The organism is Marinobacter sp. UBA3607, assembly GCF_002375525.1.
Classification (GTDB): Bacteria; Pseudomonadota; Gammaproteobacteria; order Pseudomonadales; family Oleiphilaceae; genus Marinobacter; species Marinobacter vinifirmus.
Genome location: NZ_DFLY01000008.1, coordinates 32,290 through 89,960, shown reverse-complemented (window position 1 = coordinate 89,960; position 57,671 = coordinate 32,290). Strand labels below are relative to the sequence as shown.

The following is a 57,671-nucleotide window of genomic DNA, read 5'->3' as shown; positions in this document are numbered from 1 at the left end:
CCCTTTACCCACTTCGGCCGACTGCGGCCGCTGCATACCAACGCCGTTATCTTCGGCTTTGGTGGTAGTGCCCTGTTTGCTACCTCCTATTACGTAGTTCAGCGGACCTGTCAGGCCCGCCTGTTCTCCGATGGCCTGGCGGCATTCACCTTCTGGGGCTGGCAGGCCATTATCGTGGCTGCAGCCATCACCCTTCCGATGGGCCTGACAACGTCCAAGGAATACGCCGAGCTGGAATGGCCGATTGACATCGCGATTGCGGTTGTCTGGGTCAGCTACGCCCTGGTGTTCTTCGGAACCGTGATGAAGCGTAGCACTCCGCACATCTACGTTGCCAACTGGTTCTACGGCGCGTTCATCATTACCGTTGCTGTACTGCATATTGGTAACAACATGGCGCTGCCGGCCACCGCCTTCAAGTCGTACTCCGCCTATGCGGGTGTTACCGATGCGATGATGCAGTGGTGGTACGGTCACAACGCGGTGGGCTTCTTCCTGACTGCTGGCTTCCTGGGCATGATGTACTACTTCGTTCCCAAGCAGGCCAACCGTCCGGTTTACTCCTATCGCCTGTCTATCGTGCACTTCTGGGCACTGATCGCCACCTACGTATGGGCCGGTGGTCACCACCTGCATTACTCCGCTCTGCCTGACTGGGCACAGACCGCAGGCATGGTCATGTCCCTGATTCTGCTGGCGCCGTCCTGGGGCGGTATGATCAACGGCATGATGACCCTGTCCGGTGCCTGGCACAAACTACGCACTGACCCGATCCTGCGCTTCCTGGTGGTATCCCTGTCCTTCTACGGTATGTCTACCTTCGAAGGCCCGATGATGTCCATCAAGACCGTAAACGCCCTGTCCCACAACACTGACTGGACCATCGGCCACGTGCACTCAGGTGCCCTGGGCTGGGTTGCCATGATCAGTATCGGTGCGATCTACCACCTGGTTCCGAAACTGTGGGGCCTGAAGGAAATGCACAGCGTATCCCTGATCAACGTGCACTTCTGGCTGGCTACCGTTGGTACCGTACTGTACATCGCGGCCATGTGGGTTAACGGCATCATGCAAGGCCTGATGTGGCGTGCTGTGAACGAAGACGGCACCCTGACCTACAGCTTCGTGGAAGCGCTTGAAGCTTCCTACCCGGGCTACTTTGTACGCTTCATCGGTGGCGCGATCTTCCTGATCGGCATGCTGATCATGGCCTACAACGTGTACATGACCGTACGCCAGAAAGACGCCGTTGCAGAAGATAATGCTGCGGTTCAGGCGGCGTAAGGGGAGAGACCAGATGAGACACGAAATAGTCGAAAAGAACCTTGGTCTGATGATCGTGCTGATCGTACTGACCATCAGTGGCGGTTTCCTGGCGGAAGTGGTGCCCCTGTTCTTCCACAAAGAGGTTAACGAGCCAGTCGAAGGCCTGGAGCCTCTGTCTGCGCTGGAACTGGAAGGCCGGGACATCTACATCCGCGAAGGCTGCCACGTGTGCCACACCCAGCAGATCCGTCCGTTCCGTGCGGAAACCGAGCGGTATGGCCACTACTCCGTTGCGGGCGAGTTCGTTTACGACCGTCCGTTCCTGTGGGGCTCCAAGCGTACCGGTCCGGACCTGGCCCGTGTAGGCGGTCGTTACTCCGATGCCTGGCAGCGCCAGCACCTGTACGATCCGCGCAGCGTTGTTCCCGAGTCCAACATGCCGGCGTTCCCCTGGCTGTTCGAAAACCGTGTAGATCACCAGAGCATCGAAGCGCGTATGTCTACGCTGCAGACTCTGGGTGTTCCCTACACCGACGAACAGGTTGCCAAGGCTTCTGCCGACATCGAAGGCAAGTTTGAAATCGAAGCACTGGTTGCCTACCTGCAGCAGCTGGGCACTGTGATTTCAGAGAAACGGTGAGCCAATGGATATCAATGAGTTACGCGGAATTCACACCTTTCTGGTAATGGCCGTTTTTCTCGGCATCGTGTGGTGGGCCTACAGCGCCCACCGCAAGAAGGCCAATGAGGAAGCGGCTCACCTCCCCTTCGACGACGAAGAAGTGGACAAGCGTACTCTCGAACAGGATAAAACGGAGAAAAAACAATGAGTACCTTCTGGAGCATCTGGGTCACTGTGATCGTGCTCGGTACTGTGTTCGGCTGCTGGTGGCTGCTTTGGGCAACCCGCAAGGGCCAGACAACCGACACTGAAACTGACCGCACTATGGGCCATGCCTTTGACGGCATCGAGGAATACGACAATCCGCTGCCGAAGTGGTGGTTCTACCTCTTCATCGCGACCTGCGTATTCGCCCTGGGCTACCTGGCCCTGTACCCGGGCCTGGGTAACTACAAAGGCCTGCTGGGCTGGACTTCTACTAACCAGTGGGAAGCAGAAGTTGCCGAGGCTGACGAGAAATACGGCGAAATCTATGCCCAGTACGGTAACACCGCCATTCCGGAACTGGCCCAGGACGAAGACGCCATGAAAATCGGCCAGCGCCTGTTCGCCAACAACTGTTCCGTATGCCACGGCACTGCCGCTCGCGGCCAGGTGGGCTTCCCCAACCTGACTGACGACGACTGGCTGTGGGGCGGCGAGCCGGACCAGATCCTGCACAGCATCGCCAAGGGTCGTAACGGCAACATGACTCCGAAAGGAACCATGCCGAACATGACCAACGAGCAGGTTGACCAGGTGGTTAACTACGTTCTGAGCTTCAGCGGCCGTGAACTGGACGCCGAAGCAGCGAAGGCCGGTGAGCAGGTGTTCGCCCAGGCGTGCGTGGCCTGTCACGGTGCCGACGGTACCGGCATGGCAGCCATGGGTGCCCCGAACCTGACCGACAACGTGTGGCTGTATGGTTCCACCTACGAGTGGATCAAGGAGACCGTGGTTAACGGTCGCCAGAACCAGATGCCCGCACAGGAAGGTCGTCTGACCGGCGACCAGATTCAGATTCTGGCGGCTTACGTTTACAGCCTGTCAAACTGAGTCAGACCCGGCCAGGCTAGCCCTGGCCCGGTCTTTTCAACCCTGTATCTGCCCTCGCGGGTACAGGCTCGAGAAGATCAGCAGACCCGCCGAGGCCCGCTCCCAGCTTTACCCTATACCGGGAGGTACCCATGAGTAACGAGATTCCTGTCAAGCAGGTTGACCCATCCTCCGATCCCTCGAACAACAAAAACAAGAAAGCAGAGACCGTTGACCTCTACGCAAGTCGTGAAAAGATTTACGTGAAGGAGGTAAAAGGCTTTTTCCAGAGAATCCGGAACGTCAGCCTGACCGTGCTCATGGGCATGTATTTCCTGTTTGTCTGGCTCACACTGGACGGCCAGCCCCTGATCCACTTTGACCTGCCGGCTCGCGAGTTCCACCTTTACGGCATCACCTTCTTCCCGAAAGATTTCTTCCTGCTCTCGGGCATGCTGATTATCAGCGCCTTCGGCCTGTTCTTCATCACCACCCTGTTTGGCCGTGTCTGGTGTGGTTACACCTGCCCGCAAACCGTGTGGACCTTTATCTTCATGTGGATTGAAGAAAAGGTGGAAGGCAGCCGCAACAAGCGGATGAAACTCGACAAGGCCCCCAACTCCCGGGAAAAGGTCACCAAAAGAACCATCAAACACGCACTGTGGCTGTTTGTTGCCTTTGCCACCGGCGTCACCTTTGTTGGCTACTTCTACCCGATCCGCGAACTGATCGTGGACCTGTTCACCCTGCAGGCCAACGGCTGGGCCTATTTCTGGGTTGCCTTCTTCACCGTTGCCACCTACCTGAACGCCGGCTGGATGCGTGAGCAGGTCTGCCTGTACATGTGCCCGTATGCCCGGTTCCAGTCGGTAATGTTTGACCCCAACACCCGGGTCGTCTCCTACGACCCGAACCGGGGCGAGCCTCGCGGCAAGCGCAAGAAAGGCGTCGCGCCTGAAGAGGTAGGCCTTGGCGACTGTATCGATTGCGAGCAGTGTGTGCAGGTGTGCCCTACCGGCATCGATATCCGTGACGGCCTGCAATACGAGTGCATCGGCTGTGCGCTGTGTATTGATGCCTGCGACGAAGTCATGGACAAGATGAATTACCCGAGAGGGCTGATTCGCTACACCACCGAGAACGAACTGGAAGGCAAGACCTCCAAGCTGCTGCGTCCGCGTACCTTCGGTTACGGTGCGGTACTGCTGCTGATGATCGGTGCGATGATCTTTACCGTGGCTACCCGTGTACCGGCCAAGATGGACGTACTGCGGGACCGTGGCGCACTGTTCAGCTTCAACGGCGAAGGCCGGGTAGAGAACTCCTACACGGTGAAGATCCAGAACATGTCGGAAGTGCCCCAGACTTTCGAACTGAGCGTTGACGGCATGGAAGGTATCCGGATTCTGACCGAAACCACCTTTACCATCAGCAGTGGCGAGAATCGCTCCCTGCCGACGGTTGTGGACGTTCCGCCGGAGTCTATTGTTGAATCCAACAACACCATTCGCTTCTTTGCAGAATCAGAGACAGATCCGTCCCTGAACCTGGAAACTGAAAGCCGTTTTGTTGGTCCAAGGCCCCGTTAACGACCCGTGCGCGGGTCTAAAGCCATCATCCGAGATTGAAGAGTAATGACTGATAACGCACCTGTTGCACCCTGGTACCGCCAGCCCTGGTTCTGGTTTCTGACCATTTTCCCGCTGGCGTCGATCATGTGGGGGATCACCACCCTGGTAGTGTCTTCCAGCCTGGACAACTCCATGGTGTCAGACGATTACTCCAAGGAAGGCCGGGGCATCAACATGTCCATCGCCCGGGACGAGCGCGCCGCTGAACTGCAGCTGGCCGGCGAACTGAGCCTGCAGGACAAATCTGCCACCCTGATGCTGGATACCGCTGACGGTGCGGCAGACTATCCGTACCTGGTGTTCAACCTGTATCACCCGACCCTGTCCGGCCAGGACAAAACCGTTCAGTTCACCCGTGTGGCCCCCGGAGAGTACCGTGGCCAGCTGTTTGAGCAGGTCAGTGGCCGCTGGTATTACGACCTGCAGGGTCCGGACAACGACTGGCGGGTAAAAGGCGAAGTGCGCCTGCCCTCTTCCTCTCCAATCACCATTGATGCGAAAGGCAACGCCCAAGGGTGACCGCCCTGAATTGTTTCCATTGCGGAGAGCCAGCGGACGGTGATCCTCCGATCACGCTGGACCTGAACGGAACACAACAGCATTTCTGCTGCCAGGGCTGCAAAGCCGTGTGTCAGACCATCCACCAGGAAGGTCTGACCGGTTTTTATGACTTCCGTACCGAACCAGCCGTCACGCCCCGGGAACTCACCCGTGCCGAGGTTGAGCGCCTGAGGGAGCTGGACCATCCGCTGGTACAACAATCCTTTGTTTCGCCCGTCAAAGCGGGACAGGAAGCCCAGCTGCTGATTGGCGGGATTACCTGCGCAGCCTGTATCTGGCTGCTGGAAAACCACATGAAGCAGCAACCGGGTGTGCTGAGCTTCACTGTTAACCACACCACCCAGCGCGCCAGGCTGGTCTGGGCGCAGGATCAGACCCGCCTGAGTGACCTGCTCATCGCCATCCATGAGCTGGGCTACACCGCCCGCCCCTACCAGGCGGACGAAGCAGAACAGGCCCTGAAGGCCGAACACCGTTCCATGTTGATCCGGCTTGCGGTGGCAGGCATTGGCACCTTCCAGAGCATGATGCTCGCGTTTCCGCTGTATTTCGAACTGATCAACGACCTGTCCAACGATTTTGTCAGCTTCTTCCGCTGGTTCAGCCTGCTGGTGGCCACACCCGTGGTGTTCTACAGCGCCCGGCCGTTTTTCCGTAACGCCCGGCGCGACCTGCAATCCCGGCACCTGACCATGGACGTGCCGGTAGCCATTGCCATCGGCCTGGCCTATGCCGCCAGCGCCTGGATTACCGTGTTCGGCGGCCACGAGGTGTATTTCGAATCGGTCTGCATGTTTACCTTCTTCCTGCTGCTGGGCCGGTACGTGGAAGTGCAGGCGCGATACCGGGCTGGGCTCACCGGAAACGCATTGGCCGGGTTCCAGCCATCAGTCGCTGCCCTGGTAAAGGAAGGCCACGCCGATATCGTGCCGATGCACCAGGTCAAGGCCGGCGACATTGTCCGGGTACGCCCCGGGGAAACACTGCCGGTGGATGGTGAAATTGTTTCCGGTGAATCGACCCTGAACGAAGCTGCTCTGACCGGCGAGTATCTACCCGAAACCCGTCGCCCGGGTGACGCGGTCCATGCCGGCAGCGTCAACGGCGAGAATCCGCTGGATGTCCGAGTAATCAAGGCCGGCGCCCAAACGCGGCTGTCCGGAATCCTGCGGGTGCTGGACCGGGTCCAGTCCGAGAAACCGCCAGTGGCCCGGATGGCCGACCGCATTGCCGGCAAATTCGTTGGCCGTGTATTGATCCTGGCGCCGGTCGTCTGGATCGGATGGTGGCTGGCCGGCGCCGATAACGCCTTCGATATCACCCTGTCGGTTCTGGTGGTCACCTGCCCGTGCGCCCTGTCACTGGCTACGCCCACGGCAATTACCTCCGCCACCGTGCGCCTGCGCAAACTCGGCTTCCTGCCTACCCGGGGCCACACGCTGGAATCCATGAACACCATCGACACGGTGGTGTTCGACAAAACCGGTACCCTGACCCGGGGCGAACTCAGCCTCAGTGGCCAGCAACAGTTCGGCGGCATGGACCAGGCAAGCGCCCTGAATCTTGCAGCCGGGCTGGAGAAGCATTCGGAACACCCGATTGCCAAGGTGTTTCACAGCCTGGCGTCTGTTCCGGTTAGCGACGTAACCAACCACCTGGGCGGCGGCTTATCCGGCATCTACAATGGCCAGCCGGTGTATATCGGCCACAAGAGTTTTGTAGCCGGCCACACCCAGGCACCCGAGCCGGAGTCGGCCCCCACCAGAGGCATGGAGATCTGGCTTGCCAGCGATACCGAGTGGCTGGCCAGCTTCCAGCTGGATGACCAGGTTCGGGACGATGCCGGCAAAGCCGTGCGCGCCCTGCAGGACGCCGGTATCCAGACCATCCTGCTCAGCGGTGACCGCTCCGGCCACGTGCAGACCGTTGCGCAAATGCTGGGGATCGACCGGGCGATCGGAGAAGCCTCGCCGGAGCAGAAGCTGGAGGTGCTGGATCAGCTACGGGCCGAGGGCCACCGGGTGATGATGGTGGGCGACGGCCTGAACGACCTGCCTTCCATGGCCGGCGCCGGTATTTCGGTGGCCATGGGCACTGCCGCCGACCTGACCCAGCTCAAAGCCGATGCGGTCCTGCTGAATGGCCAGCTTTACCAGCTGGTGGAGGCTCTCAACACCAGCCGGCAGACCCGCCGGATTATCCGCCAGAATATGATCTGGGCTTTCGGGTACAATGTCTGTGCGCTACCCCTGGCTGCCGCGGGGCTGGTGGCACCCTGGCTGGCCGCGATCGGCATGTCTGCCAGCTCACTCATTGTGGTACTTAACGCCCTGCGCCTTAGCCGGAAGGCCTGAAACACCTGTCGCATTCCCCATGCAAGGAGGTTGTCGTGCATATTGTCATGTTCCTGGTCCCCCTGATGCTGCTTCTGGTGGCCCTGGGCGTGTTCCTGTTCTCCTGGGCCGTCAAGAATGGCCAGTATGACGACCTGGACGGGCCGGCCCATCGCATTCTGTATGACGACGATAAAGACATGATTCCGGATGATGCCCGCACGGACAAAAAAGCAGATGAGGAAGGGCAGGCCAGCACCGGGGATTCTGACCAAAACCCCGATAACAAGGCCTGACCGGAACCATGCAGCCGGAACTTTACCTGAGCTATTCGAGCGCCTTCGTTATCGGCTTGCTGGGCAGCACCCATTGCCTGGGCATGTGCGGAGGAATCAGCGCTTCGCTGTCGATGGCGTTGCCGGTCGGCAAGGGGTTTCGCCTGCGCCAGACACTGCTGCTGATCGCCTTCAATTTCGGCAGGATTGGCAGTTACGCCCTGATCGCCACGCTCGTGGCCCTGCTGAGCACCCAGGCCGCCAGCCAATGGCGCTGGGCCGGCTTGCTGCTGATGACCATAGCCGGCCTGCTGCTGATTTTCATGGGCCTTTCCATGGGCCAGTGGTGGCAGGGCATACGCTTTGTCGAAAGGGTGGGGACGCCGGTCTGGAAGGCGTTATCGCCGCTGACCAAACGCTTTATTCCGGTCAATAATGCCGGCCAGGCGCTGGCCCTGGGGGCCCTGTGGGGCTGGCTGCCCTGCGGACTGGTGTACAGCACGCTGGGCTGGGCGGCGCTTCAGCCAACGGTGCCGGCCGCCGCTCTGACCATGTTTTTCTTCGGCCTGGGCACCCTGCCCTCGATGCTGGCCACCGGCTATGCCGCCAACTGGATTCGTGGCATCAAGAGCAATCAGGGCTTCCGTAAGATCAGCGGTGTCCTGCTGATCCTGTTCGGCTTGTGGACACTACCGTTCCAGACCTTGTTGATGCACTGATCCAACAGCCGGCGGTTGCTGGCTGATCAGAGATTCAGCACGTCCAGCCGGCCGAAGTCCTGTTCCGGCTCCGCAGACTGCACCACCGCCTGTCGCTTGCCGCCCAGCCGCTTGCCTTCCTTGAAGTCGTACAGGTTCGGATCCGCCAGGTGCGATGGCTCTACGTTGCACAGGGCCCGGAACATGGTTTCCAGCCGCCCCGGATGCTGCTTGTCCCAGGTCTGGAACATTTCCTTGATCACCTGCCGCTGGAGGTTTTCCTGGGAACCGCACAGGTTGCAGGGAATGATGGGAAAATTCCGCAGTCCCCCATAGCGGGCAATATCCTTCTCCCGGGCATAGGCCAGCGGGCGGATGACCGTGTTACGGCCGTCGTCGCTGTGAAGAACCGGGGGCATGGATTTCAGCTTGCCGCCATAGAACATGTTCAGGAACAGGGTTTCCAGCATGTCATCGCGGTGATGGCCCAGGGCGATCTTGGTAACACCGTGCTCTTCGGCAAAGTTGTAGAGAATGCCTCGCCGCAGGCGGGAACACAGGCCACAGGTCGTCTTGCCCTCAGGCACTTTCTCTTTGACGATGCTGTAGGTGTCTTTCTCGATGATGTGGTATTCGATACCCAGCGACTTCAGGTACTCAGGCAGGATCTCTTCGGGAAAGCCCGGCTGCTTCTGGTCCAGGTTGACAGCAATCAGCTCGAAACGTACCGGCGCGCTTTTCTGCAGGTTCAGCAGAATATCCAGCATGGCGTAGGAATCCTTGCCGCCAGACAGGCAACACATCACCTTGTCGCCTGCCTCGATCATCGAGAAGTCGGCAATGGCCTGCCCCACGTCCCGGCGCAGCCGTTTCTGCAGTTTGTTCAGCTCCAGTTTCTGGCGACGCTCCTGCTCGGACATCGGCGCCTGCTCGGCATTGGCGATCATGGCTTCGGACATTCTGTTGGCACACTTGCAAGGTAAATGAGGCGGCAATTATACGCGCCCCGATTGCCGAGTGACAGGGGCCCCGCGCTCGGTACTTTCCTAAGTGCGCCGCACGCCACTTCCCTCAACTCCTGTGCTTTCACGTGCTGGCAGAGTGTCATACCATGGCCGCCATGAATACACCCGCACCTTCCGCCCGACCGGATCAATCCCCGATCAGCCGCGATCAGCTCGCCTGGCTTGAGCAGCAGGCCGATCACCTGCAGGTGGCTGCCGAACATGAACTTCGGGCGGCGGGGGCTTCCGGGCTGACAGAACTGGCTTTGATCCGTGCCTTACAAAGCCCGCGCTGGCAACTCATCGAGCCCGTCACCTTCAGCGACCCGACCGCGCTCTATCCTGTGCACTTCCTGCTGTTCCATGCCCTTTACCGGCTGCAATCGGAGCTGGCCCAGGCCGGGGAAACACTGGTGATTTCCCCGCTTCGATTATGTATTTTGACCACCGGCTCCGGCAATACCCGGGCCCTGCCGGCAGAAGAAGATCCACTCAGAAGCTTTTACCTGGATCTGTCCCGGTACTTCCTGTCCGGCCACGATATCCGGGGCATGATGGAGCGTTTCCTGGCTGGCGTAACACTGGCCGGCAGCCCGGAGGACGTTCAGGAAGCCGCGCAGGTGCTCGGCTTTGATACACTGCCCGGCGACTTCGATACCGTGAAGCAGCGATTCCGCCGGCGGGTGATGCAAGCCCATCCGGATCGCGGCGGGCGCACAGAAGATATCCAGGAGCTGAACCGGGCGTTTTCCGTCCTCAAACGTCACTTTACCCGGCAATAGACTGACATGACTCGACTCAACCGATTCGCAGCCGCGGCCATTCTTGGCCTGACTGCCTCCGCACCCCACGCCCTTGCCGACCTTGTTGTGCTGCAGTATCACCATGTGGCGGACCATACGCCTCCGGCCACCAGCACCTCCCGCTCGTTGTTTGAAGCCCAGCTGGACATGATCAGGGACCTGAACCTTGAGGTTGTGCCACTGCTGCCCGCAACCCGGCAGGCGCTGGCCGGTGAGGATGACAGCAGCCGTGTTGCCATCACCTTTGACGATGCCTACGAGTCGGTCTATCAAAACGCCTCCCCGTTGCTTGAACGTCATGGCCTGCCCTACACCATCTTCGTGAACACCGACGCCATCGGCAGCCGGGGCTACATGAGCTGGGAACAGTTACAGGAGCTGGCCACCGGTGAACAGGTGACCATTGCCAACCACAGCACTGACCACGGCCACCTGGCGCGCAAGCCCGGTGAACCCGAAGCGCAATGGCACAAGCGGACAGAGCACAGCCTGGACCAGGCCCAGGGCACGCTGAAAACCAGGCTCGGGGTGGAGGAGCCGATGTTTGCCTACCCCTACGGTGAGTTCGACGAAAAACTGGAGGGCAAACTGGAAGCCAGAGGCTGGCTGGGATTCGGGCAACAGTCCGGGGCGATTGGCCGCTATTCCCACAGCACACGACTGCCCCGTTTTCCCATGGCGAACAGCTTTGGCCAGCTTGGAAGCCTGAAAGACAAGTTGCTGAGCAAGGCCTTCCCGGTGCTTGCCAGCGAGTTACCCGACGGCGTACTGGAAACCAACCCGCCGGAACTGGTGTTCGAACTGGGGGAAAAACTGACCGCAGACCGGCTCACCTGCTTTGCCTCCGGCCAGGGCCGCATCGAATTCCGGACAACCGGCAATCGGGTCTCGGTGAAGGCACCTAAGGCATTCGACAGCCGGCGTTTTCGCTATAACTGTACCCACCCGGCAGGTGATGGCCGCTACTACTGGCTATCCCAGCAATGGCTGAACCTGGACGCTCCGGAAGACTGATCCCTTACTCTTCGAAGGTGGTCAAGCCGAGTTCACCGTAAGGCACATGGGGAATCGCCACGGGGCCGTGATCGGCGTCATACACGGTTTGCGCGCGCAGGTCTTCGCTACGGGTGATCACCAATAACCAACGCTCACCCTGCCCCGGAAATACCGGCACCCAGGCTTCCAGGTAGCCCCGCTTACGCCAGGTTTCCGGATAATAATCCATCACCAGGTCAGTAATCAGGCGAACCGGGCGAAAATCCCGATCCAGAAACGCCAGTGTAGGCACGAACACGCCCTTGTGGGCGTAGGAGCGCAGGCGCGTTACAAAGCCATGGGTAAACTCACCGGAGGGCAAGGCCACCAACTGGAAGGCGGACTCGCCACTGCTGAAATCATAAACCGGGGAATCTTCGGTGATACGAACCCCGAACTCCCTTCCCTCCTGCCAGTGCTCGAACTCCTTGTTGGATAACGCTTCACAGCAGTTGCCGGCAAAGGTGGTCAACACGTTCTCCGGTTCACGCTCGATGCCGAGGACGGCAAAGGCATCCGGATCATGGCCGGCTACGGGCTCGGCCTCTCCGGATTCCTGCCGGGGCAGGTAAACGCTGGCGGGGGTCAGGTTCAGTGGCGCCATGTCCGGGTTACGTTGCCGCTCGGTGCGGGTATCGGGCTTGTAATAGCTGACCCGGACAATGCCGTCGGCATCTCGCCAGGTGTAATAGGGCTGCCGCTGGCCCGGCCGGATAAAACCGTCCCGGGCCAGCTCTTCGCCATCCGGGTAGTTTTCGGTGGTGTAGTCGCCGGCATCCTCAAGCTTGCTGGCAGCATCGGGCTCGCCCAGTGCCCTCTTGGGAGGTAAGCCCGCAGTCTCGGCAACATCTTCGCTTTCCGGGCCTTCGGATTCGGATTCTGTTTCGGGAATGCGGGAGTAACGTACCTGGCCCTGTTCGTCTACCCAGGTGAAGTAACCGTCCCGCTGCTCGATGGGGGTTCCACCCAACTGGCAGCCCGCCGACAGGGCCACTGCCAGGACACAGCCTGCCAACCGGACGGATCGCATCAGAACCATGACAAACTACTCCCCGGACTGCATCAGAATTTGGTACGGAAACTCAGCCCCGCCATCACAACCCGCAGCGAGGTCTTGATCTCCAGATCCGCATAGGGGTTGTAAATGATATTGGTGATGTTGTCACAGTTTACGTTACAGCTGCTGTCTGCCGGAATAGTCTCGATAGACTGCAGGTAAGACAGGTTCAGGTCGATTTCCGTATCTTTGTCCCAGCGATAGCCCAGGCCAACACTGTACAGATTAGCCCCGCCGAACGGCGCCATGATCGAGCGCTGGTCATCGGGAATCACCGAGTCCCTTATCTCGACACCGGCGCGCAGGTCAAGCCGGGAAGACACATGCAGTTCCGCACCAAAGGCCCAGTTCCACTGGCTTTTGTAGCCCAGCGGCAGGCGCAGGCTGTCTGGTGTGGCGTTGTCCGGCGACAGGATCCGGGCCGCGTTCAGGAACTCCAGCTTGCGGTCGAACTTGAATTCGAAGGCGTCCCACTGGGCAAAGTCGGTCCAGCCGATGTCGGCGTTCAGGGTGAGCAGCGGGTGTACATCCACGCTGATCCCTGTCTGGAAATGCTGCGGATACACCAGGTCCATACTGACGTTACCGGCCTCCCGGGGGGCACCGGAAGGCAGGCTCAGAATAGCCGAGGTGATGGCCCCCAGCACTGAGCCGTTAACGCTTTGCCAGAACCCGGACCAGTCATCGGTGTACTGGATCTCGAACTGGCCTTTCAGGTTCATGTCCGCTTCGGAGGTGTAGCTGGCACCCCAGCTGAACCAGTCCGTAGGCTCCCACATGACACCCAGGGCATAGGTGGGCGAGATGGTTTCCTGCAGGTTCAGGTTCATCGCGCCGATATCGTCCCAGGGGCCAACGTTACCGCCGCACAGGGCCAGCCAGGGTTGCAGGGGTTCGCCACCGCTTTCACAGTTGAAGGCATCTTGCAGAACCTCTGCCACACCGATCAGCATGTTCGGCGCCCGCATGTACTGGTCTGCCGCAAACCCGAAATGGGACAGCTGAATACCGGCACCTACCGACCATTCATCGTTTATCTCATAGCCAACCGTCGGGGAAAGATAGGTTGTCCGCTGAAGCGTTGCGGCCTGGGGCTGGTAACGGCCGGGATCGTCTTTCTCCCGGTAAAAACCCGCGGCCATCGGCATATAGAACGCGTTGGCAAAGGTCAGCTTTGAGCCGGGTGGCTTGATACTGATACCCGCAGAGGGCGCTACCGCCGGCCCCGGCGGCAACCGCAGAATGCCATACCCGGGAACGTACAGGGCGACGTTGTTGGTGTGGCTGCGAGTATTGGCCACCGGGTCCCGCTGCTTGCCGGTCAGGGGGTCTGTTTCCAGGCCTTTGATACCGAAAATCTCGTAGTCTTCATCCGCAATGAAGTCGGCATCAATATCCAGGTAGATACTCAACACGTTGACTTCAAGCTGGCGACCATCCAGCTTGGTGAGGCCTGCCGGGTTGTAATGAATGGCCATCAAACCCGGGGGATCGGCGGTGACCGCGTTCCCCAGTGCCAGTGCCTTGGGGTGCAGCGTCAGGTTCTGGGTCAGCTGCGCCTGGGCACCGCCGGACAGGCTTGCCGCGATCAGCGCTCCCAGAATGCGTCGCTTTTGACTAGGTTGTCCCATGAAAATCTTCCCTTCCCGTGAAACGTCTGCAGCTCCAATCACTCTTTGAGGCCGGAGAAATTAATGGGCAGGGATATACCCAGAGAGAAATCCGGGGCATCTTCGGTCAGGCCAATCCCCAGACTGGTGTTTACGATGGTCATATCACTGACCCGGGTACCCAGCGACATGCTCAGGAAGCCCGTCATCTGGTCCTGGGCTACGGCCTGGTCGCCGTTGGAGAAGGTCAGAACGGTCTGGTCGCTGTAGCTGACCTGGGCCGAGATACTCAGGGAAATGTCATAAGACAGTGAATAGGCAAAGCCCGCGGAGCCGGAGAGACCAAAGCCGGGCTCCACCTTCTCGAGCAGGCGGGCACCACGAACCTGTTCCAGGCCGTCTTCGGTCAGGTTGTAGGTTGCACTGAGCGAACCGAACACCACCACCGGGTCCAGCACCTTGGACATACTCAGGCCGCCACCAACGGAGTAATAACCGCTACCGGTAGACAGCTGTTCCTTGATGTCGATCTCGTAGGGGCTGACACCAGTCTTGCTGTTCAGGGTGCCAAAGAAGGTAGCCGATGCCTTGCCGGGTACGTAGGCAAAGGGCTGCCAGCGGGCCGTAAAGGAGATGTCGCCGAAGTCGTAAACATTCAGCTCGTCCTCGGTATCGTACTTGACCACCAGCGGTACCCGGGTACCAACCGTAAGGTTGTCCAGCAAGCCGTAGTCGTAGGAAAAGGCATTGGTGAAGTTATGGGTAGCTGACGGCACCACATCCAGATTGCGCACCGAACCATTGGTAATGGCCAGGTCCAGGCGCTGATCCCCGGTGTAGGAATAGTCGAAGGAATAGTTCAGGTAGTGAGATCCCTTCTTCTGCAACGAATAGTTCTTCTCGGCAGCCAGGAACACTTCCTCAAGCTGCTTGGTGGAATCTTCATCACCTTCCTGGCGTGACAGGGCTTCCCGCGCCTGGTCAACATTTCCGTCCTGGGCCATCGCCATGCCCGGAAGCACACCGGCCGCGGAAACAAGGATAAAACCTCGCACTAACCAACGATTCATCCTGACTCCCTACTCTTATTGGTTTTATTCCTGATCCGGGGAAAACCGCCCGGAAAATTAGTTTCGACGGTAGTAAAGCTGTTTACGGGTATTCTCAACGCTACCGTCAGGATTGTTCTTCTGGCGTTCCAGCAAGTTCTGGACGCGTCTTTCTGTGGATTCGGCGAACGCCGGCATCTGTTGGATAGCCAGCAGTGTCATGGTCTGGTCGGCTACAAAGCGCAGGTCTTCCTCTTTCAGTTCGAGGTTGTCCAGCGGCTTGTCGCTGCCCGGGAAGACAATGAACAGCACGTTGTCGTCCCACTTCTCCTGGAACTGGGCCACGGTAAAGGAAATATTGCCGACGGCGGGGTCGGCCAGGTAAACCCGGTCATCCCGGATGGTCCGGAGCACTACGAAGTGTTTGAAGCCGGCGTGGTCGATGGGCACGATAGCCGGGTGATCCAGCTCCATCAGGTCGTCAATCTCGGCCTTGAAGCCGCCAGAGGGATAACCCAAAGCCGTCACCAGGCGCTTCATATCGAGCATGGAAAAGGCCCGGCGCTGGACGATGCGATCGCTCTCGCCGTAGTGCAGCAGCCCTTCCATCACCTGCCGTTCAGAGAGGGTCCGGCCAAGATAGAAATTGAGGACCGTGGTCAGTGCCGCACTGCCACAGCTGTAGTCGTAGGCCTGTCGCACGATGTTCCGGAACTTCTGCTCGACCAGGGGCTCCACCCGCACATCAGAGCGTTGCTCAACCGGGCTCGCATCCACCTTGTGCTCCAGCACGATGGTGCCCGGCTCGAACGGCTCTACCTCGGTGGCTTCCTGCACCATGGCGAATGTGAGAAGGGATCCGGCCAGCACCAGCAGCATTTTGCAAAGTTCCTGTTTTTATTGGATGTGCAACTTTCTTGGATGTGCAACGTCGGCGTTACATGTTGTAACCGTAAGATACCGAAATCGAATCGGGCTTAAAGATAACTGTGCCTCAAATCTGTCGCTGCAGGCGGGGCCAGCAGCGACAGTACTGAGAACTGGTTCAAGGGAGGGAAAGGCCGGAAAGCATCCGGCCCTGAATCACATTGAGAAAACGGTTCCGAGCAGCGCGTAGGTAATCAGGGTTACCACCACAATACCCATGATATTGAGCGCAAAACCGGCCCTGATCATATCGGAAATCTTCATGTGGCCACTGGAGAACACGATGGCGTTCGGCGGCGTGGCCACCGGCATCATGAAGGCACAGCTGGCGGCAATGGCAGCCGGCACCGTCAACAGCAGCGGAGAGACGTCCTGCGACATCGCCAGGGCACCCAGCAGCGGCAGGAACGCCGCCGCTGTAGCGGTGTTACTGGTCACCTCGGTGAGGAAGATAATCACCCCAGCCACCAGGATCATCATCACCAGTACCGGCAAGGTGCCAGCCACGCCCATGCTCTCGGCAATCCACTCGGCCAGTCCGGAACTGCTGATCACGCCCGCCATGGCCAGGCCGCCACCAAACAGCAGCAGCACGCCCCAGGGCAGGCGGTTAGCCGAATCCCAGTCCAGCACGAAGCTCCTGTCCCGGGTGCTTACCGGAATCAGGAACATGGCAATCGCTGCAGCAATGGCAATACCGGTGTCACTCAGCCAGGGCGCAATGCTGCCAGAGAGCAAAGGCCGGAAAATCCACAGCGACGCCGTCACCACAAACACCAGTGCAACCAGCTTTTCACCCTTGCTCATGGGGCCGAGCGCGGCCAGTTCGTCCCGAATCATCTGGCCGCTTTCCCGGGCGCCTTCAATGCCGAAGTCCTTGCGGGTCAGCCACCACCAGGTCAATGTCAGCATCACCACCGTCACCGGCACACCGAGTAGCATCCATTGGGCAAAGCCCACGGAAATACCCTGGTTTTCGCTCAGGTAAGCCGCCAGCAAGGCATTGGGCGGCGTGCCAATCAGGGTGGCAATACCACCCACGCTGGCGGAATAGGCGATGGCCAGCAGCAAGGCCGTGGCATAACGGCGAACCCCGTCCGGATTGCTGTCATCCATCATGCCGATCACCGACAAGCCGATCGGCAGCATCATGATTGCCGTGGCAGTGTTGCTCACCCACATGCTCAGGAAGGCCGTCGCCAGCATGAACCCGGCAATCTGCCGTTTCGGCTTGTCCCCCATCGCCCGCAAGGTCAGCAGCGCAATCCGCCGGTGCAGGTTCCACCTCTGCATGGCCAGGCCGAGGGTGAACCCGCCCAGGAACAGGAAGATGATCGGATTAGCGTAGGGCGATGTGGCCTGGCTGATACTTCCCAACCCCAGCGCCGGTATCAGCACAATCGGCAACAGGGAGGTAGCCGGAATGGGAATGGCTTCGGTAGACCACCAGGTGGCCATCATCAGCATCATGCCCAGGGCGGCCCAGGCCTTCGGCCCCATCGTCTCCGGCGCCGGCACCAGCAGGGTAACCAGCAGGAAAGCGGCGCCAAGAAACAAACCAATGACCTGGCTTTTGGGCAATCCTTGCTTCGGTTCTGATCCAGCGGGGTTCTGTGTCATCTTTACCACTCAGTGTTTGTCAGAATTCAGTTGTCGGCGCAATCTACACAAACGGTGGTATAAGGCAACACCTGAAGCCGGCGCGGATCGATCTGCTCACCGCATTTTTCGCATTCGTCCCCTGCTCCGCTGTCGATCCGCTCCAGTGCATGGGCAATCTGTACCAGTTCGGCGCGGGTTTCCACTTCCAGTGAATCGACCACTTCGTCGTTCTGGGTTTGCGTGGCCTGCTCTTCAAAATCCTTATCCAATGCACCCGCTTCACGGTGCTGGTGCGCTTCATACCGGGTCAGGCGGGCCTGCAGTTCCGCTTTCAGGGTTTCCAGTTCGGATTTGCGACTGCTCATGGTTTTCTCCACTGTAAGGTTACAAATTCCAGACTAAAGAATATGCTGGAACGGCGTTTGATGCCTGTCAAAATGATGTCACGCATCTAAAGTTAGACTGAGGATTCCAGTCATTCCAACTACAAAGGAGTTGTACCCCATGAACAATGAGCTGTTCGAAAAAGCCAACCGCCTCAATGAAACCCTGTTCAACCAGTTCGGCAAAGCTGCAGAAATGCAGATGGAAGCGTTCCGCCGGTATGCCGATGTTGCCATGGACCAGGCCCGGAAGATGGCAGAGGTACGCGACCTCGAAAGCCTGAAAACCCTGACCACAGACCAGGCCGAAACCCTGAAAACTATCAGCGAGCAGGTATCTGCAGACTGGAAGGCCTGGCAGGACTACGCCAACGAAACCCGCGAGCAACTGCAGCAGGTGTTCGAGGCAAAACCGGCTGATAACACAGCGGAAAAAACACCGGCCACCGGTAAAGGCAGGAACAGCAAAACCGCTGCCTGACACCCTGAATGACCGGCCGGGCCGGAACGTCTGCGACGCTCCGGCCTTTTTGTATCCGAGGCAAGGAGAACCCCGATGCTGGGTATGGACTACATCAGTAAAACCGCAAAGCAGATGATGAAAGCCTTTGACGACAACGTGCGTCAGGGCCAGCAGCAACTGGAACAATGGCTGGGCGACACCGGCATGGTAGACCACGCCAAGCTGTCCACCCTCAGCGAAATGTCAGACGCCTATCGTGCCATGGCCGAAGACTTGCTGCTGCATCCGCTTCGCTTTGCCAGCGCCGAGATCGAGCTGGGCAAAAAGCATCTGGGCCTCGCCCGTTACACTTTCAGCCGGCTGACCGGCAAACAGCCCGAGCCGGTAGCCGTTCCGGAATCCGACGATCGTCGTTTCCTGGCTGACGACTGGCGCAAGCATGTGCCTTTCGATGTGCTTCAGCAGGTATACCTGATCAATTCCGGCGCGTTCCTGAACTGGGTAGAGAACATGGAAGGCCTGCCCGGCCCCGCCCGGGACCAGATGATGTTCTATGCCCGGCAACTGACCAGCGCCCTATCGCCCTCCAACTATCCCCTGACCAACCCGGAAGTGTTGCGCATTACCTGGGAGCGCAAAGGGATGAACCTGGTGGATGGCGCCCGCAACCTGGCGGAAGACCTGCGCCAGAACCCCGGCCTGTTCAATGTCGGCATGACCGACCGCTCGGCCTTTGAAGTCGGCGGCAACCTGGCCACCACACCGGGCAAGGTGGTGTACCAGAACGAACTGATGCAGCTGATCCAGTACACACCCACCACCAGGACGGTAGCGCAGCGGCCGCTTCTGATCATCCCGCCCTGGATCAACAAGTTCTACATACTGGACCTGACCGAGCGCAACTCGTTTATCCGCTGGCTCGTGAGCCAGGGCCAGACGGTGTTCGTGGTGTCCTGGCGTAACCCGGGCCCGGCCCAGAAAGAGACCGGCTGGGATGATTACATGAAGCTCGGCCCCCTCGCGGCGATCGATGCGGTAACAGAGGCCACCGGCGAAGAGCAGATGAACGCCATCGGCTACTGCATTGGCGGCACCCTGCTGGGCTCTACCATGGCCTGGCTGGAGAAGAAGAACCGTAACCCGATCATCAGCACCACCTATCTGACCACCCTGCTGGACTTCTCGGATCCCGGCGGCATCGGCGTATTCATCAACGATCACTCCATCCGTGGCATCGAGCGGGCCATGGAGCGCAAGGGCTACCTGGATGGCCGGGCCATGGCCTTCACGTTTAACCTGCTGCGCGAGAACGACCTGTTCTGGTCGTACTGGACCAACAACTACCTCAAAGGCCTGAAACCCGCCGCCTTTGACCTGCTGTACTGGAACACCGACGGCACCAACCTGCCGTCCAGAATGCACAGTTACTATCTGCGGGAAATGTACCTGCATAACCGGCTGGTGCAGCCGGATGCCCTGACCATGAACGGCGAAACCATCAACCTGTCGGAAATCCGGGTGCCATCGTTCTTCCTGTCGGCGCGACAGGACCACATCGCCAAGTGGAAAACCACTTACCACGGGGCACACGCTTACGGCGGCGATGTCCGCTTTGTCCTGTCCGGTTCCGGGCACATCGCCGGTGTGATCAACCCGCCCTACAAAGAAAAATATGGCTTCTGGACCAACAACACCCTGCCGGAAGATCCGGACGCCTGGTTCTCCGGTGCGGAGCAGCATCCGGGCTCCTGGTGGCCATACTGGCGGGAATGGATTGCCGGCTATGAAGGCGACCAGGTGCCGGCCCGACAGCCCGGCGAAGGAAAACTCGAGGTCATTGAAGATGCCCCTGGCAGTTACGTGAAAGTAAAAGCAGCCGACGCCGGACATTGATATAATTCAGGAACTTCCGGCATCGACAACAGGAGCACACATGGGGCAACCAATTCCCGTATCCCAGATCATGCACAGTGGCCTCCTGCTTCAATGCAGTCCGGAAACGGTGATTTCCGAAGCCGCAGCGCGGATGGCGGAGAATTCGGTCAGTTCCATTTTGATCAGCCAGGACAACACCGTGGTCGGAATATGGACGGAACGGGATGCCCTGGCCATCAACTTCGCCGATCCGGACCAGTTCAGCCAACCGGTCCGCTCGGTGATGAGATCGCCGGTGCTGTCGTTACCTGCCACCATGGATACTGCCCAGGCGGCAATCAGGCTAAAAAACCAGAACCAGCGACATGCCCTGGTTACCGACGAAGACGGCCAACCCGTTGGCATTATTTCCCGTACAGACCTGGCCCTGAATCAGGGATTGGAACCCTATCTGCGCTTGAGGGAAGTTGGCGCAGCCATTCCGCATTTACCGGCAGTCGTACCTGAATCGCTGCCTCTGGCCCAGGTGGCCGACCTGATGCACCGCCGGGGAGCCGACGCAGTGGTGGTCAATTTCGGTGAGGACGGCTTTGGTATTGTCACCGAGCGCGATATGGTTCGCTTCATCGCCAGGCATACCAGCAATACCCGTATTGGCGAATTAGCGTCCCGCCCGCTGGTTACCGCGAAGGAAGAAGATCCGCTCATCCACGCCCGTGATTTGTTGCTGGACCACCGCATTCGCCATCTCGGTGTGCTGGACCAAACAGGGGCAATTATCGGGCTGATCGGTTACAACGATATGCTGTCGGGTGCCGAGCAAATGTACCTGGATGACCTTCGGCAGGCACTCGAACAGCGCGACAAAGCCCTTGCCCGGTCGAGCCGGACCCTGCAGCTGGCAGAACGTGTTATTGAATCGTCATTCGAAGGCATCATGGTGACCGACAAAAATGCCCGAATCGAGTTCGTGAATCCGGCCTTTACGCACCTCACAGGCTACAGCCCGGAAGAAGTGATCGGCCGCACACCGGAAGTTCTTTCCTCCGGCCGCCACGATTCAGAATTTTACACACGTCTGTGGCAGTCTCTTGAACACCACGGATACTGGCGCGGTGAAATCTGGAACCGGCGTAAAACCGGCGAGCTTTACCTGGAATTGCTGACCATTACCGCAATCACCGATGACAACGACAACGCTACCCATTATGCCGGCCTGTTTACGGATATTACCCAGAACCGCAAAAACGAAGAACAAATCCGCCAGCTTGCCTATTACGATGCCCTGACCGGGGTCCCCAACCGGCGGCTGCTTGAAGACCGCCTGGACCACGCCATCCGACATGCTCATCGAACCAAACAGTTACTGGCTGTCATGTTCATGGACCTGGACAAATTCAAGGACGTGAACGATCGCCTCGGCCACGCGACAGGTGACGAATTACTGGTACAGTTCACTGCAAGGGTGCGTAGTTGCCTTCGGGAAGACGATACCCTCGCCAGGCTGGGCGGAGACGAGTTTATTATCCTGCTGCCGGAGGTAAAAAGCCCCGAAGCCGTCCTGAACGTTGCAGAAAGGCTGGTCAGGGCGTCTGCCCCAGACTACGTTATCAATGGCCACCACCTTGCAGTGAGCACCAGTATCGGTATCAGCCTGTATCCGGGTGACGGCAAGACCAGCGAAGAATTACTTAATGGCGCAGACATTGCGATGTACCAGGCCAAGCAAAGTGGCCGTGACGGATACCAGCTTTTCAACCCGAAAGCCGTCGATAACCCCGCAAACCGGCAACGGCAATAACCCCGTAAACTGACGCAAATCAAGCGCCTGCGAATTAGCGGGCGTTTTACACTTTAGTCCCATTGTTGCCTGAAAGCCCCGAGCAGAAACTACGCTATTACTTCAGCCTGACATAAAACAAGAATAGGCTGTGCGAACCCTAAACCGGAGGCCAATCTGCAATGACTTTCAGGACTTTCCTGCTCTCGGCATGTCTGCTTTTGCTCGGCAGCGCCACTGTTTCCGCCGAATCTCTCAAGATCGGTCTTAACTACCCGGAAACGGGACGCTACAAAAACCAGGGCCTGCAACAACGCCTGGCTGCCTACCTTGCGGTTGAGGAAATCAACCAGGCCGGCGGTGTGCTGGGGCAACCACTGGAACTGGTCATCCGCAACACCCGCGGCGAGCCGGAAAAAGGCGCCCGCAACACCGCCGAAATGATTGACCAGGAAGGTGTTCAGATGGTGTTTGGCGGTGTATCCAGTGCCGTTGCCATCGCCTCCGGCAAGGCCGCCCGCGACAGGAACCGCATTTACTTCGGTACCCTCACCTATTCCAACGCCACCACCGGCAGTGAAGGCCACCGGTTCATGTTCCGGGAGCCATACAATGCCTGGATGACCGCCAAGGCACTGGGCGACTACCTGAACCAGAACCACCCAAACGACGATTACTTCTACATCACCTCGGACTACACCTGGGGCTGGTCAGTGGAAGAGTCCGTTCGCCAGTTTTCCAATACCCAGGACACCGAACGCCACCCGGGCGTCAAAACCCCGTTTCCCCGGGCACTGATTACCGACTTCCGCAAGGCCCTGGAACAGGCTGCCGAATCTGACGCCAAGGTGCTGATGATGGTACTGTTTGGCGACGACATGGTGCGCGCGCTGCAGGTGGCCTATGAAATGGGTCTGACCAAGCGCATGCAGGTGGTGGTTCCCAACCTGACTCTGGGCATGGCCCGGCAGGTGGGCCCGGCGATGATGGAAGGTGTGATTGGCGGCGCACCCTGGGTATGGACCCTGCCGTACGAGAACAACTACCCCCGCGGCAAGGAGTTTGTTGAAGCCTTCTCTGCCCGCTATGAAATGCGCCCCCCTTCCTCTGCGGCCTCGGCCTACAGTATTGTGTACCAGTACAAGGAAGCGGTTGAGCGTGCCGGCACTACGAATACTGCCGATGTGATCCGGGCACTGGAAGGCCACCGCTACAGTTTCCTGAAAGACGAGCAGTACTGGCGCGAGTTTGATCACCAGAACGTACAAAGCGTTTACGTGGTGAAAGTAAAACCCCGTGACCAGGTGATGGCCGATGAATTTGCCTCGGATTATTTCGAGATCATCGGCTCCATGGCCGGAGACCAGGCCGCACAAACCCAAGAAGAGTGGGAGGAGCGCCGCCGCGAGGCCGGCAAGCCACTCCGGCTCTGACACAAGGAGTGAGCAGACAGTGGTTCGGAAAGCATCAAAAACCAGCACAGAAACATCACCGCTCGGCGGATTTCCGGACCACTGCGATTTACTTGTTATCGGTGGCGGCGTAAACGGCACAGGCATTGCCATGGACTCCGCCGGCCGCGGGCTCAGGGTTGTCTTGTGTGAGATGAACGACCTGGCCTCGGCGACGTCGTCCAGCAGCAGCAAGCTGATCCACGGCGGCCTGCGTTATCTGGAGCATTACGAGTTCAGGCTGGTGCGTGAAGCACTGGCGGAACGGGAGGCCCTGCTGGGCAATGCTCCCCACATCATGTGGCCGATGCGTTTTCGCTTACCCCACCAGCCTCACCTGAGACCGGCCTGGATGATCCGCACGGGCCTGTTTCTGTACGACCACCTCGCCAAGCGTGAACTGCTGGCCGGCTCCCGGGCCATCAACTTCGGCAAAGAATCCCCCCTGAAACCGGAAATCACCCGGGGCTTTGAATACTCCGATGGCTGGGTAGACGACGCAAGGCTGGTGGTACTCTCAGCTCGCAAGGCCCAGCAAAAAGGCGCCAGTATCCTGCCCCGCACCCGGTGCGTCCGGGCCGAACGCAAGGGCTCTGGCTGGCAGGCGGTACTCGAAGATACCCTCACCGGGCACACACGAACCCTCAGCGCCAGGGTGGTAGTGAATGCCACCGGGCCTTGGGTCAGCCGTCTGTTCGGTGAAAGCCTGGGCATGGCTGCGCCCAAACAGATCCGCATGGTCAAGGGCAGCCACATTGTGGTGCCCCGCCTTAACCAGGATACCGAAGCCTACATTCTCCAGAATGCCGACGAGCGCATTGTGTTCGTCATTCCCTACGAAGATGAGTTCTCCCTGATTGGCACCACCGATGTGGACTACGAGGGCAACCCGTCGGAAGCACGAATTTCCGAAGAGGAAACCCGCTACCTGCTGGACGTGGTGAACCAGTATTTCCGCCGGCAACTGACACCCGGCGATGTGATATGGAGCTACTCCGGGGTCCGGCCGCTGATGGACGATGAAGGCGGCAATGCCCAGAGCGCTTCCCGCGACTACTCCTACGAGGTCGACGACCAGGATCACCAGGCGCCGTTGATTTCCGTGTTCGGTGGCAAGATCACCACCTTCCGTAAGCTGGCCGAGGCGGTCACCGATGCCGTATGCGATTACTTCCCCGGAGCGGGCAAATCCTGGACCCGGAACGCCCTGTTACCGGGGGCCGACTTTGCCAGCCAGCAACAGCTCGCAGAAGAGCTGCAACTGCACTACCCCTGGCTGGACCGCGCCATTATCCGCCGGTTTGTGCGCAGCTATGGCACCGACAGCCACCACATCCTCAAAGGCTGTACCCGCACAGAGGATCTTGGCCACGCCTACACCGCCACCCTGTACCAGCGTGAAGTAGACTACCTGATTGCCCACGAGTGGGCACTGAGCGCGGAAGACGTACTCTGGCGGCGTACCAAGCAGGGGCTCTATATCACGGAGCAGCAACGGGAGCAGCTGGACAGCTACATCCATCGGGCGGCAACCCGGCACCAGAGCCTGTTCACCGCCGCCGGGTCAGAGTAATTCCCGGATCCGGGCCTGAAGCCGGGGAATCACCTCCTGCTCGAACCAGGGATTGCTTTTCAGCCAGCGGATATTGCGCGGGCTCGGGTGAGGCATGGGCAATAGCCCTGGCCAGTATTCCCGCCAGGCTTTGACATTATCGGTTACCGATTTTCGGCTGTCCGGCAGGTGCCAGGCCTGGGCATACTGGCCGATTACCAGGGTCAGCTCAACCTTGTCCAGCCGCGCCAGCAAGGCCTCGCGCCAGGTTTCGGCGCATTCCGGCCGGGGCGGCAGGTCTCCGGATTTTCCGGTGCCGGGAAAGCAGAATCCCATGGGCAGAATAGCCACCTGTTCCTCGTTGTAGAATTGCTCCCTGTCCACGCCCATCCATTGCCGAAGCCGGTCACCGCTGGGATCGTTGAACGGAATTCCGGTTTCGTGAACCTTGCGGCCCGGCGCCTGGCCGACCACCAGGATTCGGGACGACCGGGACAGCTGGACAACCGGCCTCGGCCCTTCCGGCAAGACATCTTTACACAGGGTACAGGCCCTTACCTGCTGCACCAGCTGGTCAAAGTCCAGGCTATCCAGATGATTAGCCGTCTGAGTCATGGTCACCTCCCGGCATTAGTCAGGGCAGCTGCAGCGCCGTACAGCCCGGTGTTGCCATCCAGCACCACCTGAACCGGCGTGGCCTCCAATAATGGCCGCATACGGCCCTTGTTTTCGAAGGCGGCGCGAAAGCCGCTGGCCATGAAAAAGTCGAGAATCGCCGGCACAATGCCGCCACAAAGATAGACACCGCCGTAACTGCCCAGGGTCAGAACGCTGTTGCCGGCTACCCGGCCCAGAATGTCACAGAACAGGCTGAGCGCCCGGGCTGCCAGCTCGTCATTACCTGCCATGGCCGCTGCGGAAGCCTGCTCCGGGGCATCGTGTACCGGCTTACTGCCGGTAATCTCCGCCAGCGTTCGATACAGGTTCATGATACCCGCACCACACAGCAGTCGTTCCACAGAAACCCGGCCATAGGCCGCGCGAAGACGGCGGGCAATCTCGCACTCAAGGTCATCCAGCGGCGCAAAGTCCACATGGCCCCCTTCGGTTGCCAGCGGTATCCAGCCATCCGCCGCCGGCACCAGTGCCGACATGCCCAGGCCGGTGCCCGGGCCAAGAACCAGTACCGGGCGCGACGGGTCTGCGCCACCCCCGCCCACCGGCACCCGTTGGCTGGCCGGCACGTGCATTACGCCCAGCGCCATGGCGGTGTAATCATTCACCAGCCGGAACCGGTCCAGGCCGAAGCGTTGCGCCAGGTGCCCGGTATCGAACTGCCAGCGGTTGTTGGTCAGGGTGACAACGTCACCGGTAACCGGGGCGGCAACGGCCACACAGGCTTCGCGGACAGTCACCGGCCCTACATGCTTCAGGTACGCCGCAACGGCCTGCCCGGGCCCCGAAAAATCAGCACAGCGGAAAACCTTCAGCGACTGCAACTGCACCGATCCCGGCACCACCAGCGCAAACCGGGCATGGGTACCGCCAACATCACCCACCAGCGCCATGGCGTGCGGAACAGCTTCCGTCATCAGCCGGCGCTCCAGAACACACTGGCACCCTGCTCCGGATTCGAGACACCCTGGCGCATCCAGCCGAACAGTTCACGGCCATAGCCGGTATGGTTCGCTGCCAGGTCTGCACTGGCCGGGCTGCGGTCAGCCAGTTCCGCCTCGCCGAGCTGCACCGACAGCACACCACTAACGGCATCCACGCAAATAACGTCGCCGTCACAAATCCTGGCCAGCGGGCCGCCCGCCAGTGCTTCCGGGTAAACATGGATAGCCGCCGGCACCTTGCCGGAGGCTCCGGACATCCGGCCATCGGTCACCAGCGCCACCCGATAGCCTCGATCCTGAAGTACACCGAGGTAAGGGGTCAGCTTGTGCAACTCCGGCATGCCGTTGGCTTTCGGCCCCTGAAAGCGCACCACCACCACGCAATCCCGGTCCAGGTCGCCAGCTTCAAAGGCGGCTTTCAGTTCGTTCTGGTCGTTGAACACCACCGCCGGCGCCTCAACCCGATGGTGTTCCGGTGCTACCGCCGACACTTTGATCACTCCGCGCCCGAGATTGCCATCCAGCACCCTCAATCCGCCATCCGGGGCGAAGGGCTCTGCAGCGCTGCTCAGCACATCCGGGCGCTGGCTCCTGGTAACAGCCGGGTGCCAGCGAAGGCTTTCCCCTTCCAGCTCCGGCATCCGGGCGTAGGCATCCAGCCCCTTACCGATCACTGTGTTGACGTCGTTATGCAGGTAGCCTTGTGCCAGCAACTCCCGAATCAGGAACGGCGTGCCGCCGGCTTCGTGGAAAGCGTTGATGTCTTCCTGGCCGTTCGGGTAAATACGGGTCATGGAAGGCACCACCGACGACAACTCGGCGTAGTCGTTCCAGTCAACCAGGATCCCGGCCGCCCGGGCAATGGCGATCCAGTGGATGGTGTGGTTGGTGGAGCCACCGGTCACCAGCAGGGCTACCAGGGCATTCACAATGGCTTTCTCGTCCACCATATGGCCGAGCCCCAACTCGCCGCCGTGGGGCCGGGACAACTTGATGACCTGCTCGGTCGCCGCGCGGGTCAGGGCATCCCTCAGGGGCGTATCGGGGTTTACGAAAGCCGCACCGGGCAGGTGCAGGCCCATCACCTCTACCAGCAACTGGTTACTGTTGGCGGTGCCGTAAAAGGTACAGGTACCCGGGCTGTGGTAAGACAGGCTTTCGGCTTCCAGCAATTCATCCCGGCCGATCTTGCCCTCGGCATAGAGCTGGCGAATACGCTGCTTTTCCTTGTTCGGCAGCCCCGACGGCATGGGGCCGGATGGCACCAGAATGGCCGGCAGGTGGCCGAAGCTCAGGGCGCCAATCAGCAACCCCGGCACAATTTTGTCACATATACCCAGTAGCATAACCGCGTCGAACATGTTGTGGCTCAGCGCCACTGCCGTACTCATGGCGATGGTGTCCCGGGAAAACAGGCTCAGCTCCATTCCAGGCTGGCCCTGGGTGACCCCGTCACACATGGCGGGAGTGCCGCCGGCAAACTGGGCTACCGAGCCCATGCCATGGGCCGCTTCGCGTATAATGTCAGGAAAGCGCTGATAAGGCTGATGGGCAGACAACATGTCGTTGTAGGCGGAAACCATGGCCACATTGGCCCGGTTAAGAAATTTCAGGGTGTCTTTATCGCCCTGGCTACAAGCCGCAAAGCCATGGGCCAGGTTACCGCAAGACAAGGTGCCACGATGGGGGTCCTTTGCCGCCAGCCCGGCCATCCTCTCGAGATAATCCGCGCGGGAAGCCCTGCTGCGTTCGATGATGCGGTTGGTCACCTTCTGAACCGTAGAGTGCATGGGCTCTCTCCCTGTATCGTGGTTATTCCAGACCTAAGTGTACTTTCTTTACCGGAGGCTTTCAGGTTCAATTGAACACTCAAATTTTACAGACAAGGACACGCACTATGCTCAGGCGCACCAAGATTGTCGCCACCCTCGGCCCCGCCACCGACAGTGAGGAATCGCTGGCAGGTATCATCGCCGCCGGCGTTGATGTTACCCGCCTCAACTTTTCCCACGGCAGCGCCGAAGAGCATATGGAACGAGCCCGCCGGGTTCGTGCAGCGGCCGCGGCCCAAGGTCGCTTTGTGGCCATCCTGGCCGACCTGCAAGGCCCGAAACTGCGCATCGCCCGCTTCACCGACAACAAGGTCACCCTGGAACGGGGCCAGACCTTCGTGCTCGACGCCACCATGGACAAAGAGGCTGGCACATCGGAGCAAGTTGGCATTGATTACGAACAACTGATCAACGACGTCAGCCCGGGCGATATCCTGGTGCTGGATGACGGCCGGATTGAAATGGAAGTGACCGCGGTCGACGACCACAGCATCACCTCCACCGTACTGATCGGCGGCCCGCTGTCCAACAACAAGGGCCTGAACAAGCGCGGTGGCGGCCTCTCAGCGGACGCCCTCACCGAGAAAGACAAGCAGGACATCGTCACCGCCGCCCGCCTGGATGCCGACTACGTGGCGGTTTCCTTTGTCCGCACCGCCGAAGACATGCACGTGGCCCGTCAACTGCTGAAAGAAGCCGGCTCCGATGCCGGCCTGGTGGCGAAGATTGAACGGGCCGAACTGGCCCACGATACCGACGCACTGGATGCCGTTATCGAAGCGTCAGACGCCGTAATGGTCGCCCGGGGCGACCTGGCCGTGGAGATCGGCGATGCCGAACTGGTAGCAGTTCAAAAACACATCATCAAACGGGCCCGGGTGCTGAACCGGGCTGTGATCACCGCCACCCAGATGATGGAGTCGATGATCACCAATCCCATGCCCACCCGGGCGGAAGTGTCTGACGTTGCCAACGCGGTGATGGATTACACAGATGCCGTGATGCTGTCCGCCGAGACTGCCGTAGGCGATTACCCGAAAGAAGCCGTGGAAGCCATGGTGCGCATCTGCACCGGTGCGGAACGGCACCCGTCCATGCACCAATCCCAGCACCGGATCCACGAAAGCATGGAAAAGGTAGACGAGGCGATTGCCCTGTCTGCCATGTACGCCGCCAACCACCTGCAGGGTGTGTCTGCCATTATCTGCCTGACAGAAACCGGTTCCACTCCGCGCCTGATGTCACGGATCAAATCCAGCCTGCCGATCTTTGCCTTCTCACGGCACCACTCCACCCAGCACCGGGTGGCTCTGTTCCGGGGCGTGCAGACGGTTCCGTTCGATTCCGCCAACCACGCCAATGAAAAGGTCAATGCACTGGCCGTGGACGAACTGAAGCGCCGGGGTGTTGTGCAGGATAACGACCTGGTGGTGATCACCAAGGGCGACTATGTGAACGCCCAGGGTGGCACCAACTCCATGAAAATCGTTCGTGTAGGGTCCGACATCCAGTAACCGGTGCCGGTCAGCCCCGGTGGCCAATGGCCGCCAGGCTGGCCCGGGCGATGCCGGTAATGGTCTGCCAGTCCTTACTGGCCACGGCTTCATCCGGCGTCAGCCAGGTACCGCCCACCGCAGAGACATTATCCAGCGCGAGGTAGGCTGCGGCTGTCTGCTGGCGAACCCCGCCGGTCGGGCAAAAGCAGACATCCGGGAAGGGGCCGGCAAACGCCTTCAGCGCCCTTTCACCCCCGGATACTTCCGCGGGAAACAACTTGAAGTGCCGGTAGCCATGGCTGTACCCCATCATCAGTTCTGATGCGGTGGCGATGCCCGGCAGCAGGGGGGATTCCGAGGTCACACCGAAATCCAGGATGGCATCGGTTACACCAGGGGTAATAACAAACTCGGCCCCGGCTCGCTCGACGTCCCGGTACTGATCGATGCTGATCACCGTACCCGCCCCCACAATCGCGTCCGGAAGCGCTTCCCGAACCCGCCGGATGGCATCCAGGCCATGCTCTGTGCGCAAGGTGATCTCCAGCGCGCGAATACCGCCGTCAAACAACGCCCGACAAAGCGGGATGGCATCGTCCGGATGACGGATGGTGATCACGGGTATCAATGGCGACTGCGCCATCACAAACTCGATCTTTTCCTGGTGCTCCACAGATAGCAATGGCATTCAAGTCTCCCCCGGCGCTAACCGGACAACAGCCCGTTACGGGCTCCAGTAAATTCGCAAGCCTGGTTTCAGAAAAGCACGGATTGGCATTTCCCGCCAGTCATCCGGGGCCTTCAGGGCCCGCTCCAGGGTTTCCAGCTTGTCCTCACCCCTGAGATGCAACGCCAGGAACCGGGCGCCCGCCAGCACCGGACGGGTCAGGGTTACCCGGGTATGGGCCTGGGACGGAGGTGTCATCACGCACACCCGGCCGGGTGCCTGCATGGACATTGCCTCCGGCAGCTGGGGCGCATCCGGGAACAGCGACGCCGTATGGCCATCGTTGCCCATACCCAGAACCACCACATCCAGCGGCAACTTCAACTCGGCCAGCAGCTGCTCGATAGCAGGCAAGGCTTGCTCGGCGCTGCACAGCGGCTGCCGCAGGCTGAGAAAGCGTGCGTCCTTTGCCCTGCCCTGCAGCAGGTTCTGCCGCACCAGAGTCGTGTTGCTGGCGGGGTCCCCTTCCGGCACCCAGCGCTCGTCAGCCAGCAGCATCGTAACCCGGGCCCAGGCCAGCTCCTGCTGCGCCAGCGTTTGAAAGAAGGGCACCGGCGTAGAGCCACCGGACACCACCAGCGAAGTCCGTCCGCCCCGACGGAGCCGGCCACGCAGGCTTTCCGCTACGTGTAACGCCAGCTGGCCCGCACATTCCTGCGCGGTCTCACTGAAAAATGCCTGCACCCCTTCGGGTAGCGGCAGGTCACACGTCTTCATACCAGCTCCTGCCATCCCGGGTGATCATGGCAATCGACGCCACCGGCCCCCAGGTGCCTGCAGCATAGCGCTTCGGCGGTTCGCCGCTGTCGTGCCAGTTACGGATGATCTGGTCTACCCAGCGCCAGGCATGCTCCACCTCATCGCGGCGGACAAACAGGTACTGGTTGCCCCGCATGATTTCCCACAGCAACCGCTCGTAGGCATCCGGAATCCGATCGGTATCAAAGGTTTCGGAGAACGTCAGCTCCAGTGGCCCCTGGCGCAACCGCATGCCCTTATCCAGCCCCTGGTCCTTGGTGAGGATCTTCAGGGCCATGCCCTCATCGGGCTGCAGCCGGATAATCAGTTTGTTGTTGGCCAGGTGCTTCTGGTCCGGATCGAAGATGTAATGGGGTGCCGGCTTGAAGTGGATGATGATCTGCGACATTTTCTCCGGAAGCCGCTTGCCGGTGCGAATATAGAAGGGCACGCCAGACCAGCGCCAGTTGTCGATCTCGGCCTTCAGCGCAACAAAGGTCTCGGTTTCGCTGGCCTTGTTGGCGCCCTCTTCGTCCAGGTAACCGGGCACCGGCTTGCCTTCACTGGTGCCGGAGGTGTACTGCCCGCGCACCACGTATTCCGCCATCATATCCGGGGTAATCCGTTTCAGCGCCTTCAGCACTTTTACCTTTTCGTCCCGGATACTGTCGGCAGACAGGTCCGATGGCGGGTCCATGGCAATCAGACACAGCAGCTGCAGCAGGTGGTTCTGGATCATGTCCCGGATCTGGCCGGCCTGGTCGAAATAACCCCAGCGGCCTTCAATGCCCATGCTTTCTGCCACCGTGATCTCCACGTGGGAGATATGGTTCTGGTCCCACTGGGAAGCGAACAGGTTGTTGGCAAACCGCAAGGCAATCAGGTTCTGGACCGTTTCCTTACCCAGGTAATGATCAATCCGGAACAGCTGGCTTTCCCGATAAACTTCAGCCAGTTCGTCATTGATCACTTTCGAAGATTCCAGGTCGTGGCCGATGGGTTTCTCCACCACCACCCGGGTACGTTCGGTACAGCAACCACCGGCCCTCAGATTCCGGGCAATCACGCCATACATGGATGGCGGCGTGGCCATATAGACAATCAACTGGTTACCGGGATGGCGCCAGTCGTTGAGCACCAGGAAACCGTCGGTATCGGTGAAATCCAGCTCCAGGTATTCCACACGGCTGACGAATCCCTGCGCTACGGTGGCGTCGAACTCCGGCTCCGGAATCTGCTCCTCCAGCCTGGCCAACAGCGCTTTGCGCAGGGCTGCGGTGTCTGTGTCGCGCCGGGCAATGGCCAGCACCCGGCTGTCCGACGCCAGCAACCCGGCCCGGTCAAGCTGATACAGCGCCGGGAACAGTTTGCGCTGGGCAAGGTCTCCCGAGGCTCCGAACAGCATCAGATCGCAGGCACACACAGGTTGATCCACCATCAGCGTCTCCTTCGCCCGGCGTACCGCAAGGCCGGATTTTTCGTAACTTTAGCCAAATAATGGCACTGTCCCGGGGCCAAGCCAAGGGCACTTCCGATATATGACATATTTACTACCCTTTTGTTTGCCCGCAGCAGGTATAATGACGTCTTACCACCAGAACAGAAGGGAGTATAGCTGCATGGCGGACAACCCGGGACGCAGAGACGACAACCTGCTTGAGCAGATCCAGAATCGCCTGGAATCGCTGAATAAATCCGAGCGCAAGGTTGCCGAGGCCATTCTCAAAGACCCGAGTGCGGCAACCCGTTACTCCATCGCTGCCCTTGCCCGCGCAGCGGATGTGAGCGAGCCGACGGTCAACCGGTTCTGCCGCGGATTCTCCGCAACCGGCTTTCCGGACTTCAAAATCCGGCTGGCCCAGAGCATTGCCACCGGCACCCCCTACGTGGGCCAGGATATAGAGCCGGATGACAGCCCGGCGGAGTATGGCGAAAAAATCATGCTCAGCACCATCGCCAACCTGGACAAGGCAAGGCAGGCGCTGGACCCACAGGCCATTGCCACAGTGGTGGATTACCTGATCCAGGCCAAGCAGATTGCCTTTTTCGGCATGGGCGGTTCGGCCTCGGTCGCCCTGGATGCCCAACACAAGTTTTTCCGCTTCAACATCCCGGTAACCTCTTACGACGACGCCCTGATGCAACGCATGGTGGCCGCCGGTTCCGGGGTTGGCGACGCCATCGTGCTGATCTCCTTTACCGGCCGTACCCGGGAAACCGTGGAGATTGCCCACCTGGCCAGGGCCAATGGCGCCACGGTTATCGGCATTACCAATCCGGAGTCGCCGCTGGCGGAAGCCTGCACCGCGGTTGTGGGTGTCACTGCACCGGAAGATACCGAGGTCTACATGCCCATGTCTTCCCGGATTATTCACCTGACGGTCATCGATATCCTGGCTACCGGAGTCACCCTCAAGCGCGGCCCGGATTTCCTGGATCACCTGAAAAAGATCAAGGAAAGCCTGAAGGCTACCCGCTTCCCCCAGAACTGATCCCCTACTCGCTGTTTGCCGGCTTCGCCGGGCAAAAGAAAAAGGGTGCCCGAGGGCACCCTTTAAAGTCTGAAGCCTGACCTTAATTCCGCTCGACTTCTGCGGTGTTTCTCAGGTACTGCTGATAGGCCTGGTACTCACGCTGTCCCTCAAGCTGTGCCAGGAACTGCTGCAGCTGGCGGTACTCAGGATTATCATCCTGAACCTCACCCGGGTTAACCGCGCTCAGCACGATCACCGCAGCCTCGCTACCACCCAGCGCCTTGCCGACAACCGGCTGCTCGCCTTCAGGATGCGGCAGGGAGAACACAGCCTGGGCAATGAACGGATCCAGTCCTGCCACGTTACGGCCCTCGCCTTCAAAACCCTGCCACTGGTCAGCCATCGGCTGCTCACCGGCTTCTACCGCAGCCACCAGCTCGGCCGCACGGTCATCCAGGGCCTTGCGGGTTGCACGGCTGGTCAGCAGGTCACGAACCTGGCCTTCAACATCCGCCAACTCCAGCTGGCGCGGCTCCTGATACTCGCGAACCCGGGCCACCACCGCACGATTATTTTCAACATCGATCAGTTCGGTGTTGTAGCCGCCAGTCAGCACGTCGTCAGAGAACAGCTGGCGAACCAGTCCGGCGTGGTCAAACGGCCCCGGGCCGCCGTCGCGGGTTACACCAGAGACTTCCTGAACGTCCAGCCCCAGTTCGGAGGCCGGGCCCGCCAGGTCATCCGCGGCATAGGCAGCATCAGCCAGCTGGGACCGCACTTCAGCGAAACGCTCGGTTGCCCGGGCACGGGCCAGCTCGTCACGCAGTTCGGATTCCAGCTCTGCAAATGCCGGCACATCAGCACGGCGCACTTCTACAAGGCGAATCAGGTGCACACCAAAGCTGGTTTCCACCGGGCCGGAGGTTTCACCTTCTTCCAGTGCAAACAGCGCTTGCTCGAAAGCTTCGTCATAAACACCACGACCGGCAAAGCCCAGGTCGCCACCCTCACGGGCGGAAACGGTATCAACCGAAAACTCTTCCGCCAGCGCAGCAAAGGATTCACCCTCTTCCAGACGCTGCTGGATGGTTGCCATGGTTTGCTCTGCCTCGACACCCGCTTCAATCAGGATATGGGCGGCACGACGCTCTTCACGGGCAAAGTCTTCGGCGCGCTCATCATAGTAGCCACGCACTTCCTCGTCGGAGATTTCGATGACACTTGCCAGCGCATCCAGTGACAGGGTGATGTAGGCGGCAGAAACCTGTTCCGGTTTACGGAACTGGTCTTTGTTGTCTTCGTAGTAAGCCTCGATGTCTGCATCCGATACCGACAGCTGGTCAGCCACCGTATCGGCATCAATCGTCAGTACGCGGAAGTCCCGGGTCTGGTTCTGGATAGCCAGCAGTTGTTCCGCCTGGGCGGGAACGGCAAGGCCGGTCTGGGCAATCGCCGCACGGATCTGGTTAACCACGTAGTTCTTGCGAAGGCTTTCACGGAATTCAGCAACACCCATACCCAGGTTACGCACAGTGGCCACAAAGCGGTCGCGGTTGAACTGGCCATCCACCTGGAACTGGGGCATCTGGGTAATCAGGGAATCGATGTCGGCATCGGAAAGTTCGAGGCCCTGGTTGGCAGCGTCCTGGGTGAGCACGGCTTCCTGGATCAAAGCCTCCAGAACATCCCGGCGAACCTGGTCTTCATCCACCAGTGACGGATCCGGGTTTTCCATCTGCATGAGGCGTTGCTGGGTTTCCAGCTGAACGGTGCGCAGGAACTCCCGTTCGGTAATGTCGTTGCCGTTAACGGTGGCCACTTCCGGTTCACCGGTGAAGCCGCCAATGATCGCGTCCATCCCCCAGATCGACAAGGAAATGATCAAAAGGCCGATAATAACCTTTGCGATGGTGCCCTGGGCATTATCCCGAATATCTTGAAGCATGTTATTCCTGAATCCCTGTTCAAGGTCGTGCGGATGTTTTGTTGGCGAGAAGCTGTTCTGGCAGCCCCTTCTTAACGCAAAAAGGCGCACCCTTTACGGAATGCGCCTCGAGTTCCTGCGGCAGCTCCCGCGTGCGAAAGCCGCCAAAGAAAGAACCGTTACTTAACGGCGTCTTTCAGGGCCTTACCTGCTTTGAAGCCAGGTACTTTAGAGGCCGCGATCTTGATTTCAGCGCCGGTCTGCGGGTTGCGGCCGGTACGGGCTGCACGCTCTTTCACAGAGAAGGTACCGAAACCGATCAGGGTAACTTGGTCGCCTTTCTTCAGAGCACCGGTGATGGAGCTGGTCATTGCATCCAGCGCACGGCCAGCTGCTGCTTTGGAAATATCTGCGGATTCTGCAATTGCGTCGATCAGTTCGGACTTGTTCACACTAAACCCCTTCGATTTCAGGTTGAAGATGTTATAGGTCGGATTTTTTAGCGGACTTTTCCGACTATCGCATAAGCAGTCGGAGAATTCCATTCTTCTGTTTTCTTATTCCTTGCGGTGTTTCACCGGTGATCGGAATAGGCACATACTGCGCGGGAGCCCTTGGTATTGGCTGCTTCACGGCGAAACAGTTATACCAATGGGCTCTCCGACGTGTCAACAACTCATCCCGTCATTAATGAGTATTTATGCGCTCGGTAACATCACTGGCATCTTCTTTTGCTTTCGAAGACGCCGCCTTGCCAGGGGCATTTTCGGCAGACGGATCCGGTGCATATTCCAGGGCAATGTCCAGCACCTCATCAATCCACTTAACCGGACGGATCTCCAGCGACTCCTTGATATTATCCGGTATCTCCTTGAGATCACGGACATTTTCATCTGGGATCAGAACGGTCTTGATGCCACCACGGTGGGCTGCCAGCAACTTTTCCTTCAGCCCGCCGATCGGCAGTACCCTGCCCCGCAATGTGATCTCTCCGGTCATGGCCACATCGGCCCGCACAGGAATTCGGGTCAGTGCAGAAACCAGCGCGGTGCACATGCCGATACCGGCGCTCGGGCCGTCTTTCGGGGTCGCACCTTCCGGAACGTGGATGTGCAGATCGTGCTTTTCATGGAAATCATCAGCGATTCCGAGCCCTGCTGCACGGCTGCGAACCACGGTGAGCGCAGTCTGGATAGACTCCTGCATCACATCACCCAGAGAACCGGTTTTCACCACGCGGCCCTTACCCGGGGTCAGGGCGCATTCGATGGTCAGCAGTTCGCCGCCCACCTGGGTCCAGGCCAGGCCCGTCACCTGGCCAACCTGATTGCTTTCCTCGGCCAGGCCGTACTTGAACTTCTTCACGCCGGAATAATCTTCCAGCATGTCCGGCGTCAGGGTAATAGAAGCGTTATCACTGCTCTCTACGTGCTCACGCACTACCTTACGGCAGATCTTGGCAATCTCCCGCTCCAAGCCACGCACACCGGCTTCCCGGGTGTAGTAGCGGATCAGGTCGCGCAGGGTCTCTTCCGGTAACTTGAGTTCGTGCTTACGCAGGCCATTGGCCTTGATCTGCCTGGGCAGCAGGTAACGCAGGGCAATGTTGACCTTCTCGTCTTCGGTGTAACCCGGAATCCGGATGATCTCCATACGGTCCAGCAACGCCGGCGGAATATCCATGGAGTTGGAGGTACACACGAACATCACATCGGAAAGGTCATAATCCACTTCCAGGTAATGGTCGTTGAAGGTGTGGTTCTGTTCCGGGTCCAGGACCTCAAGCAGGGCCGACGCCGGGTCACCCCGATGGTCCATACCCATCTTGTCGATTTCATCGAACAGGAACAGCGGGTTCTTCACCTCTACCTTGGCCAGCTTCTGCAACAGCTTGCCCGGCAAGGCGCCGATATAGGTTTTGCGGTGACCACGGATTTCCGCTTCGTCACGCACGCCACCCAGGGCCATTCGGGTGTATTTCCGGTTGGTAGCCTTGGCGATGGACTGCCCCAGCGAGGTCTTGCCCACACCGGGAGGCCCTACCAGGCACAATACCGGCCCTTTGACCTTCTTCACCCGGCTTTGCACCGCCAGGTACTCAAGGATGCGTTTCTTGACTTCATCCAGGCCGTAGTGGTCCCGGTCGAGAATCTCGCGCGCTTTTTCCAGGTCGTGGCGAACGCGGCTGCGCTTTTTCCAGGGCACTGCCAGCATCCAGTCGATGTAGCCCCGCACTACCGTGGCTTCGGCAGACATGGGCGACATCATCTTCAGCTTGTTCAGTTCCGCTTCGGTCTTCTTGCGGGCTTCTTCCGGCAGGCCGGCCTGCTCGAGCTTTTGCTCCAGCTCTTCAAAATCGTTGTTACCCTCACCCAGATTGCCCATCTCTTTCTGGATGGCCTTCATCTGTTCGTTCAGGTAATACTCCCGCTGGCTGCGCTCCATCTGCTTCTTCACGCGGCCACGGATGCGTTTTTCAACCTCGATCAGGTCGATCTCGCCGTCCAGTTTGCCCAGCAGCAGGTCTACCCGCTTGCGTACATCCAGGGCTTCCAGCAGTTCCTGCTTCTCCGGAATGCGCATATCCAGGTGCGCGGCCATGGTGTCTACCAGGCGCTCCAGCTCATTGATGCCGGTGAGCGCATTGGACACTTCCGAAGGCACTTTCTTGGACAGTTTTACGAACTTCTCAAATTCGCCCATCAGGGTCTTGGTGAGAACGTCTTCTTCGCGCTCGGGCAAAGACTCCTCATCCATCAGAACAGCCTGGCCGGTCAGGAAGTCGGCTTCTTCAATGCCGGTAATGCTGGCCCGGGCATTACCTTCAACCAGCACTTTAACAGTGCCGTCCGGTAACCGGAGCATTTGCAGCACGGTAGCCAGCGTGCCCATGTCGAACACATCTTTCGGGCCCGGCTCGTCGGTAGAAGCGTCTTTCTGGGCGACCAGAAGGATTTCCTTGCTGCCCTCCATCGCGGCTTCCAGGGCCTGGATGGATTTTTCTCGGCCCACAAACAGTGGCACCACCATGTGCGGAAATACCACCACATCCCGCAGCGGGAGCAGCGGATATTCTTGCACGGTTTCTTCAGGTATACGGGTCATAGGGAATCCTCTGACAGCGTTTCTTTCAGCATATCACCCATCATTGGGGCGCAGACAAAAATTGCAATCTTTTTACGAAAGGAAAGCACGGGCGGGATGATGCGATTTTGTGAAAGCAGGCCAATGAAAAAGGGGCGTTGCCGCCCCTTTTTCTGATGCACCATGACGGTCCGGAAATCAGTCTTCCGGTACGGCCTTGGCGTGATCGCTGCTGGCGTAGATCTTGAAGGGCTCGGAATCGCCCTTGATCACGCTTTCGTCGATCACCACCTTGGACACATCGTGCTCGGATGGAATCTGGTACATGGTATCCAGCAGGGTGGCTTCCATGATGGAGCGCAGGCCCCGGGCACCGGTCTTGCGTTCCATGGCCTTTCTGGCCACCGCACGCAGGGCGTCTTCCCGGAAATCCAGCTCCACACCTTCCATATCGAACAGCTTCTGGTACTGCTTGGTCAGTGCGTTCTTGGGCTCGGTCAGGATCTGCACCAGGGCCTCTTCGTCCAGCTCGGTCAGGGTTGCCACAACCGGCAAACGACCGACGAACTCCGGAATCAGGCCGAACTTCACAAGGTCCTCGGTTTCCACATCACGGATGATGTCGCCGGTGTTCTTGCTGTCGTCCGGGCTCTTCACCGTAGCGGAGAAACCGATGGAGCTGCGCTCGGACCGTTCCTGAATCACCTTTTCCAGGCCAGCGAAGGCACCACCACAAATAAACAGCATGTTGGTGGTATCAACCTGCAGGAACTCCTGCTGCGGATGCTTGCGGCCACCCTGGGGCGGAACCGATGCTACCGTGCCTTCAATCAGCTTGAGCAGTGCCTGCTGAACACCCTCACCGGAAACATCCCGGGTAATGGAGGGATTGTCAGACTTGCGGGAAATCTTGTCGATTTCATCGATGTACACAATGCCGCGCTGGGCCTTGTCGACATCGTAGTCGCACTTCTGCAGCAGCTTCTGGATGATGTTTTCAACATCCTCACCCACATAACCGGCTTCGGTCAGCGTGGTGGCATCGGCAATGGTAAACGGCACGTTCAGCATGCGGGCCAGGGTTTCAGCCAGCAGAGTCTTACCGCTACCGGTCGGGCCGATCAGCAGGATGTTACTCTTGCCCAGCTCCACGTCGCTCTTGCCTTCACCATAACGCAGACGCTTGTAGTGGTTGTACACCGCTACAGACAGAACCACCTTGGCGCGATCCTGGCCGATCACATATTCGTTCAGGGTCTCCCGGATTTCCGCAGGGGTAGGCAGCCGGTCGCTGGCCTCTTCCTGGGCATTTTCCTGGATTTCTTCCCGAATAATGTCGTTACACAGGTCTACACACTCGTCGCAGATGAACACCGAGGGCCCTGCAATGAGCTTACGGACTTCATGCTGGCTCTTTCCACAAAACGAGCAGTACAGCAACTTGCCGTTATCGTCGCCCCTGCCGTTTCTTTCATCTGCCATTGAAATACCTCTGTTCTTCGTTGGTCGGCGCAATCAAACAGTACGCCGACCAGGGATGATGCGATGACTTTCAGTATTAGTTATTCGATACGCGCTTATCAAGTACTGTATCGATCAACCCGTACTCCTTCGCCTGGACCGGGTCCATGAAATTATCACGGTCGGTATCACGGGCGATGGTCTCCAGATCCTGGCCGGTATGGTGGGCCAGAATGGAGTTCAGGGTATGGCGAATCTTCAGGATCTCGCGGGTGTGGATCTCGATATCCGTTGCCTGGCCCTGATATCCGCCCAGCGGCTGGTGAATCATCACGCGGGAATTGGGCAGGCAGGCACGCTTGCCCTTGGCACCACCGGAAAGCAGGAAAGCACCCATGCTGGCCGCCTGGCCAATACACAGGGTAGAAACGTCCGGCTTGATGAACTGCATGGTGTCGTAGATAGACATGCCCGCAGTTACGGAGCCACCCGGGCTGTTGATGTACAGGTGGATATCTTTGTCCGGGTTTTCGGATTCCAGGAACAGCAGCTGGGCAACCACAAGGTTCGCCATGTGATCTTCAACCGGGCCAACCAGGAAAATCACCCGCTCCTTGAGCAGACGTGAATAAATGTCGAAGGAACGCTCTCCACGTGCCGTCTGTTCAATTACCATCGGCACCAGACCGGCGCTGGTTATCATTGTAGGGCCATCAAACGGTTTCTGCGTCATGTGCGCCTGAACTCCTTATGGACAATGGGCATGGACTTCTGCGGAGGATATCCTGAATCGGCGATCAGGACACCCCTGAATACTTATACTCTGCCAGCAGTAAGCCCAGATGAAAACAGCCGGACACGCCGGCTGTTTCCAGAAAGCGGCACCGGGCACCAGGCCCGGGCCTGATCAGCGCTGCTGCTGACCAGCGGCTACCGCTTCTTCGTACTTCATTTTCTTCTCGGTCACCTTGGCCTGGGCCAGGACGTGGTCAACCACGGCATCTTCCAGTACAGAAGACTCAACCTGGGCCTTCTGGTCCGGGTTGCTGCTGAAGTGGGCGATAACTTCGTCCGGCTGCTCGTAGGTAGAAGCGATTTCCTGGATCTTCTCTTCAACCTTGGCGTCGTCGGCTTTCAGGTCGTTCTTCTTGACCACTTCCTGGAACAGCAGGCCGGTCTTCACGCGGCGCTTGGCCTGGTCTTCGAAGATTTCCTTCGGCAGCTGCTGGAAGTCAACCTGGCCACCGAAACGCTGAACAGCGTCCTGGCGAAGACGGTCGATTTCCTGGTCTACCAGGGCAGACGGAATGTCCAGCTCGGTGGTCGCCAGCAGGCCTTCAACAACGTCGTTCTTGACCTTGTTGGAAACCGCCTGCTTGAGCTCGCGCTCCATGTTCTTCTTCACTTCCTCACGGAAGGCGGCTTCGTCTTCGGCTTCGATACCGAAACGCTTGAAGAACTCCTGGTCCAGCTCGGGCAGCTGGGGCTCTTCAACCTTGTGGATAGTGATGGCGAACTTGGCAGGCTTACCGGCCAGGTCTTCGTTGTGGTAATCCGCCGGGAATTCTACGTCGATTTCCAGCTCTTCGCCGGCCTTACCGCCAACAATGCCCTTCTCGAAGCCCGGAATCATCTGGCCGGAGCCCAGGGTCAGGCGATGGCCTTCAGCGGAGCCGCCCTCAAACTCTTCACCGTCGATGGAGCCTTTGAAGTCGATGGTCACAACGTCCTTGTTCTTGGACTTGCGCTTCACTTCCTTCATGGTGGCCTGCTGACGACGCAGGTTATCGATCATGGTATCGATGTCTTTGTCAGTCACTTCAGACACCGGCTTCTCGACTTCAACCTTGCTCAGGTCGCCCAGTTCGATTTCCGGCAGCACTTCGAAGATAGCCACGAATTCGAGGTCTTTGCCCTCTTCCATGGTCTTCGGCTCGAACCGCGGCCAGCCAGCCGGGTTAACGTCCTGCTCCTGCAGTGCCTTGATGTAGTTGTCGCGCATAACCTCGCCAACAATTTCCTGGCGGATGCTGTCACCGAAACGACGCTTGACCACGCTCATGGGCACCTTGCCGGGGCGGAAACCGTTCAGGCGAACAGTACGGGCAGTTTCCTGCAGGCGTTTCTGGACCGCCTGGTCGATTTCCTGGGCGGGCACACCAATCGTCATGCGACGCTCGATGTTGGAGGTCGTTTCAACAGACACTTGCATGGAAGATCCTCAAATTACAGATTCTGTATGTGAATGAAAATTAAAACAAAATCCCGGATGAAGCGGTTCACCTCAAAGGGACGCAAAATTAAAAGCCGGTAGTTTATCACGGTTTACCCTGCCGAGAGAATCACCCGACACGACGGAATAACGGTTTGAGACCAGTACCACAACCGGACTGGACAAAAGATGGGGACAAATCAGAAAAAAGAAAGGGTGGTGCGAGAGGAGAGACTTGAACTCTCACGGGTTGCCCCGCTGGAACCTAAATCCAGTGCGTCTACCAATTCCGCCACTCTCGCATATCCGTCGCAGCACCGATCCCGGAACGGGAAGGTCAGAACCGCGGAAACAAACAAGGGGAAAAGTGGGGTGGACGAAGGGGTTCGAACCCTCGACCGCAGGAGTCACAATCCTGAGCTCTACCAACTGAGCTACGTCCACCACATCAGGGAGGTACCTTACGGTACGCATCTGCTTACTTCAACTTTGCTGGTTCGGCGAGTCCGGTGCCAACCTGCTTCGAGCAGTATGGCGCGCCCGGCAGGACTCGAACCTGCGACCATCCGCTTAGAAGGCGGATGCTCTATCCAGCTGAGCTACGGGCGCTTGACCGTTCGCCCACCTGAACATCCAGAAAAATGGTCGGGGTAGAGAGATTCGAACTCCCGACATCCTGCTCCCAAAGCAGGCGCGCTACCAGACTGCGCTATACCCCGTTAACTGAACAACAAGTGCCTCAGCAAAGTTGGCGCGCATATTACCGGCGCCTGAGGCATCCGTCAACACGGATTTTAAAAAACCTGCGTATAACGTTGATTCAGAAGACTGCCTGCCCCGGCAAAAGTTCCCTCCGGGAAGCTACATTGGCGTTCACGCCGAAGCATGAGACAATGCGCGGCCTCACTTCACCACTATTCATGCCCAACCGACAAGACGGAAACATGAGCGCCAAACTGATTAACGGAAAAGACATTGCCGCACAGGTCCGGCAGCGGGTTGCTGCCGGCGTGGAAGCCCGCAAACAGAAGGGGCTTCGTGTACCAGGCCTGGCCGTGGTACTGGTCGGCAACGATCCCGCCTCGCAAGTTTATGTAGGCAACAAGCGCAAAGCTTGCGAACAGGCCGGTATCCTTTCACTGTCTTACGACCTGCCCGCAGACACCTCCCAGCAGGCCCTTGAAGCCCTGGTAGACGAGCTGAACGAAAACCCGACGGTAGACGGCATCCTGGTACAGCTTCCCCTGCCCTCACACCTGGACGCAGACCCGATCCTGGTAAAAATTCGTCCGGACAAAGATGTGGACGGCTTCCACCCCTACAACACCGGCCGCCTGATGCAGCGCAAGCCCGCCCTGCGCCCCTGCACACCGGCTGGCGTGATTACCCTGCTGGACTCCGTTGGCACACCCTATAAAGGCCAGCACGCCGTGATTGTGGGCGCTTCAAACATCGTCGGCCGCCCCATGTGCATGGAGCTGCTGCTCAAAGGCGCCACCACCACCGTATGCCACCGCTTTACCGACAACCTGGAAAAGTTTGTCAGCGAAGCAGACATCCTGGTCGCCGCAGTGGGCAAACCCGGCATCATCAAGGGCGAATGGGTAAAACCCGGCGCCACGGTGATTGATGTAGGCATTAACCGGATGGCCGACGGAAAACTGTGTGGCGACGTGGACTTTGAGGCGGCAGCTGCGCGGGCCGCTTATATCACCCCGGTTCCCGGTGGTGTGGGACCGATGACCATTGCCACGCTACTGGAGAACACCTTGTATGCGGCGGATGTGCTGCATTCGGAGGTCTAGATTCTTCGGAGACCGGCGCTTACAGAAGGGTGGGGTCGTACCCCCGCCGGGGGTACGACCCCCTTGTAGCCGGCAAGGCCCATAAAAAACCCCGCCGAGGCGGGGTTTTTTGTGTCCGGTCTTACTGACCGTACTTGGCTTTTGCCTTCTGACGATAGGCGTGCAGCAGCGGCTCGGTGTAGCCGGCCGGCTGTTCGCGACCTTTCAGAACCAGGTCCACAGCCGCCTGGAAGGCAATGCTGTCGTCGAAGTTCGGCGCCATGTTGCGGTACCCGGCATCGCCGGCGTTCTGCTTGTCGACCACGGCCGCCATGCGCTTCATGGTTTCCATGATCTGCTCTTCGGTGCAGATACCGTGGTACAGCCAGTTGGTCAGCAACTGGGAAGAGATACGCAGGGTTGCGCGGTCTTCCATCAGGCCGATGTCGTTAATATCCGGCACCTTGGAGCAGCCAACGCCGGAATCGATCCAGCGAACTACGTAGCCGAGAATACCCTGGGCGTTGTTGTCCAGTTCTTGCTGGATGTCTTCGGCAGTCAGGGCAGACGGATCTTCCATCACCGGCACCGTCAGGATGTCCTCCAGGGACGCACGCTCGCGGTTAGCCAGTTCTTTCTGTACGTCGAACACATTCACCTGGTGGTAGTGCGTGGCGTGCAGGGTAGCGGCAGTCGGAGACGGAACCCATGCCGTGTTGGCACCCGCTTTCGGATGACCGATCTTCGCTTCCAGCATGCCAGCCATCAGGTCCGGCATGGCCCACATGCCCTTACCGATCTGGGCAACACCAGACAGGCCGGTTTCCAGGCCGATGTCCACGTTCCACTGCTCGTAGGCGCTGATCCAGGCCGCCTGTTTCATCTCACCCTTACGGATAAACGGACCCAGCTCCATGGAGGTGTGAATCTCGTCGCCGGTACGGTCCAGGAAGCCGGTGTTGATAAACACGGTGCGCTCTTTGGCAGCGTGGATACAGGCTTTCAGGTTAACCGTGGTGCGACGCTCTTCGTCCATAATGCCGACTTTCAGGGTAAAGCGCGGCAGGCCAAGGGCATCTTCAACGCGGCCGAAGAATTCGTTGGTGAAGGCCACTTCTTCCGGGCCGTGCTGCTTGGGCTTAACAATGTACACAGAACCCTTGGTGCTGTTCTGGAACTTGCCGTCACCCTTCAGGTCGTGGATGGCAATCAGGGACGTAACCAGGCCGTCCATCAGGCCTTCCGGAATCTCGCTGCCGTCTTTCAGCAGGATAGCCGGGTTAGTCATCAGGTGGCCGACGTTACGAACGAACAGCAGGCTGCGGCCCTTCAGGGTAACTTCGCTGCCGTCAGCGCCAGTGTAGCTGCGGTCGCCATTCATGCGACGGGTCATCATCTGACCGCCTTTCTCGAAGGACTCTTCCAGGTCACCCTTCATCAGGCCCAGCCAGTTTTTGTAGGCCAGCACCTTGTCATCCGCGTCTACGGCAGCCACGGAGTCTTCGCAGTCCATGATGGTGGTCAGGGCTGATTCCATCAGAACGTCTTTAACGTTGGCACCGTCGTCTTTACCGATCGGATGGCTGGCATCGACCTGGATTTCGAAGTGCATGCCGTTCTTCACCAGCAGAATACCGGTAGGTGCATCGGCAGCGCCGGTGTAACCCACAAAGCCGGACTCGTCTTTCAGGCCGGTCACTTCACCGTTCTGCAGTTTCACCGCCAGCTTGCCGCCGTCGATGTAGTACTTGGCAGCATCTTTATGGCTGCCGGAAGCCAGGGGCGCGGAGCCGTCCAGCAGTTTGCGGGCCCACTCGATAACCTTGGCACCACGAACCGGGTTGTAACCACGGCCTTTCTCGGCACCGCCTTCCTCGGAAATAGCATCGGTGCCGTACAGGGCATCGTACAGGCTACCCCAACGGGCATTGGCAGCGTTCAGCGCGAAACGGGCGTTCATGATCGGCACAACCAGCTGCGGGCCGGCCATGGTGGCGATTTCCGGGTCTACGTTGGCGGTAGAAATTTCGAAATCCGCCGGCTCGTCAACCAGGTAACCGATCTCTTTCAGGAAGGCCTTGTACTCGGCCATGTCCAGCTTCTGGCCTTTATGGTCACGGTTCCAGGTGTCCATTTTTTCCTGGATCTCGTCGCGCTTGACCAGCAGGTCGCGGTTGCGCGGAGCCAGCTCGTTCACAATCTTGTCGAACTCGGCCCAGAATTTTTCAGCGTCAACGCCGGTACCCGGGATCGCTTCGTTGTTTACGAAATCGTACAGATTCTTGGCGATCTGAATGCCGCCAACTTGAACGCGTTCTGTCATCGTTGCTTGCCTCGATGGGTTATGTTTCCCGACTCCCCCTTAGCGCACCAGGTGCGGGGGCATTAGTATTTGAGCGGCGCATTGTACGTGAAAATCCCTACAAGGTCATTCCCGCTCGGCACAATGCGACTTTATGTGTATCAACCGGATCTCAGGCGCGGCGCCAGGTGGTTCCTTCCCGGCTGTCATCCAGGATAATGCCCTTGTCCAGCAGTTCATCGCGAATGCGGTCGGCTTCGGCAAAATCCTTCCCTTTGCGCGCGTCGGCACGGGCCTGGATCATCGCCTCGATATCTTCCGCCGTCAGCTCACTGCCGGTATCCGCCTGGAAGAACGCTTCCGGGTCCTGCTGCAGCAAGCCCAGCACCGCCCCCAAACGCACCAGCACGGCCGCACTACGCTTGGCAGCCTCTTCGTCACCTTCCCGGCGCTGATGGTTGATGTCATTAGCTACGGCGTGCAGCACAGCAATGGCGCCGGCAGTGTTGAAATCGTCGTCCATGGCCTCGGCAAACCGGCGATCATGGTCGGATTCCGGCACATCGGCTTCTTTGGCCGGCGTGATGCCACGCAGGGCGTGATACAGCTTGGTCAGCGTGCGGCCAGCTTCGGCCAGGTTGTCTTCGGAATAGTCGACCTGGCTGCGGTAGTGGCTGGACACCAGGAAATAGCGCACCACTTCCGCCGGGTACTTTTCCAGGATCTCGCGAATGGTGAAGAAGTTGCCCAGAGACTTGGACATCTTTTCTTTGTTTACACGAATGGCGCCGGCGTGCATCCAGGTGTGCACAAACTTGTGGCCGGTGGCGCACTCGGACTGGGCAATCTCGTTCTCGTGGTGCGGGAACAGCAGGTCCGGGCCGCCGCCGTGGATATCGAAGGTATCACCCAGACACTTGGTGGACATGGCAGAGCACTCGATGTGCCAGCCCGGGCGACCTTCACCCCAGGGCGACTGCCAGCTCACCTCACCCGGCTTGGCGGCTTTCCACAGGGCAAAGTCCGCCGGGCTGCGTTTGGCTTCCTGCACGTCCACCCGGGCACCTGCCAGCAGGTCCTCCAGCTTCTTCTTGCTGAGCTTGCCGTAATCCGGGAATGAATCCACCGCAAAGTACACATCGCCGTTGTCCGCCGCATAGGCGTGACCGCCGGAAATCAGGGTCTGGATCATGGCGATGATGTCGTCGATGTAAGCTGTCGCCCGGGGCTCGTCATTGGGCGCCAGCACGCCCAGACGCGCTTCGTCTTCGTGCATGGCGTGGATCATGCGGCCGGTCAGGTCGGTGTAGACCTCACCGTTTTCGTCCGCCCGACGCAGGATCTTGTCGTCGATATCGGTAATGTTGCGCACGTAGTGCACATCATAACCACGGTGGCGCAGGTACCGGGTAATCACATCGAAGGCCACCAGCACCCGGGCATGGCCCAGGTGGCAGTAGTCGTAAACCGTCATGCCGCACACATACATGCGCACCTTGCCCGGCTCGATGGTTTTGAACTCTTCCTTTTGCTGCGTCAGCGTGTTGTAGATGCGCATTACTTGCCTCCCTTACCCCAGGAATCCCTCAGGGTCACGGTACGGTTGAACACCGGCTTGCCGGCCTTGGCGGTCAGTTCCTGGTCGCAGAAGAAATAGCCTTCCCGCTCGAACTGGTAAGGCAGGTCGATACGCGGCTCGGCCAGGCTCTTCTCTACCCGCGCGCCTTTCAGCACCACCAGGGATTCCGGATTCAGGTGGTCCAGGAAGTCGCCTTCCTTGTCGCTGTCCGGGTTCTCGTGGTTGAACAGACGGTCGTACAGATTGATGTCTGACTCAACGCTGTCAGTGGCCGACACCCAGTGAATCACGCCATTGGGCTTGTAGCCTTCGGGGTTCACGCCCAGGGTGTTCGGATCGTATTCGCACTTCAGCTCGACAATTTCGCCACTGTCATCACGCACAACCTCTTTGCAGGTCATCACGTAACCACCGCGCAGGCGCACCGCTTGGTCCGGGGCCAGCCGCTTCCACTTGCGTGGCGGCTCGATCACGAAGTCTTCCCGGTCGATGTACAGGGTCTGGCTCCAGGTCACTTCCCGCTCACCCATCTCCGGCTTCTGCGGATGCACCGGCAGGGTCAGGGTTTCAACCTGGTCGGCCGGGTAGTTGGTCAGGGTCACCTTGAGCGGGCGCATGACGCACATGGCGCGGGGCGCCCGGTCGTTCAAATCTTCGCGAATGGCATATTCCAGCATGCCCACATCCACGGTGCCGCCGGCCTTGTTCACACCGATCATGTCGCAGAAACTGCGGATGGACTCCGGGGTGTAACCGCGACGACGCATGCCGGAGATGGTCGGCATCCGGGGATCGTTCCAGCCGTCTACCACGTTTTCGTCCACCAGCCGCTTCAGCTTGCGCTTGCTGGTGATGGTGTAGTTCAGGTTCAGCCGGGCAAATTCGATCTGGCGTGGGTGGCACGGAATGGTGATGTTATCCAGCACCCAGTCGTACAGCGGCCGGTGATCTTCAAACTCCAGGGTGCACAGGGAATGGGTAATGCCTTCCAGGGCATCGGAAATCGGATGGGTGAAGTCGTACATCGGGTAGATGCACCACTTGCTGCCGGTCTGGTGATGGTCGGCATAGCGAATACGGTACAGGATGGGGTCCCGCATGTTGATGTTCGGAGAGGCCATGTCAATCTTGGCCCGCAACACCAGCTCGCCGTTCTGGAACTTGCCGTCGCGCATATCCCGGAACAACTGCAGGCTCTCTTCCACCGGACGGTCACGGTAAGGGCTGTTCTTGCCAGGCTCTTTCAGGGAACCCCGGTACTCAGCCATCTGTTCGGCATTCAGCGCGCACACATAGGCCTTGCCCTTCTGGATCAGCTCCTCAGCGAATAAATACAGCTGGTCAAAGTAATCGGAAGCGTAGAGTACTTCGTCTGCCCATTTGTAACCCAGCCACTCGACATCCTGCTTGATGGCGTCGATATACTCCTGACTTTCTTTTTCAGGGTTGGTGTCATCAAAGCGCAGGTTGCATTCGCCACCGAAGGTTTCGGCAATGCCGAAGTTCAGGCAAATGGACTTGGCGTGACCAACGTGCAGATAACCATTGGGCTCCGGCGGAAAACGGGTAACGACCGTGCCGGTGTGCTCGCCCTTGGCGATGGCATCTTCGATCAGGCTTTGAATAAAGTTGTGGGCTTTCTTCGACTCGGCGCTCATACAATCTCTGTCAACGGGGGATGAAACATGGGAGCAATCCGAAGGCTCCGTGAAACCGCCTATTATACTCACAAATAGTCTCAGGACTCATGCACACAACGAAACTCTTCAGTACAATAGCGACTTTGATCATTCCGACCTCAAACTACAGGAAGCCCTGATGATTCTGCTGAAAACCAACCTCGGTGATATCAAACTGGAACTGGACTACGAAAACGCGCCGGAAACCGCCAAGAACTTCGAGCAGTATGTTCGTGAAGGTTTCTACGATGGCCTGATCTTCCACCGGGTAATCAGCAATTTCATGATCCAGGGCGGCGGCTTCGAGCCGGGCATGACTCCGCGCAAAACCCGCGAGCCTATCCAGAACGAAGCCGATAACGGCCTGAGCAACAAAACCGGCACCATCGCCATGGCCCGCACCATGGACCCGCACTCCGCAACTGCCCAGTTCTTCATCAACGTGCAGGACAACGGCTTCCTGGACCACACCGCCAAGAACGCCGAAGGCTGGGGTTACTGCGTGTTCGGTAAGGTTGTCGACGGCATGGACACGGTGAATCAGATCCGCGCCGTTCGCACCACCATGAACGCCGGCCACCAGGACGTTCCCTTCGAGGACGTGGTTATCGAGAAGGCCGAGGTTCTGGAGGACGCGTGACCACGCTGTTTATCTCCGACCTGCACCTGGAAGAATCGCGCCCGGACATCACGGGCGCCTTTCTCGGGTTCCTGAAAACCCACGCCATGGGTGTGGAGCAGCTGTACATTCTGGGCGACTTCTTTGAAGCCTGGATTGGCGATGACGAACGCACGCCGCTACAGGAACAGGTAGCTGCGGCACTCCGTGAAGTGCGGGATAGCGGCACAGAGATTTTTCTGATGCACGGCAACCGTGACTTCCTGATCGGCAATGACTATTGCGAACGGGCCGGCGCCACCCTGCTGGACGACCCTACCGTGATCGACCTGTATGGCACCCCTGCCCTGCTGATGCATGGCGACAGCCTGTGCACCGCCGACGTGGAATACCAGAAGTTCCGGGCCAACATGCGTAATCCGCAGATGCAGAAAATGATGCTGGCCCGCCCACTGGAAGACCGCCAGCAGATGGCGCGACAGCTGCGCCAGATGTCCATGGCCAAGAATCAGGGCAAAGCCGAAGACATCATGGATGTCACGCCCGAAGAAGTGGTGAAAGAGCTTGAACATCATGGCGTACAGCTGATGATCCACGGCCACACTCACCGCCCGGCCATCCATGACCTGGAAGCCAACGGCGAACCCGCCCGGAGGATTGTTCTGGGTGACTGGGACACGCACGTTTGGTGGCTGGAAGCCCGTTCAGGACAGGAACCGGAACTGAAGAAAGTCCCGCTATGATTCGGGGCCGCCCGCCGGCTCCCGATAGGTTTCCAGCCGCTTCAGCCAGCCTGGCAGCCAGCGTTCCCGCTCAATCGGATTCTCGGCATTCTCTGCCCGCCGGGTAAGCACCCGGCCGGCGGCTTCCCGGAACGACTGCAGTTCCGTTTTATCACCGGCCGCGTCCATCTCCAGCAATACCTGCAACAGCCCCCAGCCTTGGCCCTGGTAACGCTCACCTTCCGCCAGCCCCTCGCCCTTGAAGTTCACATAATCCATAAGGGCGTATACGCCGCCGGGGGTGGCACTCAAGGCTTCCAGGCGAGCACTTACCTGCTGCTGGCGATTCTCCGGAGCCGCCGCCACGATCTTGCCCAGAGATTCCGCTGCCCGCCGAAAAATAAACTCCGCCTGAAGCCCCTGGGTTCCGGCCAGAAACTCTCTCAACTCGGCAACCCTGGAAGAATCTTCCAGGGCGAGAAACGCAGCCCGGTCGGGCCAGGGCGCATCGAAGGGCTCGAGGTTGCGCAACCAGTCCGGCACCTTGGCCTGGCGTTGCACCATGTAGCGGATAAGCTGAGGGAAACTTTCTGTGAATCGACCCTCCACCCCCTCCGGATACCAGATAAAATGCCCGATACCCAGAGACGGAAAGGCTTCGCCTTCATTCCAATGCACCAGGCAGTCAAACCGGCTGGCGCATTCGTTGGCGAAGATTTTCTGGCCCACCCAGTCCAGCTGGGCAGGCTTGAGGGCCAGCGAGTCCGCCGTCACCGGGTCCCGGTCCGCATCGCACCCGGACAAGGCCAGCAGCATGGCCGTCAGCAACAGCGAAATCAGTGGCTTCATTACTGCTCTACAAATGCCCGTTCGATGACATAGTGGCCCATGTCGCCGCCACGGGCTTCTTTAAAGCCCATGCCGTTGAGGATGTTGCAGGTATCCTTGAGCATGCTCGGGCTGCCGCAAATCATGAAGCGGTCCTGCTCGATATCGAAGTCCGGCAGGCCCAGATCCCGCGTGATCTTGCCGGTTTTCATGGCTTCAGTCAGGCGGCCCTGGTTGCGGAACGGCTCCCGGGTAACGGTCGGGTAGTACAGCAGCTTGCCGGACACCATCTCGCCAAAGAATTCATTCTCCGGCAATTCGTCGATCTCTTGCTGGTACGCCAGCTCAGACACGTAGCGCACGCCGTGGGTAAGGATCACCTTATCAAAGGCTTCGTACACTTCCGGGTCTTTGATTATGCTCATAAACGGCGCCAGTCCGGTACCGGTGCTGATCAGCCAAAGGTTGCGGCCCGGCAGCAGGTTATCCAGCACCAGGGTGCCGGTGGGCTTGCGGCTGACCAGGATCTCGTCACCTACCTTGATCTGCTGCAGGCGGGAAGTCAGCGGGCCATCGGGCACCTTGATAGAGAAGAACTCCAGTTCTTCCTCGTAATTGGCACTGGCGATGCTGTAGGCACGCATCAGCGGCTTGCCATCGGTTTCCAGGCCGATCATCACAAAATGGCCGTTCTTGAAACGGAAGGCCGGGTCCCGGCTGGTTTTGAAACTGAACAAGGTGTCGTTCCAGTGATGCACACTGGTCACGGTTTCTTTCATCATATTGCTCATGGAGCCCTCGCCAGATTATTTGCGGTCAGTCATCAATTGGTAACCAGTTTAACCTTTTGCTTGAAATCGACAAAACAGGCTGTTCTCATAAACCTGTTCGATTTTATCGATAATATGGCCCCACCCATTGAAAAGCCCCAACAGTGCCGGACCAATCATGAAATACAGTTTCCGTCAGCTCGAAGTCTTCCTTGCCGCCGCCCACTTCCAGAACATCACCCGGGCTGCGGAATCCCTGGCCATGTCGCAATCGGCTGCCAGCAGTGCCCTGAAGGAACTGGAGAACCAGTTCGACATCCAGCTGTTCGACCGTGTAGGCAAGCGCCTGCAGCTGAACGAGCTGGGCAGGCTGTACCGGCCCAAGGCCGAGTCCCTGCTGGCCCAGGCCACCGAACTGGAACAGGCCCTGAGCAAGCACTCGGAAGTCGGCGCCCTGAAAGTAGGTGCCACACTGACCATAGGTAACTATCTGGCCGTTGGCGTGATGGCCCAATACATGAATACCCCTACCCGGCCGAAAGTATCGCTGGAAGTGGCCAACACCAGCACCATCGCAAAACGGGTCAGGGACTTTGAGCTGGACATCGGCTTGATTGAAGGCGAACTGCAAGCCTCGGAACTGGAAGTGATCCCCTGGCGGGAAGACCGGCTGGTAGCCTTCTGCTCCCCTACCCACCCGCTGGCAGCAAAGGGCGAACTGACCGACGACGACCTGCGCGCCGCCACCTGGATTTTGCGGGAACAGGGCTCCGGCACCCGCCAGAGCTTCGAGCGCGGCATGCACGGCCTGCTGCCAGACCTGAACGTATTGCTGGAACTGGAGCACACCGAAGCCATCAAGCGCGCCGTGGAAACGGACCTGGGCATCGGATGTCTGTCGGAGGTGGTGCTGGCTGATGCCTTTAAACGCGGCAGCCTGGTGCCGCTAAAAGTGCCCCACCGGCAGTTTGACCGGCACTTCTACTTCATCCTGCACAAGCAGAAGTACCGGAGTGCAGGAATTGCCCGGTGGATGACCTTGTGCCAGGAGCTTTAAAGACTGTTTTTTTGCCACGGAATCCACTGAAAAACACGGAAAGAAAAGATTAAAGAATTTTTTGCCACTAAATCCACGAAAGGACACGAAAAGAAAAGCTTTAAAGATTTTTAGCCACGGACACTCACGGAATTACACGGACAACAACACAGAGAATTTTATCTGTTGTCAGTGAGCGTCCGTGAGTATCCGTGGCAAAATAGTTCTTATTTTTTCGTGTTCTTTCGTGGATTTAGTGGCAAATCTTTTTCCTTTTTCCGTGTCCTTCCGCGGATTCCGTGGCAAAAAATTTCAGTTAACCAAAGGCCCACTATGAAACCGGAACTCCGAATCCGGCTCTTCAATCAACTTCTGTTCAATAGCCATAAAATCCGCTACCCGCTCATCCACCGGACCGCTGTTGGCCTGTACCGCCAGCTTCAGGTAATCCTGGTAATGCCGCGCTTCGGATTTCAGCAGGCTGTTGTAGAACTCCGCCAGCTTCTCATCCAGGTGCGGTGCCAGGGCTGCGAAGCGTTCGCAGGAGCGGGCTTCGATGATGGCACCGACAATCAGCACATCCACCAGGCGGCCTGGATCGTCCTTGCGCACGGCTTCGCGCAGGCCGGCGGCATAGCGGGCCGGCGTCAGGTGGGTGTAGGCCACCCCCCGCTTGCTCATGATCGCCAGCACCTGCTCGAAGTGCCGTAGTTCTTCCCGGGCCAGGCGGGACATTTTGTTCAGCAGGTCGGTGTTGTCCACATACCGGTACATCAGGCTCAGGGCCGTGGAAGCTGCTTTCTTTTCGCAATGGGCGTGGTCAATCAGCATCAGGTCCTGGTTGGCCAGGGCATTCTCGATCCAGCGCGATGGCGTTCGGCAGGGCAGGAAATCGTGTATCTCTTGGAGGGCTTCGTTCATGGCTTTGGCAACGGTCCGGTTCAACAAGCGCGGGAGTATAACGCACCTAACAGAACTCTCCGACCTCTGTCCAACTTAACTTTATAAGGGCTTTCCTATAGAATGCAGCGCCAGATCAAGGAGTCTCTGAATAAATCCTGAAACCCCATCGGTGATTTGAGGCCTTATTCAGAGGCTCCTGCGGCCTTTTCGCCAAAAAACTCCCGCCGGGCACCACGCCCACAGCGCGGAACATTCCAACTGATGAGGGTCCATATCGTGTTAGAAGCCTATCGTGAACACGTTGCTGAACGTGAAGCCCTGGGTATCCCGCCCAAGCCCCTGAACCCCGAGCAGACTGCTGGTCTGATCGAGCTGCTGAAGAACCCGCCGGCCGGTGAAGAAGCCACCCTGGTTGACCTGCTGGAAAACCGCGTTCCGCCGGGAGTGGACGAAGCTGCTTACGTAAAAGCTGCGTTCCTGACCGCGATCGTTAAAGGCGAAGCTGCTTCCCCGCTGATCGACAAGAAGAAGGCTGTCCAGCTGCTGGGCATGATGCAGGGCGGCTACAACATCGCTACCCTGGTCGACCTTCTGGACGACAGCGAACTGGCCGAACTGGCTGGTGAAGAACTCAAGCACACCCTGCTGATGTTCGACGCGTTCAACGACGTTAAAGAAAAGATGGACGCCGGCAACGCCGTTGCCAAGTCTGTTGTTGAGTCCTGGGCCAACGCCGAGTGGTTCACCAACAAGAACAAGGTTCCCGAAAGCACCAAGATGGTGGTGTTCAAGGTAACCGGCGAAACCAACACCGACGACCTGTCTCCGGCTCCGGATGCCTGGTCCCGCCCGGACATCCCGCTGCACGCCCGCGCCGCCTATAAGATGGAACGCGACGGCCTGAAGCCGGAAGAGCCCGGCGTAACTGGCCCGATGAGCCAGATCGAAGAAATCAAGTCCAAGGGCCTGCCGGTTGCCTTCGTAGGTGACGTAGTCGGTACCGGCTCTTCCCGTAAGTCTGCCACCAACTCTGTTCTGTGGTTCTTCGGCGACGACATCCCGGGCGTGCCGAACAAGCGTGCCGGCGGTGTGTGTATCGGTAACAAGGTTGCCCCGATCTTCTTCAACACCATGGAAGATGCCGGCGCCCTGGTTTTCGAAGCACCTGTAGACAACATGAACATGGGCGACGTGATCGAAATCCGCCCGTACGATGGCAAGATCCTGAACGAAGCCGGCGAGACCATCTCCGAGTTCAAGTTCAAGTCTGACGTCATCCTGGACGAAGTTCAGGCCGGCGGTCGTATCCCGCTGATCATCGGCCGTGGCCTGACCGCCAAGGCGCGCACTGCACTGGGCATGGGCCCGACAGACCTGTTCCGCCTGCCGAAAGATCCGGAAGCCGGCACCAAGGGCTTCACCCTGGGCCAGAAGATGGTCGGCAAGGCCTGCGGTCTGGAAGAAGGCCAGGGCGTGCGCCCGGGCACCTACTGCGAGCCGCACATGACCACCGTTGGCTCCCAGGACACCACTGGCCCAATGACCCGTGACGAGCTGAAAGACCTGGCGTGTCTGGGCTTCCAGGCTGACCTGGTTATGCAGTCATTCTGTCACACCGCCGCTTATCCGAAGCCGGTTGACGTTGAAATGCAGCACACCATGCCGGACTTCATCCGTACCCGTGGCGGTGTTTCCCTGCGTCCGGGCGACGGTATCATCCACTCCTGGCTGAACCGCATGCTGCTGCCGGACACCGTGGGTACCGGTGGTGACTCCCACACCCGTTTCCCGATGGGCATCTCCTTCCCGGCCGGTTCTGGCCTGGTAGCGTTTGCTGCAGCCACCGGTGTTATGCCGCTGGATATGCCGGAATCCGTTCTGGTTCGCTTCAAAGGCGAAATGCAGCCGGGCATCACCCTGCGTGACCTGGTACATGCCATTCCGCTGTACGGCATCAAGAACGGCATGCTGACCGTTGAGAAGAAAGGCAAGATCAACGAGTTCTCTGGCCGCATCTTGGAAATCGAAGGTCTGGAGCACCTGACCGTTGAGCAGGCGTTCGAATTGTCTGACGCTTCTGCTGAGCGCTCTGCTGCCGGTTGTACCATCAACCTGTCTGAAGAGTCTGTTGCCGAGTACCTGCGCTCCAACATCGTGATGCTGCGCTGGATGATTGCTGAAGGTTACGGCGATCCGCGTACCCTGGAGCGTCGCGCCCAGCAGATGGAAGAGTGGCTGGCCAATCCGAAGCTGATGCGTGCTGATGCAGACGCAGAATACGCCCACGTGGTCGAAATCGACCTGGCCGACATCAAAGAGCCGATCGTGTGCTGCCCGAACGACCCGGACGATGCCAAGTTCCTGTCCGAAGTGGCTGGCGACAAGGTAGACGAAGTGTTCATCGGTTCCTGCATGACCAACATCGGTCACTTCCGCGCTGCCGGCAAACTGCTTGAGCAGAACAAAGAGCCGCTCAAGACCCGTCTGTGGATGTCTCCGCCCACCAAGATGGACCAGCAGCAGCTGATGGAAGAAGGCTACTTCAACACCTACGGCACCGCCGGTGTTCGCACCGAGATGCCGGGTTGCTCCCTGTGCATGGGTAACCAGGCACGTGTAGCTGCCAAGTCTACGGTTCTGTCTACCTCTACCCGTAACTTCCCGAACCGTCTGGGTGATGGTGCCAACGTGTACCTGACCTCTGCGGAACTGGCAGCTGTGGGCGCGGTACTGGGCAAACTCCCGACTCCGGCGGAGTACATGGAGTACGCCAAGGACCTGAACAGCATGTCCAAGGAGATCTACAAGTATCTCAACTTCGACCAGATGGA

General features: G+C 59.0%; 49 protein-coding genes and 4 tRNA genes (1 of these 53 running past the window's edge). 23 read left to right on the top strand and 30 right to left on the bottom strand.

Annotation, left to right across the window (positions count from 1 at the left end; all coding sequences use genetic code 11):
- The 9 genes from ccoN to B2589_RS02055 form a co-directional block, all read left to right on the top strand.
- A protein-coding gene (ccoN, locus tag B2589_RS02095) for a cytochrome-c oxidase, cbb3-type subunit I (protein WP_286815457.1) crosses the window boundary here: on the top strand, positions 1-1,284 show its 3' portion. The gene continues 147 nt to the left of window position 1, outside the view; only the last 1,284 of its 1,431 coding nucleotides appear in the window; its start codon lies beyond the left edge, outside the window; its stop codon occupies positions 1,282-1,284.
- A gap of 13 nt (positions 1,285-1,297) precedes the next feature.
- Positions 1,298-1,906 carry a cytochrome-c oxidase, cbb3-type subunit II gene (gene ccoO, locus B2589_RS02090; protein ID WP_199455967.1) on the top strand — a complete coding sequence of 203 codons (609 nt, stop codon included), beginning with the start codon at positions 1,298-1,300 and terminating at the stop codon, positions 1,904-1,906.
- 4 nt (positions 1,907-1,910) lie between these two features.
- On the top strand, positions 1,911-2,096 hold the full coding sequence (locus B2589_RS02085; protein ID WP_022988016.1) for a CcoQ/FixQ family Cbb3-type cytochrome c oxidase assembly chaperone: 186 nt from the start codon (positions 1,911-1,913) through the stop codon (positions 2,094-2,096).
- The gene (gene ccoP / locus B2589_RS02080; protein WP_199455966.1) at positions 2,093-2,983 is read left to right on the top strand and encodes a cytochrome-c oxidase, cbb3-type subunit III; all 891 of its coding nucleotides are present in this window, start codon (positions 2,093-2,095) and stop codon (positions 2,981-2,983) included. Before B2589_RS02085 ends, ccoP begins: the two co-directional genes overlap by 4 nt.
- A gap of 131 nt (positions 2,984-3,114) precedes the next feature.
- Positions 3,115-4,551 carry a cytochrome c oxidase accessory protein CcoG gene (gene ccoG / locus B2589_RS02075; RefSeq protein ID WP_199455965.1) on the top strand — a complete coding sequence of 479 codons (1,437 nt, stop codon included), beginning with the start codon at positions 3,115-3,117 and terminating at the stop codon, positions 4,549-4,551.
- Positions 4,552-4,596: 45 nt separating this feature from the next.
- Positions 4,597-5,112 (top strand): FixH family protein, encoded by a 516-nt coding sequence (locus tag B2589_RS02070; protein WP_022988019.1) that lies wholly within the window; start codon positions 4,597-4,599, stop codon positions 5,110-5,112.
- Positions 5,109-7,508, top strand: a complete 2,400-nt coding sequence (locus tag B2589_RS02065) for a heavy metal translocating P-type ATPase (RefSeq protein ID WP_286815456.1) — start codon at positions 5,109-5,111, stop codon at positions 7,506-7,508. Before B2589_RS02070 ends, B2589_RS02065 begins: the two co-directional genes overlap by 4 nt.
- A 35-nt stretch (positions 7,509-7,543) precedes the next feature.
- The gene (ccoS, locus tag B2589_RS02060; RefSeq protein WP_414673916.1) at positions 7,544-7,783 is read left to right on the top strand and encodes a cbb3-type cytochrome oxidase assembly protein CcoS; all 240 of its coding nucleotides are present in this window, start codon (positions 7,544-7,546) and stop codon (positions 7,781-7,783) included.
- 8 nt (positions 7,784-7,791) lie between these two features.
- On the top strand, positions 7,792-8,481 hold the full coding sequence (locus B2589_RS02055) for a sulfite exporter TauE/SafE family protein (RefSeq protein ID WP_286815455.1): 690 nt from the start codon (positions 7,792-7,794) through the stop codon (positions 8,479-8,481).
- Positions 8,482-8,507: 26 nt separating this feature from the next.
- Here B2589_RS02055 and ttcA read toward each other — a convergent pair whose 3' ends face one another.
- A complete protein-coding gene (gene ttcA, locus B2589_RS02050; protein ID WP_286815483.1) occupies positions 8,508-9,380 on the bottom strand; it encodes a tRNA 2-thiocytidine(32) synthetase TtcA in 873 nt (290 codons plus the stop codon).
- 191 nt (positions 9,381-9,571) lie between these two features.
- Here ttcA and B2589_RS02045 point away from each other — a divergent pair, with 191 nt between their 5' ends.
- Positions 9,572-10,246, top strand: coding sequence for a DNA-J related domain-containing protein (locus tag B2589_RS02045; protein WP_199455962.1), 675 nt, complete (start codon positions 9,572-9,574; stop codon positions 10,244-10,246).
- A 6-nt stretch (positions 10,247-10,252) separates the two neighbouring features.
- Positions 10,253-11,281, top strand: coding sequence for a polysaccharide deacetylase family protein (locus B2589_RS02040; protein ID WP_199455961.1), 1,029 nt, complete (start codon positions 10,253-10,255; stop codon positions 11,279-11,281).
- 4 nt (positions 11,282-11,285) lie between these two features.
- On the opposite strand, the gene B2589_RS02035 is transcribed toward B2589_RS02040, so the two are convergent.
- From B2589_RS02035 to B2589_RS02010, 6 genes are all read right to left on the bottom strand, one after another.
- Positions 11,286-12,341, bottom strand: a complete 1,056-nt coding sequence (locus B2589_RS02035) for a MalM family protein (protein ID WP_286815454.1) — start codon at positions 12,339-12,341, stop codon at positions 11,286-11,288.
- A 23-nt stretch (positions 12,342-12,364) separates the two neighbouring features.
- A complete protein-coding gene (locus tag B2589_RS02030; RefSeq protein WP_286815453.1) occupies positions 12,365-13,990 on the bottom strand; it encodes an OmpP1/FadL family transporter in 1,626 nt (541 codons plus the stop codon).
- A 38-nt stretch (positions 13,991-14,028) separates the two neighbouring features.
- The gene (locus B2589_RS02025; protein WP_199455958.1) at positions 14,029-15,039 is read right to left on the bottom strand and encodes a transporter; all 1,011 of its coding nucleotides are present in this window, start codon (positions 15,037-15,039) and stop codon (positions 14,029-14,031) included.
- A gap of 57 nt (positions 15,040-15,096) precedes the next feature.
- A complete protein-coding gene (locus tag B2589_RS02020; RefSeq protein WP_199455957.1) occupies positions 15,097-15,897 on the bottom strand; it encodes a C39 family peptidase in 801 nt (266 codons plus the stop codon).
- Between the two features lie 204 nt (positions 15,898-16,101).
- The gene (locus B2589_RS02015; protein ID WP_286815452.1) at positions 16,102-17,565 is read right to left on the bottom strand and encodes an SLC13 family permease; all 1,464 of its coding nucleotides are present in this window, start codon (positions 17,563-17,565) and stop codon (positions 16,102-16,104) included.
- 26 nt (positions 17,566-17,591) lie between these two features.
- Positions 17,592-17,912 (bottom strand): TraR/DksA family transcriptional regulator, encoded by a 321-nt coding sequence (locus B2589_RS02010; RefSeq protein ID WP_286815451.1) that lies wholly within the window; start codon positions 17,910-17,912, stop codon positions 17,592-17,594.
- Between the two features lie 139 nt (positions 17,913-18,051).
- Here B2589_RS02010 and B2589_RS02005 point away from each other — a divergent pair, with 139 nt between their 5' ends.
- The 5 genes from B2589_RS02005 to glpD all read left to right on the top strand — a co-directional run bounded on the left by B2589_RS02005 (position 18,052) and on the right by glpD (position 25,072).
- Positions 18,052-18,411: a phasin family protein gene (locus tag B2589_RS02005; RefSeq protein WP_286815450.1), complete on the top strand. Its 360-nt coding sequence runs from the start codon at positions 18,052-18,054 to the stop codon at positions 18,409-18,411.
- A gap of 75 nt (positions 18,412-18,486) precedes the next feature.
- Positions 18,487-20,286, top strand: coding sequence for a PHA/PHB synthase family protein (locus tag B2589_RS02000; protein ID WP_286815449.1), 1,800 nt, complete (start codon positions 18,487-18,489; stop codon positions 20,284-20,286).
- 40 nt (positions 20,287-20,326) lie between these two features.
- Complete coding sequence (locus tag B2589_RS01995) at positions 20,327-22,069, top strand: diguanylate cyclase domain-containing protein (RefSeq protein ID WP_199455953.1); 1,743 nt, start codon at positions 20,327-20,329, stop codon at positions 22,067-22,069.
- Positions 22,070-22,230: 161 nt separating this feature from the next.
- Positions 22,231-23,481 (top strand): substrate-binding protein, encoded by a 1,251-nt coding sequence (locus tag B2589_RS01990; protein WP_286815448.1) that lies wholly within the window; start codon positions 22,231-22,233, stop codon positions 23,479-23,481.
- 19 nt (positions 23,482-23,500) lie between these two features.
- Positions 23,501-25,072 (top strand): glycerol-3-phosphate dehydrogenase, encoded by a 1,572-nt coding sequence (gene glpD / locus B2589_RS01985; protein ID WP_286815447.1) that lies wholly within the window; start codon positions 23,501-23,503, stop codon positions 25,070-25,072.
- Here glpD and B2589_RS01980 read toward each other — a convergent pair.
- From B2589_RS01980 to edd, 3 genes are read right to left on the bottom strand one after another with little or no spacing between them, the layout of a single operon-like run.
- The gene (locus B2589_RS01980) at positions 25,064-25,666 is read right to left on the bottom strand and encodes a uracil-DNA glycosylase family protein (protein ID WP_286815446.1); all 603 of its coding nucleotides are present in this window, start codon (positions 25,664-25,666) and stop codon (positions 25,064-25,066) included. The two genes, glpD and B2589_RS01980, sit on opposite strands and share 9 nt — an antisense overlap.
- 2 nt (positions 25,667-25,668) lie before the next feature.
- Positions 25,669-26,643, bottom strand: coding sequence for a glucokinase (gene glk, locus B2589_RS01975; RefSeq protein ID WP_286815445.1), 975 nt, complete (start codon positions 26,641-26,643; stop codon positions 25,669-25,671).
- Positions 26,643-28,460: a phosphogluconate dehydratase gene (edd, locus tag B2589_RS01970; RefSeq protein ID WP_286815444.1), complete on the bottom strand. Its 1,818-nt coding sequence runs from the start codon at positions 28,458-28,460 to the stop codon at positions 26,643-26,645. The genes glk and edd overlap by 1 nt, the downstream gene beginning before the upstream one ends.
- 107 nt (positions 28,461-28,567) lie before the next feature.
- Here edd and pyk point away from each other — a divergent pair, with 107 nt between their 5' ends.
- Positions 28,568-30,016: a pyruvate kinase gene (gene pyk, locus B2589_RS01965; protein ID WP_286815443.1), complete on the top strand. Its 1,449-nt coding sequence runs from the start codon at positions 28,568-28,570 to the stop codon at positions 30,014-30,016.
- Positions 30,017-30,026: 10 nt separating this feature from the next.
- Here the strand turns inward: pyk and B2589_RS01960 are convergent, their stop codons facing one another.
- The 3 genes from B2589_RS01960 to zwf are packed head-to-tail and all read right to left on the bottom strand — an operon-like array spanning position 30,027 to position 32,901.
- Complete coding sequence (locus B2589_RS01960) at positions 30,027-30,686, bottom strand: bifunctional 4-hydroxy-2-oxoglutarate aldolase/2-dehydro-3-deoxy-phosphogluconate aldolase (protein ID WP_058340073.1); 660 nt, start codon at positions 30,684-30,686, stop codon at positions 30,027-30,029.
- A 36-nt stretch (positions 30,687-30,722) separates the two neighbouring features.
- Entirely contained in the window at positions 30,723-31,442 is a 720-nt protein-coding gene (pgl, locus tag B2589_RS01955) for a 6-phosphogluconolactonase (protein WP_286815442.1), read from the bottom strand.
- Positions 31,429-32,901 (bottom strand): glucose-6-phosphate dehydrogenase, encoded by a 1,473-nt coding sequence (gene zwf, locus B2589_RS01950; RefSeq protein ID WP_058340075.1) that lies wholly within the window; start codon positions 32,899-32,901, stop codon positions 31,429-31,431. Before zwf ends, pgl begins: the two co-directional genes overlap by 14 nt.
- A gap of 181 nt (positions 32,902-33,082) precedes the next feature.
- Between zwf and B2589_RS01945 the strand changes: the two genes are divergently transcribed.
- Positions 33,083-33,955, top strand: coding sequence for a MurR/RpiR family transcriptional regulator (locus B2589_RS01945; protein WP_058340076.1), 873 nt, complete (start codon positions 33,083-33,085; stop codon positions 33,953-33,955).
- A gap of 82 nt (positions 33,956-34,037) precedes the next feature.
- Here B2589_RS01945 and B2589_RS01940 read toward each other — a convergent pair whose 3' ends face one another.
- The 11 genes from B2589_RS01940 to B2589_RS01890 form a co-directional block, all read right to left on the bottom strand.
- Positions 34,038-35,882: a SurA N-terminal domain-containing protein gene (locus B2589_RS01940; RefSeq protein WP_286815441.1), complete on the bottom strand. Its 1,845-nt coding sequence runs from the start codon at positions 35,880-35,882 to the stop codon at positions 34,038-34,040.
- A gap of 158 nt (positions 35,883-36,040) precedes the next feature.
- A complete protein-coding gene (locus B2589_RS01935; protein WP_022988046.1) occupies positions 36,041-36,313 on the bottom strand; it encodes an HU family DNA-binding protein in 273 nt (90 codons plus the stop codon).
- A 235-nt stretch (positions 36,314-36,548) separates the two neighbouring features.
- Positions 36,549-38,966 (bottom strand): endopeptidase La, encoded by a 2,418-nt coding sequence (gene lon, locus B2589_RS01930; RefSeq protein WP_286815440.1) that lies wholly within the window; start codon positions 38,964-38,966, stop codon positions 36,549-36,551.
- Positions 38,963-39,130 (bottom strand): hypothetical protein, encoded by a 168-nt coding sequence (locus B2589_RS01925; RefSeq protein ID WP_022988048.1) that lies wholly within the window; start codon positions 39,128-39,130, stop codon positions 38,963-38,965. The genes lon and B2589_RS01925 overlap by 4 nt, the downstream gene beginning before the upstream one ends.
- Positions 39,131-39,143: 13 nt before the next feature.
- Positions 39,144-40,427, bottom strand: coding sequence for an ATP-dependent Clp protease ATP-binding subunit ClpX (gene clpX / locus B2589_RS01920; protein ID WP_058340078.1), 1,284 nt, complete (start codon positions 40,425-40,427; stop codon positions 39,144-39,146).
- Positions 40,428-40,503: 76 nt separating this feature from the next.
- Entirely contained in the window at positions 40,504-41,139 is a 636-nt protein-coding gene (clpP, locus tag B2589_RS01915) for an ATP-dependent Clp endopeptidase proteolytic subunit ClpP (protein ID WP_286815439.1), read from the bottom strand.
- 174 nt (positions 41,140-41,313) lie between these two features.
- Positions 41,314-42,618 carry a trigger factor gene (gene tig / locus B2589_RS01910; protein WP_199455940.1) on the bottom strand — a complete coding sequence of 435 codons (1,305 nt, stop codon included), beginning with the start codon at positions 42,616-42,618 and terminating at the stop codon, positions 41,314-41,316.
- A 217-nt stretch (positions 42,619-42,835) separates the two neighbouring features.
- Positions 42,836-42,920: transfer RNA gene (locus B2589_RS01905), tRNA-Leu, on the bottom strand.
- 66 nt (positions 42,921-42,986) lie between these two features.
- Positions 42,987-43,062 (bottom strand) — tRNA-His (locus B2589_RS01900).
- Between the two features lie 88 nt (positions 43,063-43,150).
- A tRNA-Arg gene (locus B2589_RS01895) sits at positions 43,151-43,227 on the bottom strand.
- Between the two features lie 33 nt (positions 43,228-43,260).
- A tRNA-Pro gene (locus B2589_RS01890) sits at positions 43,261-43,337 on the bottom strand.
- 225 nt (positions 43,338-43,562) lie between these two features.
- Between B2589_RS01890 and folD the strand changes: the two genes are divergently transcribed.
- On the top strand, positions 43,563-44,423 hold the full coding sequence (gene folD, locus B2589_RS01885; RefSeq protein ID WP_022988052.1) for a bifunctional methylenetetrahydrofolate dehydrogenase/methenyltetrahydrofolate cyclohydrolase FolD: 861 nt from the start codon (positions 43,563-43,565) through the stop codon (positions 44,421-44,423).
- Between the two features lie 121 nt (positions 44,424-44,544).
- On the opposite strand, the gene B2589_RS01880 is transcribed toward folD, so the two are convergent.
- The 3 genes from B2589_RS01880 to B2589_RS01870 form a co-directional block, all read right to left on the bottom strand.
- Positions 44,545-46,725 carry a malate synthase G gene (locus B2589_RS01880; RefSeq protein WP_286815438.1) on the bottom strand — a complete coding sequence of 727 codons (2,181 nt, stop codon included), beginning with the start codon at positions 46,723-46,725 and terminating at the stop codon, positions 44,545-44,547.
- A 151-nt stretch (positions 46,726-46,876) separates the two neighbouring features.
- Positions 46,877-48,262: a cysteine--tRNA ligase gene (gene cysS, locus B2589_RS01875; protein ID WP_286815437.1), complete on the bottom strand. Its 1,386-nt coding sequence runs from the start codon at positions 48,260-48,262 to the stop codon at positions 46,877-46,879.
- Positions 48,262-49,941 carry a glutamine--tRNA ligase/YqeY domain fusion protein gene (locus B2589_RS01870; protein WP_286815436.1) on the bottom strand — a complete coding sequence of 560 codons (1,680 nt, stop codon included), beginning with the start codon at positions 49,939-49,941 and terminating at the stop codon, positions 48,262-48,264. The genes cysS and B2589_RS01870 overlap by 1 nt, the downstream gene beginning before the upstream one ends.
- A 160-nt stretch (positions 49,942-50,101) precedes the next feature.
- Here B2589_RS01870 and B2589_RS01865 point away from each other — a divergent pair, with 160 nt between their 5' ends.
- Together B2589_RS01865 and B2589_RS01860 are read left to right on the top strand one after the other, a co-directional pair.
- On the top strand, positions 50,102-50,602 hold the full coding sequence (locus B2589_RS01865; RefSeq protein WP_058340083.1) for a peptidylprolyl isomerase: 501 nt from the start codon (positions 50,102-50,104) through the stop codon (positions 50,600-50,602).
- The gene (locus B2589_RS01860; RefSeq protein WP_199455938.1) at positions 50,599-51,324 is read left to right on the top strand and encodes a UDP-2,3-diacylglucosamine diphosphatase; all 726 of its coding nucleotides are present in this window, start codon (positions 50,599-50,601) and stop codon (positions 51,322-51,324) included. The genes B2589_RS01865 and B2589_RS01860 overlap by 4 nt, the downstream gene beginning before the upstream one ends.
- Here B2589_RS01860 and B2589_RS01855 read toward each other — a convergent pair.
- Positions 51,319-52,119, bottom strand: a complete 801-nt coding sequence (locus B2589_RS01855; protein WP_264753797.1) for a hypothetical protein — start codon at positions 52,117-52,119, stop codon at positions 51,319-51,321. The two genes, B2589_RS01860 and B2589_RS01855, sit on opposite strands and share 6 nt — an antisense overlap.
- A 32-nt stretch (positions 52,120-52,151) precedes the next feature.
- Entirely contained in the window at positions 52,152-52,922 is a 771-nt protein-coding gene (locus B2589_RS01850; protein ID WP_286815435.1) for a ferredoxin--NADP reductase, read from the bottom strand.
- Positions 52,923-53,079: 157 nt separating this feature from the next.
- Between B2589_RS01850 and B2589_RS01845 the strand changes: the two genes are divergently transcribed.
- Complete coding sequence (locus tag B2589_RS01845) at positions 53,080-53,958, top strand: LysR family transcriptional regulator (protein WP_286815434.1); 879 nt, start codon at positions 53,080-53,082, stop codon at positions 53,956-53,958.
- A gap of 291 nt (positions 53,959-54,249) precedes the next feature.
- On the opposite strand, the gene B2589_RS01840 is transcribed toward B2589_RS01845, so the two are convergent.
- Entirely contained in the window at positions 54,250-54,858 is a 609-nt protein-coding gene (locus B2589_RS01840; RefSeq protein ID WP_286815433.1) for a tRNA-(ms[2]io[6]A)-hydroxylase, read from the bottom strand.
- A 258-nt stretch (positions 54,859-55,116) separates the two neighbouring features.
- Here B2589_RS01840 and acnB point away from each other — a divergent pair.
- The coding region (gene acnB / locus B2589_RS01835) for a bifunctional aconitate hydratase 2/2-methylisocitrate dehydratase (protein WP_286815482.1) at positions 55,117-57,671 on the top strand (2,555 nt) is incomplete at its 3' end.

Coding starts and splice junctions, on each gene's coding strand:
- B2589_RS02025 (WP_199455958.1), bottom strand. CDS start 15,039: ATGAATCGTTGGTTAGTGCGAGGTTTTATCCTTGTTTCCGCGGCCGGT.
- B2589_RS02030 (WP_286815453.1), bottom strand. CDS start 13,990: ATGGGACAACCTAGTCAAAAGCGACGCATTCTGGGAGCGCTGATCGCG.
- B2589_RS01995 (WP_199455953.1), top strand. CDS start 20,327: ATGGGGCAACCAATTCCCGTATCCCAGATCATGCACAGTGGCCTCCTG.
- B2589_RS02035 (WP_286815454.1), bottom strand. CDS start 12,341: ATGGTTCTGATGCGATCCGTCCGGTTGGCAGGCTGTGTCCTGGCAGTG.
- B2589_RS02015 (WP_286815452.1), bottom strand. CDS start 17,565: ATGACACAGAACCCCGCTGGATCAGAACCGAAGCAAGGATTGCCCAAA.
- B2589_RS01940 (WP_286815441.1), bottom strand. CDS start 35,882: ATGCTTCAAGATATTCGGGATAATGCCCAGGGCACCATCGCAAAGGTT.
- B2589_RS01855 (WP_264753797.1), bottom strand. CDS start 52,119: ATGCTGCTGGCCTTGTCCGGGTGCGATGCGGACCGGGACCCGGTGACG.
- B2589_RS01870 (WP_286815436.1), bottom strand. CDS start 49,941: ATGAGCGCCGAGTCGAAGAAAGCCCACAACTTTATTCAAAGCCTGATC.
- edd (WP_286815444.1), bottom strand. CDS start 28,460: ATGCACTCTACGGTTCAGAAGGTGACCAACCGCATCATCGAACGCAGC.
- B2589_RS02000 (WP_286815449.1), top strand. CDS start 18,487: ATGCTGGGTATGGACTACATCAGTAAAACCGCAAAGCAGATGATGAAA.
- B2589_RS01880 (WP_286815438.1), bottom strand. CDS start 46,725: ATGACAGAACGCGTTCAAGTTGGCGGCATTCAGATCGCCAAGAATCTG.
- clpX (WP_058340078.1), bottom strand. CDS start 40,427: ATGGCAGATGAAAGAAACGGCAGGGGCGACGATAACGGCAAGTTGCTG.
- B2589_RS01925 (WP_022988048.1), bottom strand. CDS start 39,130: ATGGTGCATCAGAAAAAGGGGCGGCAACGCCCCTTTTTCATTGGCCTG.
- lon (WP_286815440.1), bottom strand. CDS start 38,966: ATGACCCGTATACCTGAAGAAACCGTGCAAGAATATCCGCTGCTCCCG.
- ttcA (WP_286815483.1), bottom strand. CDS start 9,380: ATGTCCGAGCAGGAGCGTCGCCAGAAACTGGAGCTGAACAAACTGCAG.
- B2589_RS02020 (WP_199455957.1), bottom strand. CDS start 15,897: ATGCTGCTGGTGCTGGCCGGATCCCTTCTCACATTCGCCATGGTGCAG.
- B2589_RS02040 (WP_199455961.1), top strand. CDS start 10,253: ATGACTCGACTCAACCGATTCGCAGCCGCGGCCATTCTTGGCCTGACT.
- B2589_RS01945 (WP_058340076.1), top strand. CDS start 33,083: ATGGCGGACAACCCGGGACGCAGAGACGACAACCTGCTTGAGCAGATC.
- glk (WP_286815445.1), bottom strand. CDS start 26,643: ATGACGGAAGCTGTTCCGCACGCCATGGCGCTGGTGGGTGATGTTGGC.
- pgl (WP_286815442.1), bottom strand. CDS start 31,442: ATGAAGACGTGTGACCTGCCGCTACCCGAAGGGGTGCAGGCATTTTTC.
- cysS (WP_286815437.1), bottom strand. CDS start 48,262: ATGCGCATCTACAACACGCTGACGCAGCAAAAGGAAGAGTTCAAAACC.
- ccoP (WP_199455966.1), top strand. CDS start 2,093: ATGAGTACCTTCTGGAGCATCTGGGTCACTGTGATCGTGCTCGGTACT.
- B2589_RS01990 (WP_286815448.1), top strand. CDS start 22,231: ATGACTTTCAGGACTTTCCTGCTCTCGGCATGTCTGCTTTTGCTCGGC.
- tig (WP_199455940.1), bottom strand. CDS start 42,618: ATGCAAGTGTCTGTTGAAACGACCTCCAACATCGAGCGTCGCATGACG.
- B2589_RS01845 (WP_286815434.1), top strand. CDS start 53,080: ATGAAATACAGTTTCCGTCAGCTCGAAGTCTTCCTTGCCGCCGCCCAC.
- B2589_RS02010 (WP_286815451.1), bottom strand. CDS start 17,912: ATGAGCAGTCGCAAATCCGAACTGGAAACCCTGAAAGCGGAACTGCAG.
- B2589_RS01960 (WP_058340073.1), bottom strand. CDS start 30,686: ATGCCATTGCTATCTGTGGAGCACCAGGAAAAGATCGAGTTTGTGATG.
- folD (WP_022988052.1), top strand. CDS start 43,563: ATGAGCGCCAAACTGATTAACGGAAAAGACATTGCCGCACAGGTCCGG.
- B2589_RS01980 (WP_286815446.1), bottom strand. CDS start 25,666: ATGACTCAGACGGCTAATCATCTGGATAGCCTGGACTTTGACCAGCTG.
- B2589_RS02070 (WP_022988019.1), top strand. CDS start 4,597: ATGACTGATAACGCACCTGTTGCACCCTGGTACCGCCAGCCCTGGTTC.
- B2589_RS02005 (WP_286815450.1), top strand. CDS start 18,052: ATGAACAATGAGCTGTTCGAAAAAGCCAACCGCCTCAATGAAACCCTG.
- clpP (WP_286815439.1), bottom strand. CDS start 41,139: ATGACGCAGAAACCGTTTGATGGCCCTACAATGATAACCAGCGCCGGT.
- B2589_RS01840 (WP_286815433.1), bottom strand. CDS start 54,858: ATGAACGAAGCCCTCCAAGAGATACACGATTTCCTGCCCTGCCGAACG.
- pyk (WP_286815443.1), top strand. CDS start 28,568: ATGCTCAGGCGCACCAAGATTGTCGCCACCCTCGGCCCCGCCACCGAC.
- zwf (WP_058340075.1), bottom strand. CDS start 32,901: ATGGTGGATCAACCTGTGTGTGCCTGCGATCTGATGCTGTTCGGAGCC.
- ccoO (WP_199455967.1), top strand. CDS start 1,298: ATGAGACACGAAATAGTCGAAAAGAACCTTGGTCTGATGATCGTGCTG.
- B2589_RS02085 (WP_022988016.1), top strand. CDS start 1,911: ATGGATATCAATGAGTTACGCGGAATTCACACCTTTCTGGTAATGGCC.
- B2589_RS02055 (WP_286815455.1), top strand. CDS start 7,792: ATGCAGCCGGAACTTTACCTGAGCTATTCGAGCGCCTTCGTTATCGGC.
- ccoG (WP_199455965.1), top strand. CDS start 3,115: ATGAGTAACGAGATTCCTGTCAAGCAGGTTGACCCATCCTCCGATCCC.
- B2589_RS01850 (WP_286815435.1), bottom strand. CDS start 52,922: ATGAGCAATATGATGAAAGAAACCGTGACCAGTGTGCATCACTGGAAC.
- B2589_RS01865 (WP_058340083.1), top strand. CDS start 50,102: ATGATTCTGCTGAAAACCAACCTCGGTGATATCAAACTGGAACTGGAC.
- B2589_RS02045 (WP_199455962.1), top strand. CDS start 9,572: ATGGCCGCCATGAATACACCCGCACCTTCCGCCCGACCGGATCAATCC.